General features: G+C 68.3%; 52 protein-coding genes, 1 tRNA gene, 1 other RNA gene, 1 pseudogene and 1 riboswitch (2 of these 56 only partly in view). Of the genes and pseudogenes, 33 read left to right on the top strand and 22 right to left on the bottom strand.

Translation table 11 applies throughout. The features are described from left to right. The 6 genes from hutH to hutG all read left to right on the top strand — a co-directional run. Positions 1 to 1348, top strand: the 3' portion of a protein-coding gene (gene hutH, locus MKD50_RS05805) for a histidine ammonia-lyase (RefSeq protein ID WP_252666637.1). 227 nt of this gene lie to the left of the window's left edge; the window shows 1348 of its 1575 coding nt (coding positions 228–1575); its start codon lies off the left edge, out of view; the stop codon is at positions 1346 to 1348. A gap of 76 nt (positions 1349 to 1424) precedes the next feature. After that, positions 1425 to 3125, top strand: coding sequence for a urocanate hydratase (gene hutU / locus MKD50_RS05800; protein ID WP_252666636.1), 1701 nt, complete (start codon positions 1425 to 1427; stop codon positions 3123 to 3125). Continuing rightward, a complete protein-coding gene (locus tag MKD50_RS05795; protein WP_252666635.1) occupies positions 3122 to 3724 on the top strand; it encodes a HutD/Ves family protein in 603 nt (200 codons plus the stop codon). Before hutU ends, MKD50_RS05795 begins: the two co-directional genes overlap by 4 nt. Further along, entirely contained in the window at positions 3721 to 4974 is a 1254-nt protein-coding gene (hutI, locus tag MKD50_RS05790) for an imidazolonepropionase (protein ID WP_252666634.1), read from the top strand. The genes MKD50_RS05795 and hutI overlap by 4 nt, the downstream gene beginning before the upstream one ends. Further along, on the top strand, positions 4971 to 6377 hold the full coding sequence (locus MKD50_RS05785; protein ID WP_252666633.1) for a formimidoylglutamate deiminase: 1407 nt from the start codon (positions 4971 to 4973) through the stop codon (positions 6375 to 6377). Before hutI ends, MKD50_RS05785 begins: the two co-directional genes overlap by 4 nt. 32 nt (positions 6378 to 6409) lie before the next feature. Next, a complete protein-coding gene (hutG, locus tag MKD50_RS05780) occupies positions 6410 to 7222 on the top strand; it encodes an N-formylglutamate deformylase (RefSeq protein ID WP_252666632.1) in 813 nt (270 codons plus the stop codon). A 70-nt stretch (positions 7223 to 7292) separates the two neighbouring features. On the opposite strand, the gene MKD50_RS05775 is transcribed toward hutG, so the two are convergent. From MKD50_RS05775 to loiP, 3 genes are all read right to left on the bottom strand, one after another. After that, positions 7293 to 8918 (bottom strand): bifunctional aspartate transaminase/aspartate 4-decarboxylase, encoded by a 1626-nt coding sequence (locus MKD50_RS05775; protein ID WP_240072553.1) that lies wholly within the window; start codon positions 8916 to 8918, stop codon positions 7293 to 7295. Between the two features lie 93 nt (positions 8919 to 9011). Beyond that, entirely contained in the window at positions 9012 to 10697 is a 1686-nt protein-coding gene (gene aspT, locus MKD50_RS05770; RefSeq protein WP_115704516.1) for an aspartate-alanine antiporter, read from the bottom strand. Between the two features lie 418 nt (positions 10698 to 11115). Further along, a complete protein-coding gene (loiP, locus tag MKD50_RS05765) occupies positions 11116 to 11859 on the bottom strand; it encodes a metalloprotease LoiP (protein ID WP_252666631.1) in 744 nt (247 codons plus the stop codon). Between the two features lie 216 nt (positions 11860 to 12075). On the opposite strand from loiP, the pseudogene MKD50_RS05760 reads away from it, so the two are divergent. The 3 genes and pseudogenes from MKD50_RS05760 (at position 12076) to MKD50_RS05750 (ending at position 12856) form a co-directional block, all read left to right on the top strand. Beyond that, a pseudogene (locus MKD50_RS05760) lies at positions 12076 to 12427 on the top strand (type II toxin-antitoxin system RelE/ParE family toxin). Then, entirely contained in the window at positions 12408 to 12719 is a 312-nt protein-coding gene (locus MKD50_RS05755) for a helix-turn-helix domain-containing transcriptional regulator (protein ID WP_115681494.1), read from the top strand. The pseudogene MKD50_RS05760 and the gene MKD50_RS05755 overlap by 20 nt, the downstream one beginning before the upstream one ends. A gap of 44 nt (positions 12720 to 12763) precedes the next feature. Further along, positions 12764 to 12856 (top strand): hypothetical protein, encoded by a 93-nt coding sequence (locus MKD50_RS05750; RefSeq protein WP_231942145.1) that lies wholly within the window; start codon positions 12764 to 12766, stop codon positions 12854 to 12856. 65 nt (positions 12857 to 12921) lie between these two features. Here the strand turns inward: MKD50_RS05750 and MKD50_RS05745 are convergent. Further along, positions 12922 to 13006, bottom strand: a tRNA-Leu gene (locus MKD50_RS05745). A 165-nt stretch (positions 13007 to 13171) separates the two neighbouring features. Between MKD50_RS05745 and MKD50_RS05740 the strand changes: the two genes are divergently transcribed. Continuing rightward, the gene (locus tag MKD50_RS05740; protein WP_115704508.1) at positions 13172 to 14092 is read left to right on the top strand and encodes an alpha/beta hydrolase; all 921 of its coding nucleotides are present in this window, start codon (positions 13172 to 13174) and stop codon (positions 14090 to 14092) included. 22 nt (positions 14093 to 14114) lie between these two features. On the opposite strand, the gene MKD50_RS05735 is transcribed toward MKD50_RS05740, so the two are convergent. The 4 genes from MKD50_RS05735 to MKD50_RS05720 all read right to left on the bottom strand — a co-directional run bounded on the left by MKD50_RS05735 (position 14115) and on the right by MKD50_RS05720 (position 18486). Next, positions 14115 to 14996: an NAD(P)-dependent oxidoreductase gene (locus tag MKD50_RS05735; protein ID WP_252666630.1), complete on the bottom strand. Its 882-nt coding sequence runs from the start codon at positions 14994 to 14996 to the stop codon at positions 14115 to 14117. Between the two features lie 52 nt (positions 14997 to 15048). After that, entirely contained in the window at positions 15049 to 16212 is a 1164-nt protein-coding gene (locus tag MKD50_RS05730; protein ID WP_115704504.1) for an ABC transporter substrate-binding protein, read from the bottom strand. Between the two features lie 88 nt (positions 16213 to 16300). Beyond that, entirely contained in the window at positions 16301 to 17458 is a 1158-nt protein-coding gene (locus MKD50_RS05725) for a methyltransferase (protein WP_252666629.1), read from the bottom strand. Positions 17459 to 17544: 86 nt separating this feature from the next. Next, a complete protein-coding gene (locus tag MKD50_RS05720) occupies positions 17545 to 18486 on the bottom strand; it encodes a CysB family HTH-type transcriptional regulator (protein WP_115704501.1) in 942 nt (313 codons plus the stop codon). A gap of 161 nt (positions 18487 to 18647) precedes the next feature. Between MKD50_RS05720 and MKD50_RS05715 the strand changes: the two genes are divergently transcribed. From MKD50_RS05715 to cobA, 7 genes are read left to right on the top strand one after another with little or no spacing between them, the layout of a single operon-like run. Next, positions 18648 to 19421: a sulfite exporter TauE/SafE family protein gene (locus MKD50_RS05715; protein WP_115704499.1), complete on the top strand. Its 774-nt coding sequence runs from the start codon at positions 18648 to 18650 to the stop codon at positions 19419 to 19421. A 28-nt stretch (positions 19422 to 19449) separates the two neighbouring features. Further along, positions 19450 to 21132 carry a nitrite reductase NirA gene (nirA, locus tag MKD50_RS05710; protein WP_252666628.1) on the top strand — a complete coding sequence of 561 codons (1683 nt, stop codon included), beginning with the start codon at positions 19450 to 19452 and terminating at the stop codon, positions 21130 to 21132. A gap of 16 nt (positions 21133 to 21148) precedes the next feature. After that, positions 21149 to 21730 carry a DUF934 domain-containing protein gene (locus MKD50_RS05705; RefSeq protein ID WP_115704495.1) on the top strand — a complete coding sequence of 194 codons (582 nt, stop codon included), beginning with the start codon at positions 21149 to 21151 and terminating at the stop codon, positions 21728 to 21730. Then, on the top strand, positions 21727 to 22530 hold the full coding sequence (locus MKD50_RS05700) for a phosphoadenylyl-sulfate reductase (protein ID WP_240072546.1): 804 nt from the start codon (positions 21727 to 21729) through the stop codon (positions 22528 to 22530). The genes MKD50_RS05705 and MKD50_RS05700 overlap by 4 nt, the downstream gene beginning before the upstream one ends. A 12-nt stretch (positions 22531 to 22542) precedes the next feature. Beyond that, positions 22543 to 23508, top strand: a complete 966-nt coding sequence (gene cysD, locus MKD50_RS05695; RefSeq protein WP_115704491.1) for a sulfate adenylyltransferase subunit CysD — start codon at positions 22543 to 22545, stop codon at positions 23506 to 23508. 21 nt (positions 23509 to 23529) lie between these two features. After that, positions 23530 to 24834 (top strand): sulfate adenylyltransferase subunit 1, encoded by a 1305-nt coding sequence (locus MKD50_RS05690; RefSeq protein WP_252666627.1) that lies wholly within the window; start codon positions 23530 to 23532, stop codon positions 24832 to 24834. 38 nt (positions 24835 to 24872) lie between these two features. Then, entirely contained in the window at positions 24873 to 25673 is an 801-nt protein-coding gene (gene cobA / locus MKD50_RS05685; protein ID WP_240072543.1) for a uroporphyrinogen-III C-methyltransferase, read from the top strand. A gap of 280 nt (positions 25674 to 25953) precedes the next feature. Here cobA and MKD50_RS05680 read toward each other — a convergent pair whose 3' ends face one another. The 3 genes from MKD50_RS05680 to lptF are packed head-to-tail and all read right to left on the bottom strand — an operon-like array spanning position 25954 to position 28666. Next, positions 25954 to 26352 (bottom strand): sirohydrochlorin chelatase, encoded by a 399-nt coding sequence (locus MKD50_RS05680; protein ID WP_115704485.1) that lies wholly within the window; start codon positions 26350 to 26352, stop codon positions 25954 to 25956. An 8-nt stretch (positions 26353 to 26360) separates the two neighbouring features. Continuing rightward, positions 26361 to 27539: an LPS export ABC transporter permease LptG gene (lptG, locus tag MKD50_RS05675; protein WP_115704483.1), complete on the bottom strand. Its 1179-nt coding sequence runs from the start codon at positions 27537 to 27539 to the stop codon at positions 26361 to 26363. Beyond that, the gene (gene lptF, locus MKD50_RS05670) at positions 27536 to 28666 is read right to left on the bottom strand and encodes an LPS export ABC transporter permease LptF (RefSeq protein WP_115704482.1); all 1131 of its coding nucleotides are present in this window, start codon (positions 28664 to 28666) and stop codon (positions 27536 to 27538) included. The genes lptG and lptF overlap by 4 nt, the downstream gene beginning before the upstream one ends. Positions 28667 to 28853: 187 nt before the next feature. Here lptF and MKD50_RS05665 point away from each other — a divergent pair, with 187 nt between their 5' ends. Genes MKD50_RS05665 through MKD50_RS05655 form a run of 3 tightly spaced genes read left to right on the top strand, consistent with a single transcriptional unit; the run spans position 28854 to position 31394 of the window. Continuing rightward, on the top strand, positions 28854 to 30404 hold the full coding sequence (locus MKD50_RS05665) for a leucyl aminopeptidase (protein WP_115704480.1): 1551 nt from the start codon (positions 28854 to 28856) through the stop codon (positions 30402 to 30404). A gap of 34 nt (positions 30405 to 30438) precedes the next feature. Beyond that, positions 30439 to 30873 (top strand): DNA polymerase III subunit chi, encoded by a 435-nt coding sequence (locus MKD50_RS05660; RefSeq protein WP_252666626.1) that lies wholly within the window; start codon positions 30439 to 30441, stop codon positions 30871 to 30873. Then, positions 30870 to 31394 (top strand): hypothetical protein, encoded by a 525-nt coding sequence (locus tag MKD50_RS05655; RefSeq protein WP_252666625.1) that lies wholly within the window; start codon positions 30870 to 30872, stop codon positions 31392 to 31394. The genes MKD50_RS05660 and MKD50_RS05655 overlap by 4 nt, the downstream gene beginning before the upstream one ends. 72 nt (positions 31395 to 31466) lie before the next feature. Here the strand turns inward: MKD50_RS05655 and ilvD are convergent, their stop codons facing one another. Continuing rightward, positions 31467 to 33140: a dihydroxy-acid dehydratase gene (gene ilvD / locus MKD50_RS05650; protein WP_115704474.1), complete on the bottom strand. Its 1674-nt coding sequence runs from the start codon at positions 33138 to 33140 to the stop codon at positions 31467 to 31469. A 298-nt stretch (positions 33141 to 33438) separates the two neighbouring features. Between ilvD and lgt the strand changes: the two genes are divergently transcribed. Beyond that, the gene (lgt, locus tag MKD50_RS05645) at positions 33439 to 34257 is read left to right on the top strand and encodes a prolipoprotein diacylglyceryl transferase (protein ID WP_240072540.1); all 819 of its coding nucleotides are present in this window, start codon (positions 33439 to 33441) and stop codon (positions 34255 to 34257) included. Positions 34258 to 34278: 21 nt separating this feature from the next. Here lgt and MKD50_RS05640 read toward each other — a convergent pair whose 3' ends face one another. Next, the gene (locus tag MKD50_RS05640; protein ID WP_240072539.1) at positions 34279 to 35298 is read right to left on the bottom strand and encodes a M48 family metallopeptidase; all 1020 of its coding nucleotides are present in this window, start codon (positions 35296 to 35298) and stop codon (positions 34279 to 34281) included. Positions 35299 to 35304: 6 nt separating this feature from the next. Further along, a complete protein-coding gene (locus tag MKD50_RS05635) occupies positions 35305 to 36393 on the bottom strand; it encodes a YjgN family protein (RefSeq protein WP_252666624.1) in 1089 nt (362 codons plus the stop codon). Positions 36394 to 37154: 761 nt separating this feature from the next. On the opposite strand from MKD50_RS05635, the gene MKD50_RS05630 reads away from it, so the two are divergent. From MKD50_RS05630 to MKD50_RS05610, 5 genes are all read left to right on the top strand, one after another. Continuing rightward, positions 37155 to 37886 (top strand): GntR family transcriptional regulator, encoded by a 732-nt coding sequence (locus MKD50_RS05630; protein ID WP_252666623.1) that lies wholly within the window; start codon positions 37155 to 37157, stop codon positions 37884 to 37886. 68 nt (positions 37887 to 37954) lie between these two features. Further along, the gene (locus tag MKD50_RS05625) at positions 37955 to 39388 is read left to right on the top strand and encodes a malonyl-CoA decarboxylase domain-containing protein (RefSeq protein ID WP_252666622.1); all 1434 of its coding nucleotides are present in this window, start codon (positions 37955 to 37957) and stop codon (positions 39386 to 39388) included. Between the two features lie 165 nt (positions 39389 to 39553). Next, positions 39554 to 40564 (top strand): Bug family tripartite tricarboxylate transporter substrate binding protein, encoded by a 1011-nt coding sequence (locus tag MKD50_RS05620; RefSeq protein WP_115704465.1) that lies wholly within the window; start codon positions 39554 to 39556, stop codon positions 40562 to 40564. 39 nt (positions 40565 to 40603) lie between these two features. Continuing rightward, the gene (locus tag MKD50_RS05615) at positions 40604 to 41386 is read left to right on the top strand and encodes an enoyl-CoA hydratase/isomerase family protein (RefSeq protein WP_115704464.1); all 783 of its coding nucleotides are present in this window, start codon (positions 40604 to 40606) and stop codon (positions 41384 to 41386) included. Positions 41387 to 41467: 81 nt separating this feature from the next. Further along, complete coding sequence (locus MKD50_RS05610; protein WP_252666621.1) at positions 41468 to 43021, top strand: malonate--CoA ligase; 1554 nt, start codon at positions 41468 to 41470, stop codon at positions 43019 to 43021. 84 nt (positions 43022 to 43105) lie between these two features. On the opposite strand, the gene MKD50_RS05605 is transcribed toward MKD50_RS05610, so the two are convergent. The 6 genes from MKD50_RS05605 to MKD50_RS05580 form a co-directional block, all read right to left on the bottom strand. Continuing rightward, on the bottom strand, positions 43106 to 43804 hold the full coding sequence (locus MKD50_RS05605) for an SIMPL domain-containing protein (RefSeq protein ID WP_115704460.1): 699 nt from the start codon (positions 43802 to 43804) through the stop codon (positions 43106 to 43108). Between the two features lie 131 nt (positions 43805 to 43935). Beyond that, a complete protein-coding gene (locus tag MKD50_RS05600; RefSeq protein ID WP_115704459.1) occupies positions 43936 to 44760 on the bottom strand; it encodes a sulfite exporter TauE/SafE family protein in 825 nt (274 codons plus the stop codon). Between the two features lie 73 nt (positions 44761 to 44833). Beyond that, positions 44834 to 45316 (bottom strand): EVE domain-containing protein, encoded by a 483-nt coding sequence (locus MKD50_RS05595; protein WP_252666620.1) that lies wholly within the window; start codon positions 45314 to 45316, stop codon positions 44834 to 44836. 129 nt (positions 45317 to 45445) lie between these two features. Further along, positions 45446 to 45663, bottom strand: a non-coding RNA gene (gene ssrS / locus MKD50_RS05590) — 6S RNA. A 235-nt stretch (positions 45664 to 45898) separates the two neighbouring features. Beyond that, the gene (locus MKD50_RS05585; protein ID WP_115704457.1) at positions 45899 to 46231 is read right to left on the bottom strand and encodes a cell division protein ZapA; all 333 of its coding nucleotides are present in this window, start codon (positions 46229 to 46231) and stop codon (positions 45899 to 45901) included. After that, positions 46228 to 46548: a hypothetical protein gene (locus tag MKD50_RS05580; protein ID WP_115704455.1), complete on the bottom strand. Its 321-nt coding sequence runs from the start codon at positions 46546 to 46548 to the stop codon at positions 46228 to 46230. Before MKD50_RS05580 ends, MKD50_RS05585 begins: the two co-directional genes overlap by 4 nt. 209 nt (positions 46549 to 46757) lie before the next feature. Further along, a riboswitch (cobalamin riboswitch) is annotated at positions 46758 to 47051 on the top strand. Positions 47052 to 47125: 74 nt separating this feature from the next. Here MKD50_RS05580 and MKD50_RS05575 point away from each other — a divergent pair. Genes MKD50_RS05575 through MKD50_RS05545 form a run of 7 tightly spaced genes read left to right on the top strand, consistent with a single transcriptional unit; the run spans position 47126 to position 53978 of the window. Then, positions 47126 to 49018 (top strand): TonB-dependent receptor domain-containing protein, encoded by a 1893-nt coding sequence (locus MKD50_RS05575; RefSeq protein WP_252666619.1) that lies wholly within the window; start codon positions 47126 to 47128, stop codon positions 49016 to 49018. 15 nt (positions 49019 to 49033) lie between these two features. Further along, positions 49034 to 50041 carry a FecCD family ABC transporter permease gene (locus tag MKD50_RS05570; RefSeq protein WP_115704451.1) on the top strand — a complete coding sequence of 336 codons (1008 nt, stop codon included), beginning with the start codon at positions 49034 to 49036 and terminating at the stop codon, positions 50039 to 50041. After that, on the top strand, positions 50038 to 50880 hold the full coding sequence (locus MKD50_RS05565; protein WP_115704449.1) for an ABC transporter ATP-binding protein: 843 nt from the start codon (positions 50038 to 50040) through the stop codon (positions 50878 to 50880). The genes MKD50_RS05570 and MKD50_RS05565 overlap by 4 nt, the downstream gene beginning before the upstream one ends. Beyond that, a complete protein-coding gene (gene cobO, locus MKD50_RS05560; RefSeq protein WP_252666618.1) occupies positions 50873 to 51505 on the top strand; it encodes a cob(I)yrinic acid a,c-diamide adenosyltransferase in 633 nt (210 codons plus the stop codon). Before MKD50_RS05565 ends, cobO begins: the two co-directional genes overlap by 8 nt. 27 nt (positions 51506 to 51532) lie before the next feature. Further along, positions 51533 to 52573, top strand: coding sequence for a nicotinate-nucleotide--dimethylbenzimidazole phosphoribosyltransferase (cobT, locus tag MKD50_RS05555; RefSeq protein WP_252666617.1), 1041 nt, complete (start codon positions 51533 to 51535; stop codon positions 52571 to 52573). Further along, positions 52570 to 53412, top strand: a complete 843-nt coding sequence (locus MKD50_RS05550) for an adenosylcobinamide-GDP ribazoletransferase (RefSeq protein ID WP_371925290.1) — start codon at positions 52570 to 52572, stop codon at positions 53410 to 53412. The genes cobT and MKD50_RS05550 overlap by 4 nt, the downstream gene beginning before the upstream one ends. After that, a complete protein-coding gene (locus MKD50_RS05545) occupies positions 53397 to 53978 on the top strand; it encodes a histidine phosphatase family protein (RefSeq protein ID WP_240072533.1) in 582 nt (193 codons plus the stop codon). The genes MKD50_RS05550 and MKD50_RS05545 overlap by 16 nt, the downstream gene beginning before the upstream one ends. Here the strand turns inward: MKD50_RS05545 and MKD50_RS05540 are convergent, their stop codons facing one another. After that, on the bottom strand, positions 53979 to 54884 hold the full coding sequence (locus MKD50_RS05540; protein ID WP_115704702.1) for a cobalamin-binding protein: 906 nt from the start codon (positions 54882 to 54884) through the stop codon (positions 53979 to 53981). Between the two features lie 13 nt (positions 54885 to 54897). Then, positions 54898 to 55659, bottom strand: partial view of a threonine-phosphate decarboxylase CobD gene (cobD, locus tag MKD50_RS05535; RefSeq protein WP_252666616.1) — the 3' portion only. 255 nt of this gene lie beyond the right edge of the window; 762 of the gene's 1017 nt are visible here — the last part of the coding sequence; the start codon falls outside the window, past its right edge; the stop codon is at positions 54898 to 54900.

The following is a 55659-nucleotide window of genomic DNA, read 5'->3' as shown; positions in this document are numbered from 1 at the left end:
GCGCATCCCCAACGACAAGCTGGCGCAGCTGCAGCGCAACCTGGTGCTGTCGCACAGCGTCGGCACCGGCCCGGACCTGACCGAGGACACCGTGCGGCTGATCCTGGCCACCAAGGCAGTCAGCCTCGCGCGCGGCCATTCCGGAGTGCGTCCGGAACTGATCGAGGCCCTGCTGGCGCTGGTCAACCACGGCGTGACGCCGTGCATCCCGGCCAAGGGTTCGGTCGGCGCGTCGGGCGACCTGGCGCCGCTGGCGCATATGTCGTGCACGCTGATCGGCGTGGGCGAGGTGCTAGTCGACGGCAAGCGCGTGCCGGCCACCGCGGGCCTGGCCCATGCCGGCCTGAAGGCGTTCGAACTGGGCCCGAAGGAAGGCCTGGCGCTGCTCAATGGCACCCAGGTGTCGACCGCGCTGGCGCTGGCCGGCCTGTTCGCCGCCGAGGACGCGTTCGCGGCGGGCCTGGTCGCCGGCGCGCTGTCGCTGGAGGCGATCAAGGGCTCGGTCAAGCCGTTCGATGCCCGCATCCATGCAGCGCGCGGCCAGGCCGGCCAGATCGCCGTGGCCGGCGCCGTGCGCGCGATGCTGGATGGTAGCGAGATCGTCGATTCGCACAAGGCCTGCGGCCGCGTGCAGGATCCGTACTCGATCCGCTGCCAGCCGCAGGTGATGGGCGCGTGCCTGGACAACCTGCAGCACGCCGCGCGCATCCTGCAGATCGAAGCCAATGCCGCGTCGGACAACCCGCTGGTGTTTTCCGAGCAGGGCGACGTGGTCTCCGGCGGCAACTTCCACGCCGAGCCGGTGGCCTTTGCCGCCGACATCATCGCGCTGGCGATCGCCGAGATCGGCGCAATCTCCGAGCGCCGGCTGGCGCTGCTGCTCGATACCGGCCTGTCCGGCCTGCCGCCGTTCCTGGTGCGCGATGGCGGCCTTAACTCGGGCTTTATGATCGCGCAGGTGACCGCGGCCGCGCTGGCCTCGGAGAACAAGTCGCTGGCGCATCCGTCCAGCGTCGACAGCCTGCCGACTTCGGCCAACCAGGAAGACCATGTGTCGATGGCCACCTACGGCGCGCGCCGGCTGGGCGAGATGGCGGCCAACACCGCGGTGGTGGTCGGCATCGAGGCCATGGCCGCGGCGCAGGGGATCGAATTCCACCGGCCGTTGAAGTCGTCGCCGCTGGTGGAGCAGGAACTGGCCCGCATCCGTGCACGGGTGGATTTTGTCGAAGGCGACCGCTATCTGGCGCCGGATATCGAGGCGATGAAGCAGTGGGTGGTGCAGGGCGATGCGGGGGCGGGGTGGCCTGCTGCGGTGAGGGAAATTTTGCCGACCAACGCGGGTTGAGCCGGTCCCAGTCACGCACCAAGCGGCACCAGAAACCGATCGCGCCACCAGCGCCATCCCATAAGGAGAACAACACATGAACGCTCCCGAATCCCAATCCCTGCAACGCGGCCAGCGCGAGATCCGCGCGCCGCGAGGCACCCAGCTGCACTGCAAGAACTGGCTGATCGAAGCCGCCTACCGCATGATCCAGAATAACCTCGATCCTGACGTAGCCGAGCGCCCGCAGGACCTGGTGGTGTACGGCGGCATCGGCAAGGCCGCGCGCAACTGGGAATGCTTCGACGCCATCCTCGACAGCCTGCGCCGGCTCGGTGAAGACGAATCGCTGCTGGTGCAGTCGGGCAAGCCGGTCGGCGTGTTCCGCACGCATCCCGATGCGCCGCGCGTGCTGATCGCCAACTCCAACCTGGTGCCGCACTGGGCCACGTGGGACAAGTTCAATGAGCTCGATCGCGCCGGGCTGATGATGTACGGCCAGATGACCGCGGGCTCGTGGATCTACATCGGCACCCAGGGCATCGTGCAGGGCACCTACGAGACCTTTGTCGAGGCCGGACGCCAGCACTACAACGGCGACCTGTCGGGCAAGTGGATCCTGACCGCGGGCCTCGGCGGCATGGGCGGCGCGCAGCCGCTGGCGGGCGTGCTGGCGGGTGCGTGCGTGCTGGCGATCGAATGCCAGGAATCGCGCATCGATTTCCGCATCCGCACGCGCTACCTCGACAAGAAGGCCACCACGCTCGACGAAGCACTGGCGATGATCGCCGAGGCCACGGCGAAGAAGGAAGCGATCTCGGTCGGCCTGCTCGGCAACGCCGCCGACATCGTGCCCGAACTGGCAAAGCGCGCGCAGGGCGGCGGCATGCGCCCGCATATCGTCACCGACCAGACCTCGGCGCATGACCTGGTCAACGGCTACCTGCCGCAAGGCTGGACGGTCGAGCAGTGGGAGCAGGCGCGCCAGCAAGATCCCAAGTCGGTGGAAGCCGCCGCGCGCCCGTCGATCGTCAAGCACGTGCAGGCCATGCTCGACTTCCAGAAGATGGGGGTGCCGACGGTCGACTACGGCAACAACATCCGCCAGGTCGCGTTCGATGAGGGCGTGCAGAACGCCTTCGATTTCCCGGGCTTCGTGCCGGCCTATATCCGCCCGCTGTTCTGCCGCGGCAAGGGGCCGTTCCGCTGGGTGGCCCTGTCGGGCGATCCCGAGGATATCTACAAGACCGACGCCAAGATGAAGGAACTGTTCCCGGAGGACAAAGCCCTGCATCGCTGGCTCGACATGGCGCACGACCGCATCGCCTTTCAGGGCCTGCCGGCGCGGATCTGCTGGGTGGGACTGGACGAGCGCCATCGCGCCGGGCTGGCCTTCAACGAGATGGTGAAGTCGGGCGAACTGAAAGCACCGGTGGTGATAGGGCGCGACCACCTGGACTGCGGCTCGGTGGCATCGCCCAACCGCGAGACCGAAGCCATGCGCGACGGCTCCGACGCGGTGTCCGACTGGCCGCTGCTGAACGCACTGCTGAACACCGCCGGCGGCGCCACCTGGGTCAGCCTGCACCACGGCGGCGGCGTCGGCATGGGCTTCTCGCAGCATTCCGGCGTGGTGATCGTGTGCGATGGCACCGACGCGGCGGCAAAGCGCATCGAGCGCGTGCTGTGGAACGATCCGGCCACCGGCGTGATGCGCCATGCGGATGCGGGCTATGACCTCGCCATCGCCTGCGCGCACGAGAAGGGCCTGGACCTGCCGATGGTGAAAGGCGTATGAGCCCGGCGTTGTTTGAATCCTTCGCGCTGGCCGAGATCGCGCCCACGCGCTGGAAGAACGGCGGCGGCAACACGCGCGAGATCGCGGTGTGGCCGCCGGGTGCGGGCATGGATGACTTTGTCTGGCGCCTGAGCGTGGCCGATATCGAAAGCGATGGACCGTTCTCGGCGTTCCCAGGCATCGACCGCCAGATCGTACTGCTCGACGGCGCGGGCGTGAGCTTGCGCGCGGACGATGGCAGCTTCAGCCATCGCCTGGCCGGCGTCGGCGAGCTCTTCGCGTTTTCCGGCGATACCAGTCTGCAGGCGACGCTGCTCGATGGCGCCACGCGCGATTTCAACGTAATGACGCGGCGCGGATACTGCCGCGCGCGCGTCGAAGCTTTCCGCGCAGGGTTTGCGGTCCGCACCGGCAGTCACACGCTGTGCCTGTTGGCCGTCAGCGGTGCCTGGCAGGCGCAGGACGCCGCCACGCTGCTGCAAGTGGGCGACGGCTTGTTGACTGGCGCAGCCGCTTCCGCATCGACGCTTGCGTTTGAACCCACCGGTGACGCGGCTCTGTGCCTGTGCGTCACCCTCGAGATGGAGCCCGCTCAATGAGGCCGACCTCTGTATCCGCCGCGCCCAGCGCGGAGGGTGTCTGGCACAACTGCCACCTGCTGCCCGACGCCGATCCCGCGCAGGCGATTCGCGATGCCGCGCTGGTGGTCGAGCACGGACGCATCGCCTGGCTTGGCGCGGCAGCGGATTTGCCCGAGGCCTGGCGCGGCGCGCCGCGCCATGATGCCAACGGTGCCTGGATCACGCCGGGGCTGGTCGATTGCCACACGCACCTGGTCTACGGCGGCCAGCGCGCCGACGAATTCGCCATGCGCCTGGCCGGCGCGGGCTATGAAGAGATCGCGCGCGCCGGCGGCGGCATCGTCTCGACGGTGCGCGCCACGCGCGCCGCCGACGAAGACACGCTGTTCGCGCAGGCCGCGGCGCGCTTGCAGCCGCTGCTGGCCGAGGGCGTCACCGCCATCGAGATCAAGTCCGGCTATGGCCTGAACCTGGAAGCGGAGCGCAAGCAGTTGCGCGTGGCGCGCCGGCTGGGCGAGCATTTCGGCATGTCGGTCTACACCACCTTCCTCGGCGCGCATGCGCTGCCGCCGGAATACGCGGACCGTGCCGACGACTATGTCGAGCTGGTCTGCAACACCATGCTGCCGGCGCTGGCCGAAGAGGGCCTGGTCGATGCCGTCGATGCCTTCTGCGAGTCGATCGGTTTCTCGATCGCCCAGACCGAACGCGTGTTCGACGCCGCGGCGCGCCACGGGCTGCGCGTCAAGCTGCATGCGGAGCAGCTCAGCAACCTGGGTGGCGCCGCGCTGGCGGCACGCCACCGCGCGCTCTCGGCCGACCATCTCGAGCATCTGGACGAGGCGGGCGTGGCCGCGATGGCCGAAGCCGGAACAGTCGCGGTGCTGCTGCCGGGCGCCTACTACTTCCTGCGCGACACCAACCTGCCGCCGATCGCGCTGCTGCGCCAATACGGCGTGCCGATGGCGATCTCCACCGACCACAACCCCGGCACCTCGCCGGTGACCTCGCTGCTGCTGATGATGAATATGGGCTGCACGCTGTTCCGCCTGACGGTGCCCGAAGCACTGGCCGGCGTCACCGCGCATGCGGCGCGCGCGTTGGGCGCCGCCGAACGCCATGGGCGCCTGGCAGTCGGACGGGTGGCGGATTTCGCGCTGTGGCGCATCGATTCGCCCGCCGAACTGGCCTACTGGTTCGGCCGTAATCCAGTCGCGACGGTGGTGCGTCAGGGGCGCGTCCATGCTTGCGCGGGAGCCGCGGCATGAGCGGCACGCAACTGTTCGCGCCGTTTGCGCTGCTGCCGGATGGCTGGGCCCGCGACGTGCTGCTGGCCTGGGACGAGCACGGCCGCCTCACCGCCGTGCAGGCGGGGGCGGCGCCCGCCGCCGGCGTGCCGCAGGCGGCGGGTCCGGTGTTGCCGGGCATGCCCAACCTGCATTCGCATGCGTTCCAGCGCGGCTTTGCCGGCCTGACGGAATTCCGCAGCCGCCCGCAGGGCGACGATCCGGCCGGTGCCGACTCGTTCTGGAGCTGGCGCACGCTGATGTACCGCTTCGCGCAGCGGCTCTCGCCCGACACTCTGGAAGCCATCGCCACGCAACTCTATATCGAGATGCTGCGCGCGGGCTACACCAGCGTGTGCGAGTTCCACTACGTGCATCACGATGAAGGCGGCAGGCCCTACGCCGATGCCGCCGAGATGTCGCTGCGGCTGCTGCGCGCAGCGCAGCGCGCCGGCATCGGCATGACGCTGCTGCCGGTGCTGTACCAGAGCGCGGGCTTTGGCGGCAAGCCGCCGCTGGAAGGGCAGCGGCGCTTCCTGCACGACACCGATGCGATGCTGAAGTTGCTGGAACGGCTGCGCCCGGCTTGCGCGCAGTCGGGCGCGCGCCTCGGGCTGGCACCGCACTCGCTGCGCGCGGTGCCGGAGGCAAGCCTGCTGCATGCGCTGGCGGGACTGCGCGCGATCGACGCGCAGGCGCCGGTGCATATCCATATCGCCGAGCAGCAGAAGGAGGTCGACGACTGCATCGCGTGGTCGGGCACGCGCCCGGTGACGTGGCTGTTCGACCATGTCGAAGTCGATGCGCACTGGTGCCTGGTGCATGCCACCCATATGGACTGGGACGAGCGCCGGCGCCTGGCGCACAGCGGCGCGGTGGCCGGCATCTGCCCGACCACCGAGGCCAACCTGGGCGACGGCGTGTTCGAGGCCGCGCCCTACCTGGCCCAGCAGGGCGCATGGGGCATCGGCTCGGACAGCCATGCCAGCGTCAGCGTGGCGGAGGAGCTGCGGCTGTTCGAATACGGCCAGCGGCTCGGCCTGCAGCGGCGCAACGTGCTGGCATCCGACACGCACGCGCAGGTCGCGGACCGCCTTTACCTGGAAGCGGTGGCCGGCGGCGCACGTGCAGCGGGCCGCGCGGTGGCCGGACTGGCAGCGGGCCAGCAGGCCGACTTCGTCGTGCTGGACGGCGCGCATCCGACCCTGGCGGGACTCGACGGGCCGCAGGCGCTGGCCACGCATGTGTTCGCCTGCCACGGCCATGAGACACTAGCGGAAGTCCGCACCGCCGGCCGCAGCCGCGTGCAGCATGGCGCGCATCCGCTGCAGGCGGAAGCCGGGCGCCTGTTTATCGCGGCGCGTGCCAGCCTGCTGGCCGACTGAAACCGGGCACACGCCCACTGCATCGAACCACCATGTCCTTTTCCACCGATACCCCCGCCTTCACCCTGCACCGGGGCACGCGCCCGCTGCTGGTATCGATGCCGCATGTCGGCACGCACCTGCCCGCATCGGTCTCGCAGCGCCTGAGCGCCGAGGGCCGCACCGTGCCCGACACCGACTGGCACCTGGAACGCCTGTACGACTTCGCCCGCGAACTGGGCGCGTCGGTGCTGGCGGCCACGCACTCGCGCTACGTGGTCGACCTGAACCGCCCGCCCGATAACGAAAACCTGTATCCCGGCCAGGACACCACCGGCCTGTGTCCCGTCGATACCTTCGACAAGACGCCGCTCTATGCCGACGGCAACGGTCCCGACGATGCCGAAATCGCCGCGCGCCGCGATGCGATCTGGCGCCCGTACCACCAGGCGCTGGCCGACGAGCTGGCACGCCTGAGGGCCGAGCATGGCACGATCGCGCTGTGGGATGCGCATTCGATCCGTTCGGTGCTGCCGCGCTTCTTCGACGGCAAGCTGCCCGACTTCAACCTCGGCACCGCCAACGGCGACAGCTGCGACGCCGCGCTGGCCGGCCAACTGCTGGAACAGGCCAGCGCGGTACCGGGCCACACCGCGGTGCTCAACGGGCGCTTCAAGGGCGGCTACATCACGCGGCAATACGGCAAGCCGGCCGATGGCGTGCACGCGGTGCAGCTGGAGCTGTCGCAGTGCGCCTACATGAGCGAGGTGTATCCGTTCGCCTATGACGAGGCGCGTGCCGCGGCGCTGCAGCCGGCGCTGCGGGCCATGCTGGCGACGGTGCTGGAGTTTGTGGAATCGCGGTGAATCTGGCGGGGTGCCCTGACAGCAAAAGAAAAAGCCCGGCAAGGCCGGGCGTGAACACGTCAACGAAGGCTTATTTCTTCACGACATTCTTGTCGGCCTTGCTCCCCGTCGCCGCGTTGTACTTCTCGACATAGGCCTCGAACAGCTTGCGGATCGAGCGCCCGATCTTGGCGTAGTCGGCTTCGTTCAGGTTGGCCAATGACACCCGCCCTGACGGGTGGCGCGTGCCGAAGCCGCGGCCCGGCAGCAGCACCACGCCGGCTTCGTCGGCCAGCTGGAACAGCAGCTCGTTCGGCTCGACCGAGTTCATGATCCACTTGACGAAGTCTGGCCCGATTGCCTTGCCGCCCAGCTGCTCGATATCCAGCAGGGTGTAGTAATCGACCGCGTTCGGATCGTCGCTTTCCGGCGCGATGCCGATCTCGCGATACAGCGAGGCCTTGCGGCTGCGGATCAGCCGCTTCATCGCGTTCTTGTAGTTGTCCGGCGTATCCATTAGCGAGAACAGCGAAAACAGTACCATCTGCACCTGCTGCGGCGTGGACAGGCCGGCGGTGTGGTTCAGCGCCACGGTGCGGCTGTCGGCCACCAGGCGGTCGATGAACCTGAGCTGCTCCGGCTCCGTGGTGATCGAGCTGTAGCGCTGGTTCAGTTCCCGGCGATCAGCGTCTGGCAGCTTGCCGATCTGCAGGTCGAAGATATTGTCGCGATGCGTGGCGATCACGCCCAGGCGCCAGCCGGTAGCGCCGAAGTACTTCGAGAACGAGTACACCAGGATGGTGTTCTTCGGGCACATCGCGAACAGCGAGACAAAGTTGTCGGCAAAGGTGCCGTAGACATCGTCGGTCAGGATGATCAGGTCGGGGCGCTCTTCGATGATCGAGGCGAGGTATTCAAGGCTCTCGTCGCTCATGCGCACCGACGGCGGGTTGCTCGGGTTGACCAGGAAGAAGGCCTTGACCCTGGGGTCGCGCAGCTTGTCGAGCTCCTTTTTCGAATACTGCCAGCGCGAGTCGGGATCGGCGTCGATCGACAGCTCCTCCAGCTGGTAGTCGTTCAGCTCGGGGATCTCGATATACGGCGTGAAGATCGGCATGCCCAGCGCAATGGTGTCGCCGGGCTTGAGCAGGCGGTTCTCGCGGATGGTGTTGAACAGGTAGGTCATGGCCGCGGTGCCGCCTTCGACCGCGAACAGATCGAACTCGCCGATGAACGGGTGGTTGCCGATCATCTCCTTGCGAATGTACTGGCCGACGATCTTCTCCGACAGCTTGAGCATGCGGTCCGGCACCGGGTAGTTGCAGGCGAGGATGCCTTCGCACATTTCGTAGAGGAAATCGGTCGCGCTCAGCCCAAGCTGGTCGCGCACGTACGACACCGCGCCGGCCAGGAACTTCACGCCCGGGGTATCGGCGAACTCGCGCGCAAACAGATCGAAGCGCTCCTCGATGCCTTCGCGGCGCGGAAAGCCGCCGACGCCCTCTGGCATGTACGAGAACGAGCGCTCCGATTCGCGCATCGCGAACAGGCCGAGTTGCCAGAAGCCGTGGCGCGGCACCGTCGCCAGGAAATTGGGGTTGCCGCGGCCGGCGTTCAGCATGAGACGCTCGGCGTCGCTGCTGGCCAGCTTGATCAGTTCATCCTTCAGTTCGAACGGCGAGAGGCTGGACAGCTTGGAGATATCGAACTTGCTCATGGCTTGCTCCTGTGTAGACGCTTGTTGTTGGGTTGGCGGGCCGGCACCGGCGGCACGGCCCGCGCAGCAGCGGAGAGGGCAAAGGGGAACGCGCTAGACCAGGCCCACCACCAGCGGGCCGAGCAGCGTCAGCAGCACGTTGGCGAGCGCGTAAGTAATGGCAAACGGCACCGTCGGCACCGGGCTTTCGGCCTTGTCGAGGATGCCGCCGAAGGCCGGGTTGGCGCTGCGCGAGCCCGACAGCGCGCCGGCCAGCAGCGCGGCGTTGTCGTACTTCAGCACGTAGCGGCCGAACAGCATGGTCAGGAACAGCGGCAGCAGCGTCACCACTGCGCCCAGGAGGAAGATGGTCAGGCCGCTCTGGCGCAGCGTGGTCACTGCCTGCAGGCCGGAGTTGATGCCGACGATGGCGACGAACGCGGCCAGCCCGAAGTCCTTCAGCAGCTGGCACGCGGCGGTCGGCATGGCGCCGAACATCTTGTGCTTGGACCGCGCCCAGCCGAACACCAGACCCGACAGCAGCGCGCCCCCGCCCGCGCCCAGCGTCAGCGGGATCGAGCCGATGCGCCAGACCAGCAGGCCGATCAGCAGGCCCACCAGCACCCCGGCGCCGAAGTAGACGAAGTCCGTCTTCTCGCTGGGCACCAGCTCGTAGCCGGCCATCCCCGCCGCCCGCTTGGTGTCGGCGGGGGTGCCATACAGCGTGAGGATGTCGCCGTGCTGCAGCTTCAGTTCGGGCAGCAGCGGCAGCGGGTGGTCATAGCGCTCGATGCGCTCGATATAGACGCCATGGCGCATGTCGCGCCCCACCATGTCGACAATCTCGGCCACGGTCTTGTTGTTCATGCCCCTGGCGGTGAACACCACGTTGCGCGACTGCATCACCGCGCCCATGCCGTCGACATCGGCGACTTCCTCGCCGATCTCCGCGGCCGCCGGCACGATGGCATCGCGGCGGCCGACCAGCAGCACCACGTCGTCGTGCTGCAGCACCAGGTCCTGCGTGACCTCGACCTGCTTGCCGGCGCGCTGCACCTTTTCCACGGTGACGAGGTCTTCGCCGGCCATCTCCAGCTGCGCGACGGTCTGTCCGGATGCGTCATTCACGCGATACAGCCGGCCGACCAGCCGGGGCAACGCGCCGCGCTGGCCCGGACCGTACTGGGGCAGGCCGCCGTTGAGCTTGGCCTCGACCTTCTTGGCGTCCGTCTTCAAGTCCGCCTTCATGAAGCGCGGCAGGATATTGACGCAGACGATGATCGCGCCGAGCGAGCCGAACACGTAGGTCACCGCATAGCCGATGGCGACGTTGGCCTGCAGGGTCTTGACCTGGTCGGGTGGCAGGCCCAGCTTGGTGATGGCATCGCCCGCGGTGCCGATGATGGCCGACTGCGTCATGCCCCCGGCGGCGAGGCCCGCGGCCAGGCCCTTGTCGAGATGGAACAGCCTGGCCAGCACCACCACCGTGACCAGCCCGCACACCGCCATGAACACCGCCATGGCGATCTCGCGCAGCGAGCTGCGGTTCAGCGAGTTGAAGAACTGCGGGCCGCTTTCATAGCCCACCGCGTAGATGAAGACCGCGAACATCACCGCCTTGACGCCGTTGTCGATCTCGACGCCGACCTGGCTGATCACCACCGCGGCGAGCAGCGAGCCGGCGACACCGCCCAGCTGGAAACGCCCGAACGTGATCTTGCCGATCGCGTAGCCAACCGCCAGCGACAGGAACAGCGCGGATTCGGGCGACTTCTGGAAAATCACATGCAACCAGTCCATCGAAGGCTCCTGAACGAGTGAGGCAGGGTGGGCGAGTTGTGCGATCCGGGCGTGGGGGCGCTGGCGTTCTGCCTGTCAGGGGCGCGCGCCAGGCGCGGCATTGCGGTGGTGCGGCGCACCGGCCCGGTCACGCGCGCGATAACCGCGACGCGGGCCGATTGCGGTGATGGCACGCGCGCACCGGGTGTGTCAGCATGGCCGTATCGACGCGGCGAGACGGATTATCCGTGCCGCTTTGAGACAGGCGTAGTGAAAGCTTTTGTCGGTGAATTAAACGCAGTCAACATAGCGCGCAGGGGTGGCGCGGCTGCGTGGGCCGGTACGGATCAGCGTGGTGCAAAGGGACGCGATGTACCTGCCCGAAGGGGGGGGCCGCCTCACCCGGATGGGTGCGGCGGCAGCGACGAATGCGCCGCGCTCAGCGCGCGCCGGCCAGGCGCGCTTCGATATGCTTGGCGCGCTCGAGCGAACCCGGGTGCGAACTCAGCATGCTCGATTGCCCGCCATCGAGTTGCGACATCTTGCGGAACGCCGATGCCAGCGCCTGGCGGTTGGCGCCGTTCTTCGTCAGCAGGTCGAAGGAGTGATCGTCGGCCGCGGTTTCCTGGCGCTGCGAGAACTGCGCATTGACGAACTGCTCGGCCAGCGCGCCGATCTGCGACGACGACAGCGCCGTCAGCGAAGCGATGCCGGTCGACCCCAGCAGCCCGCGTGCCGCGGCCGCGGTGTAGGCCACCTGCATCGCCGCCTTGGTGTGGCCCAGCGCCACATGGCCGATCTCGTGGCCGACCACGCCACGCACCTCGTCGTCGCTGAGCAGGTCCATCAGCCCGCTGTAGACGCGCACGCAGCCGTTGGCCATGGCCCAGGCATTGATGTCCTTGGTCACGTAGACCTTGGCGTCGAGCGGCAGCCCGGTATTGCCCAGGCCGCTCATCACGGTGGCCAGCCGCCGCGCATACGTGCTGTTCGCCGCCGCGATGGTGTTCTTCTTGTCCATCTCGGCGCAGGACTGGTCGGACAGCGTCTTCACGTTGCTGTCCGACAGCGTGGCGGCGGTGAACAGGCTGCCGCCGGCCTGGGTCAGGCTTTCCATGTTGGCGCCGGCACAGCCGGCCAGCAGCGTGGCGCAGGCGAGCGCGGGTAGGGTCAGTCGGCTCATGGTCGCTCCGGGGTTGAGGGGATGGCAATGCCATAGGATAGGAAGCCACGCCCCGGGGCACCAGTGGGCGCTGTCCGACACACCTTGAAACGTCGGTCGGAAGGCATTGCAGATATAAGCGATGTGACCGAACCGGCTGGTGAGAGGGCGGATTTCCAAAGCGGGCCTCAGCAATGTCGAGTCGGTGGCTTGATCTTTATTCGTTTATAGACGAAAATAAATCTCTACCGAATCGAGCACTACTTGACGCCGGGCGAGCATCAGGATCTCTACCTGGACTGGCTTCGGCGGCTGCGTGACAGCCAGGCCAAGGTGGCGGTGATTCGCCGGGTGGCCCGGGTCGAGCTGGGAAATTTCGGCGATCACAAGTTCTGCCGTGACGGCGTGTGGGAGCTGCGCATCGACGTCGGGCCGGGCTATCGGGTTTATTACTTCCGTGTCCGGTCATCGCGTGGTGCTGCTCCTGTGTGGTGGCGACAAGCGGACGCAGGACGCGGATATCGGCCGAGCGGTGGGCTGTTGGCAGGACTGGCAACGGAGATCGGATGATGAGAAGCAGGCCCCATGACGAGGCGATGGCCGAGCTGTACCACAGCGATCCGGCTCTGGCGCTGGAGGTCATCAATGGCATCTTGGCCGATGGTGACCAGGCAGAGTTGCTGGTCGTGCTGCGCCAGATGGCGCAGGCCTTTGGCGGTGTTCAGGCCGTGGCCGAGCGGGCGCACCTGAATCCTACCCAGCTCTATCGCACGCTGTCGCCAAAGGGCAATCCGGCGCTCAGCAGCCTGTCGGCCATTCTCGAGGCGATGGGAATGCGGCTGGCGGTGCAGCCATTGAACACATCTGCTCACGCGACCTGAAGACTGCCACCACGGTACGCCTCGATGACGATGTTCTCGAGGCGTTGAAGGCAAGCGGACCTCGCTGGCAAACGCGGCTCAATGTCCTGGTGCGCGACTGGCTGAAGACGCACAAGCTAGAGGAAATCGAGGTCTGAGCCCGGGCAGGAGCCGGCCTGAGGTGGACGGCTTTTTGGCTGATTGCTTTGGAAGGGAAGGAATCTGGTGCCCGGGGTCGGACTCGAACCGACACGCCTTGCGGCGGGGGATTTTGAGTCCCCTGCGTCTACCTGTTTCACCACCCGGGCAGGTGTGACGGCATCGGAACAGATGCCAGGCTGAGCCGGGGATTATGCCGGAAATCCAGCCGCCGGACAACCGGCGCCGGGACGGTCGGGGGGCACGCAAATCCGGTAGCATGGCGTCCAGCCCTGCGCCCGCCAACCGTACCGATTGTGCCGACCCCGACCGCCATGACCGACCCAGACTTGCTTGCGCACCTTGCCAGCCTGCCTTCGCAGGACCCTGCCTTCTATGACCGCGAGTACAACAACCGCGCCAATGTGCCGGACAACCCGGCGCATCTGGCGCGCTGGGCGCAGTGGTCCGCGCAGGTGCGCGCGCGCGGCCCGTACCTGGCGGACCTGAGCTATGCCGGTGCCGACTCGCGCCATGCGTCGGGCGAGACCCTGGACTACTTCCCGGCGCAGCGCGCCAACGGGGCCTTGCCGCCGCTGCTGGTGTTCGTGCACGGCGGCTATTACCGCGCGCTGGACAAGCACGACCACAGCTTCGTCGCCAGCGCGCTGCCGGCGCTGGGGGTGTCGGTGGCCGTGGTCAACTACACGCTGGTGCCGGCGGCGACGGTGCCGGAGATCGTGCAGCAGGTGCTGCGCAGCGTGGCCTGGCTGTACCGGCAGGCGGATCGTCTCGGCCATGACCCGCAGCGGCTGTTCGTGGCGGGGCATTCGGTGGGCGGCCACCTGGTGGCGATGCTGATGGCCGCGCGCTGGCCGCAGCTCGGCGCCGACCTGCCTGCAGGGCTGATCCGCGGTGGTCTCTCGGTGAGCGGGCTGTACGACCTGGAGCCGCTGCGGCGCGCGGCCTTCCTGCAGTGCGACCTGAAGTTATCGGAGGCCGATGTCGCGCGGCTGTCGCCCGCATATATGGCGCCGGCCGACGAAGCACCGCTGGCAATCGCGGTGGGCGAGCTGGAGGCGGCCGAATACCACCGCCAGCATGCGCTGATCCGCGCGGCGTGGCCGGCCAAGGTGGCGCATCCGGCGGCGAGCGACGTGGTGCTGCCGGACTGCCATCACTTCAATGTGCTGGACAGCCTGGCCAGCGCGGACGGTGCCCTCACGCAAGCGGTGCTGCGGCTGGTGGCGCGCTGAGCCGCCACCGCGCGCCGGGACTTCAGCCCTCCAGCACGCGCAGCAGCGACGAGGTATCGTCCTTGCCCCAGCCCCTGGCCATCAGCGCGCGCAGTTGCGCCGAGGTGGCCTGCATCGCCGGCAGCTCCAGGCCGATTTCCTCGGCGATATCGCGCGCCAGCCCGAAGTCCTTGTCGTGCAGCCGCGCCTCGATGCCGGCGGCAAAGTTGCGCGCCACCATCTTGGGGCCCATCAGGTCGAGCATGCGGCTGCCGGCCATGCCGGTCGCCATGGCTTCGAACACGCGGCCGGTATCGACCTGCTGCGCGGCGGCAAAGCGCATCGCTTCGGCAATGCCTTCGATATTGACCACCTGGGCGATCTGGTTGCACAGCTTGGCGACCTGGCCGGCGCCGTGGTCGCCGATATGGGTGATGGTCTGGCCGAGCCGCTCGAGCAGCGGGCGCACGCGTTCCAGCATCTCGGCCTTGCCGCCGACCATGATGGTCAGCGTGCCGGCCTCGGCGCCCATGGTGCCGCCCGAGACCGGGCAGTCGAGCGCCTCGATGCCGCGCGCGGCCAGCGCCGTGGCGATCTCGCGCGTGACGATGGGCGAGATGGTGCTGTGGTCGACGCAGATGGTGCCGGGCGCGGCCCCGTGGATCACGCCCTGCGCGCCCAGCAGCACCTCGCGCACGTCTTCGGACGAGGTCACGTTGGTGAAGACCACGCTGGCGCCGCGGGCCGCTTCGGCGGGCGTGAAGAACGGTTCTGCCCCCAGCGCGCGCGTGGCCTCGGCGGCGTCCGGGCGGCGCACGAAGGCGCGCACGGTGTGGCCGGCGGCCAGCAGGTGGCGCACCATGTGCGAGCCCATGGCGCCCAGGCCGATAAAGGCGACAGTGACGGGGGTGGGAGTGGTGCTCATGCCATGATTCCTTTCCTGATGCGTTGTTGCGTTGATGCGTTGATGCGGCGGGCTACTTGTCGCCCGCATAGGCAAACTTGCCGTTGCGGATCACCCCCATCACGCGCGAACGCTGGTCGAAGCCCTGGTGGTCCTTCGGGTTCAGGTTCATCACGCCATTGGGGATGGTGAGATTGGTGGTGCTCTCCAGCGCGTCGCGCATGGCCGCGCGGAACTCGCGCGTGCCGGGCTGGGCGCCGGTCTTGAGCGCGCGGCGGGCGGCGTCATCGAGCAGCATCCACGCGCCCCAGGCATCGCCGGCAAACTGCGTCACGCTGTCGGCGCCGTACTTTGCTTCGTAACGATTGACGAAGTCCAGTGCCACCTTGCGCACCGGATGGCTGTCGGGAAGCTGGCGCGCCACCACCACCGGCCCGGTCGGGAACAGCGTGCCTTCGACGTCCTTGCCGCCCATGCGCAGGAAGTCCCAGGTGGCGATGCCATGGGTCTGGTAGACCTTGCCCTTGTAGCCGCGCTCGCCCAGCGTCTTCTGTGGCAGCACCGACGGCGTGCCGGCGCCGGCGATCAGGATCGCGTCCGGGTTGGCCGCCATCAGCTTGAGCACCTGCCCGGTGACCGAGGTGTCGTTGCGCGAGAAGCGCTCGTTGGCCACCACCCGGATCTTGCGCAGCTCGGCCAGCTTCGAGAACTCGCGCCACCAGCTTTCGCCGTAGGCGTCGGCAAAGCCGATAAAGCCGACCGTCCTGACGCCGTGGTTGCTCATGTACTCGGTCAGCACGGTGGCCATGTGCGAGTCGTTCTGCGGCATCTTGAAGGCCCAGCGGCGCTTGGCGTCGGTCTGCGGCTCGACGATAGCGGCCGAGGCGGCCAGCGCCACCATCGGGGTCTCGCCCTCGGCCACGGCGTCGAGCGCGGCGATGGCCGTGGGCGTGATGTTGGGGCCGACGATCACGTCGACCTTTTCCTCGGAGATCAGCTTGCGCACGTTGCGCACCGCGGCGGCCGGGTCGGTGCCGTCGTCCAGGATGACGTAGTGCGCCTTCTGGCCGCCCAGCGTCTGCGGCCACATCAGCACGGTGTTCTTGGACGGGATGCCGATCGAGGCGGCCGGCCCGGTGGTGGACACATCGATGCCGACGCGGATGTCGGCATGCGCGGCGCCGGCGACGAACAGCGCGCCGGCAAGCAGCAGGGGGCGCAGGGGCAGCTTCAGCATGGTCTCCTCCGTTCTTATATGTGACGGGAAAGGATAGCCGAACTCGGCCGGCGGGGCACCGTGCCCCGCGGCAGCGGTTTTAGCAGCCTTAGCGCACGCCCAGGCGCCAGAGCGAGGTCACTTCCGCCGAGCGCGCCGCGTGCAGCGGGTCGGCCGCATCCGCCGCGCGCGGGTGGCGCGGGCGGATGTCGGAACGGCCCAGCACCTTCAGTCCGGCCGCTTCGATCCAGCCCGTCAGTTCGTCGCGCTGGCGCAGCCCGAGGTGCTCGGCCAGGTCGGACAGCAGCAGCCAGCCCTCGCCGCCGGGTTCGAGGTGCTCGGCCAGCCCCTGCAGGAAGCCCCGCAGCATGGCGCTGTCGGGGTCATAGACGGCACGCTCGACCGGCGAACTCGGCCGCGCCGGCACCCACGGCGGGTTGCATACCACCAGCGGCGCGCGGCCGGCGGGGAACAGGTCGGCCTCGATCACCTCGACCTGCGCGGCGTAGCCGAGCCGGGCAATGTTTTCGCGCGCGCAGGCCAGCGCGCGCGCGTCCTGGTCGGTGGCCACCACGCGCTGCACGCCGCGGCGGGCCAGCACCGCGGCCAGCACGCCGGTGCCGGTGCCGATATCGAAGGCCAGCGTCTGCGCCGGCAGCGGTTCGGCCGCGACCAGGTCGATGTATTCGCCGCGCACCGGCGAGAACACGCCGTACCAGGGGTGGATGCGGTCTGCCAGCGCCGGGATCTCGACGCCCTTCCTGCGCCACTCGAACGCGCCGATCATGCCCAGCAACTCGCGCAGCGAGGCCACGTAGGGCTCGCTGGCCGGGCCGTAGACCTGTTCGCACGCTTCCTGCACATCGGGCGCGCGTCGCAGCGGGATCTGGTGGCCGGCCTCGAACGGCAGCAGCAGCATGCCCAGCGTGCGCGCGCGCTGCGACTGCGCCAGCCGGTGCAGGTGGAAGGCCTCGGTGGGCGACGCGGCCTGGCTCTTGTCCCGGGCCTTGTGGCCGGGGCGGCTGGCTTTTTTGGGCTTGCGCTCGGTGCGGCGGGCCAGTGCGTTCAGCAACTGGCGCGCGTTCTGGAAATCTCCCCGCCACAGCAGCGCGGTGCCTTCGCAGGCCAGGCGGTAGGCGCTGTCGGCGCTGGTGGTGTCGTCAGCGACGACCACGCGCCGTGGCGGCGGCAGGCCGGCCTCGGAGCGCCAGGCGGCGCTGTGCTCGACGCCGTTTTCGGTCCAGTGGATGCGGGGCAGGTCGCTCACAGGACCTCCGGAGGGCAGGTTGGGATGTGCAGGGCAGGCATCGTGGCTTGACTTCTTATTAGAGCGGGGCGGCAGCGGTGGCCGCCTCAGAGTTCGTAGGCTTCGTGTTCGCCGGACATGGCCTGTTCGACCAGCTTGCGGTTGAGCGTCGGCGAGAACAACTCGATGAAGGTATAGACAAAGCTGCGCAGGTAGGCCCCCTGCTTGACGGCCAGGTGGGTCACGTTGCTGCCGAACAGGTGGCCGGCAGCAATGCCGCGCAGGTTGCGGTCGCGCTCGGCATCATAGGCGACGCCGGCGACGATGCCCACGCCCAGCCCGATTTCCACATAGGTCTTGATCACGTCCGCGTCGATGGCCTCGAGCACGATGTCCGGCGCCAGGTGGCGCAGTGCGAAGGCCTTGTCGATCTTGGTGCGCCCGGCGAAGTTGGCATCGTAGGTGATCAGCGGGTATCCCATCAGGTCTTCCAGCGCCAGGTGCTTCTTTTCAAGCAGCGGGTGCTCGGGCGGCGTAATCACCATATGGGTCCACTGATAGCCCGGCAGCGACACCAGGTTCTTGTCGCTGGAGATGCCTTCGGTGGCGATGCCGATGTCGGCATGGTCATGCAGCAGCATGTCGGCGATCTGGGCCGGGTTGCCCTGCTGGATCGACAGCCGCACCTTGGGATAGCGCTTGGTGAACTCGCTGATCACGCGCGGCAGCGCATAGCGCGCCTGGGTATGCGTGGTGGCGATGGTGAAGTTGCCCTGGTCCTGTGCCGCATAGTCCATGCCGACGCGCTTCAGGCTTTCCACCTCCTGCAGGATCTTCTCGACCGAGCTGAGGATGCGGCGGCCGGGTTCGGTCAGGCTGCGGATGCGCTTGCCGTGGCGCGTGAAAATATCGACCCCCAATTCTTCTTCCAGCTCGATGATGGCCTTGGATACGCCGGGTTGTGACGTATAAAGCGCTTTAGCGGCCTCGGTCAGGTTGTAGTTCTGCCGGACGGCTTCCCGCACGAAGCGAAACTGGTGCAAGTTCATATATCTGCGTTCGTATAAACAAACAACTTCTTATTAGTTTGAGGTATGAGGCCAGTTTATTACGATTCTCGAACTTTGTTAATGAACGGCCTGCCCTCGGTGCGCCTTCTCGCCGCGGCCAGCACGGCGAGACCCGCGGGCCACGCCACACCGAGTCCCCCATGTCCCTGGCCTATACCGTTTCTGGTTTGTTCGTAGGCGTCCTCGTCGGCCTGACCGGCGTGGGAGGGGGCTCGCTGATGACGCCGCTGCTGACACTGCTGTTCGGCTTCTCGCCGGCCACCGCGGTCGGCACCGACCTGGCTTTCGCGGCCATCACCAAGGGCTTCGGCACCATCGCGCATCGCGCCCACGGCCATGTGCAGTGGCAGGTGGTACGGCGCCTGTGCCTCGGCAGCCTGCCGGCGGCCGTGGCCGCCATCCTGGTGCTGAAGAGCGCCGGCGAACTCGACGCCCGCTGGCTGCATGCGATCCGCGTGACCATCGGCGTGTCGGTGCTGCTGACGGTGCTGTCGCTGCTGTTCCGCCGCCAGATGCTGGCCTGGCTGGAACGCAACCCGCGCTTCCAGCTGCATGGCCGCAAGCAGGTGGTTGCCACCGTGATCGTCGGCGCGGTGATCGGCGTGCTGGTCACGGTCTCGTCGATCGGCGCCGGCGCGGTCGGCGCCACGCTGATCCTGCTGCTGTATCCCCACATGAAGCCGGCCGAAGTGGCCGGCACCGACATTGCCTACGCCGTCCCGCTGACGGCGCTGGCCGGGCTGGGCCACGTGTGGCTCGGCACCGTCAACTGGAATTTGCTGCTGGCGCTGCTGGTGGGTTCGATCCCCGGCATCTGGCTGGGCGCGCAACTGTCGCGGGCGCTGCCCGAGCGGCTGGTGCGCGCCGCCCTGGCGACCACGCTGACGCTGGTCGCCATCAAGCTCGTCTCCTGAATCCAACGAATACTGAACGGACCCCGCCATGTATCAGTACGACCAATATGACCAGCGCATCGTCGCCGAGCGCGTCGCCCAGTTCCGTGACCAAGTGCGCCGCCGCCTGTCGGATGAGCTGACCGAGGAAGAATTCCTGCCGCTGCGCCTGCAGAACGGCCTGTACATGCAGCGCCATGCCTACATGCTGCGCGTGGCGATCCCGTACGGCCTGCTGTCGTCGACGCAGCTGCGCAAGCTGGCCCATATCGCGCGCGAATACGACCGCGGCTACGGCCACTTCTCGACCCGCCAGAACATCCAGTACAACTGGATGGAGCTGGAACGCGTGCCCGACGTGCTGGCCGAACTGGCCAGCGTCGAGATGCACGCGATCCAGACCTCGGGCAACTGCGTGCGCAACATCACCACCGATCACTTCGCCGGCGTCGCGCCGGACGAGTCGGTGGACCCGCGCGTGCTGGCCGAGCTGCTGCGCCAGTGGAGCACGTTCCAGCCGGAATTCGCCTTCCTGCCGCGCAAGTTCAAGATCGCGATCTCGGCGTCGGCCGACGACCGCGCCGTGGTGCAGATGCACGACATCGGCATCTACGCCTACAAGAACGCCAACGGCGAAACCCGCCTGCGCATCCTGGCCGGTGGCGGCCTGGGCCGCACCCCGATCCTGGGCTCGATCATCAAGGAAGACCTGCCGTGGCAGCACATGCTCAGCTACGTCGAGTCCGCCATCCGCGTGTACAACCGCTACGGCCGCCGCGACAACAAGTACAAGGCCCGCATCAAGATCCTGGTGAAGGCCATCGGCGCCGACAAGTTCGCCCAGGAAGTCCAGGAAGAATGGCAGCACAGCAAGGACGGCCCGGCCACGCTGACGCAGGCCGAGTTCGACCGCGTGGCGCAGTACTTCACGCCGCCCGCGTATGAAAAGCTGGCCGATACCGACGCCTCGTACGAAAACCACCTGCTGGAAGACAAGGCCTTTGCACGCTGGGTCAGCCGCAGCGTGCACGGCCACAAGGTGCCGGGCTATGCCGCGGTGACGCTGTCGACCAAGCCGGGCCTGGCCTCGCCCCCGGGCGACGCCACCGATGCGCAGATGGAAACCGTGGCCGACCTGGCCGACCAGTTCGGCTTCGGCGAGCTGCGCGTGGCGCACGAGCAGAACCTGGTGCTGCCCGACGTGAAGAAGCAGGACCTGTACGCGCTGTGGCAGTTGGCCAGGAAGGCCGGCCTGGCGACGCCCAACATCGGGCTGCTGACCGACATCATCGCCTGCCCGGGCGGCGACTTCTGCTCGCTGGCCAACGCCAAGTCGATCCCGATCGCCCAGGCGATCCAGGACCGCTTCGACGACCTCGACTACGTCTACGACCTGGGCGAGATCTCGCTGAACATCTCGGGCTGCATCAACGCCTGCGGCCATCACCACGTCGGCAATATCGGCGTGCTGGGCGTCGACAAGGATGGTTCCGAGTGGTACCAGGTCACGCTGGGCGGCGCGCAGGGCAACCAGACCGCGCTGGGCAAGGTGATCGGCCCGTCGTTCAGCGCCGAGGAAATGCCCGACGTGGTGAGCCGCATCATCGACACCTTCGTCGCCAACCGCATCGAGGACGAACGCTTTATCGAAACCCTGTCCCGCATCGGCATCGCGCCGTTCAAGGAGCGCGTCTATGCCGACAAGCAGCCGCGCGAGCGCGCCGAAGCCTGAGGACCGGAGACTGAACATGGCAAAGATCATTCAACTGCAACAGGACGGCGCTACCGTCGCCCCCGTCATCGTCGATGACGCCTGGACCGTGCTGCGCGGCACCGCCGAGCACCCGCTGACCGACGAGCAGATCGCCGCGGCCGTGCAAAGCCAGGACGCGGTGCTGTTCCCGCTGTCGGTGTGGAAGGCCAACGAAGCGCTGCTGGCCGGCCGCGACGCGGCCCGCACCGGCGTGTGGCTGGCCCCGGAAGACGAGCCGGGCGATGCCGCCGCGTACTTTGACCGCGTGTCGCTGGTGGCGGTGGACTTCCCGGTGTTCCGCGATGGCCGCGGCTTCTCCACGGCCTACCTGCTGCGCACCCGCTACAAGTGGCAAGGCCAGCTGCGCGCCATCGGCGATGTGCTGCGCGACCAGCTCAACTTCATGAAGCGCTGCGGCTTCGATGCCTTCGCCGTGCGTGCGGACAAGAACATCGACGACGCGATCAAGGGCTTTACCGAGTTCACCGTGACCTACCAGGCGTCGGTCGACGAGCCGCTGCCGCTGTTCCGCCGCGCGCGCGCCGAGGTCGGTGCGCAGCCGAGGGAAACGGCATGAGCACGGTGCTGAGCGATATCCCCGTGGTGGAGGCCGGCACGGTATCCGCGCTGCGGCCGCCCGCGCTGTGGGTCGCGCCCGAGTACACCGGCAGCATCGAAGCGCTGGAACAGAAGGAGCGCGAGCTGGGCGAGCGTCTGGCCGGCATCGCCAGCCGCTTCTTCCGCGCGCGCTTTGCTTCGAGTCTGGCGGCCGAGGACATGGTGCTGACCGACGCGATCCTGCGCGGCAGTGAAGCCGTGCGCGCCGGCATCCGCGTGTTCACGCTGCAGACCGGGCGCCTGCACGCCGAGACGCTGGCGGTGCTCGACAAGGTGCAGTCGCACTACGGCTACAGCATCGAGCAGTACACGCCGGACGCCGAGGCAGTCGAGAACTACCTGAAGAAGCACGGCCTGAACGCCTTCTACGACAGCATCGACCTGCGCAAGGAATGCTGCGGCATCCGCAAGGTCGAGCCGCTGAACCGCGCGCTGTCGCACGCCGACGCCTGGCTGACCGGCCAGCGCCGCGAGCAGGCCGTGACGCGCGCCGAGCTGCCGTTCGAGGAAATGGATGACGCCCGCGGCATCCCCAAGTTCAATCCGCTGGCGGACTGGTCCGAGCCGGAAGTATGGGCCTACCTGAAGCGCCACAACGTGCCGGTCAACGACCTGCACGCCAAGGGTTATCCCAGCATCGGCTGCGAGCCCTGTACGCGTGCGGTGCGCGCGGGCGAGGACGTGCGCGCGGGGCGGTGGTGGTGGGAGTCGAAGGACTCGAAAGAGTGCGGGCTCCACGAACAGAACATCAAGCATTGAGGCCGGAACAAAATGGGCATCATGAACGACATTGCAGAAGCCACCTCCAGCGTGGCGCACCTGTTGCAGGTACAGAACGACCATCTCGACCGCCTCGAAGCGGAATCGATCTACATCATCCGCGAGGTGGTGGCCGAGTGCCGCAACCCGGCGCTGCTGTTCTCCGGCGGCAAGGATTCGATCGTGATGCTGCACCTGGCGCTGAAGGCCTTCCGCCTGGGCGACCGCAAGATCGAGCTGCCGTTCCCGCTGGTGCATATCGATACCGGCCACAACTACCCGGAAGTGATCACGTTCCGTGACCAGCGCGTGGCCGAACTGGGCGCGCGCCTGGTGGTGGGCCATGTGGAAGACTCGATCAAGCGCGGCACCGTGCGCCTGCGCAAGGAAACCGATTCGCGCAACGCCGCGCAGGCCGTGACGCTGCTGGAAACCATCGAGGCGCACAAGTTCGACGCGCTGATGGGCGGCGCCCGCCGCGACGAAGAGAAGGCCCGCGCCAAGGAGCGCATCTTCTCGTTCCGCGACGAGTTCGGCCAGTGGGACCCGAAGGCGCAGCGCCCCGAGCTGTGGAGCCTGTACAACGCCCGCATGGCGCAGGGCGAGCAGATGCGCGTGTTCCCGATCTCGAACTGGACCGAGCTGGACGTGTGGCAGTACATCGCGCGCGAAAACCTGGCGCTGCCGCCGATCTACTACGCGCACCGGCGCGAAGTGGTGCGCAAGAATGGCCTGCTGGTGCCGGTCACGCCGATCACGCCCAAGCAGGACGGCGACGTCAGCGAAGTGCTGTCGGTCCGCTTCCGCACCGTCGGCGACATCAGCTGCACCTGCCCGGTGGCCAGCGTTGCCGATTCGCCGCAAGCGATCATCGCCGAAACCGCGGTGACCGAGATCACCGAGCGCGGCGCCACCCGCATGGACGACCAGACGAGCGAAGCGTCGATGGAGCGCCGCAAGAAGGAAGGCTACTTCTAAGCCGCAGCAAAGGATTCAGACATGACTCACCAAGCAACTCATCAAGGCCTGCTGCGCTTCATCACTGCCGGCTCCGTCGACGACGGCAAGAGCACGCTGATCGGCCGCCTGCTGTATGACAGCAAGGCCGTGCTGTCCGACCAGCTGACCGCGCTGGCCAACGCCAAGAACAAGCGCACCGCCGGCGAGCAGATCGACTTCTCGTTGCTGACCGACGGCCTCGAAGCCGAGCGCGAGCAGGGCATCACCATCGACGTGGCTTACCGCTACTTCTCGACCGCGCGCCGCAAGTTCATCATCGCGGATACGCCGGGCCACGAGCAATACACCCGCAACATGGTCACCGGCGCGTCGACCGCGCATGCGGCCATCGTGCTGGTCGATGCCACCCGCGTGACCGTCACGGACGGCCGCGCGGAACTGCTGGCGCAGACCAAGCGCCATTCGGCGATCCTGAAGCTGCTGGAAATCCAGCACGTGATCGTCGCCGTCAACAAGATGGACCTGGTCGACTACAGCGAGCAGACCTTCAACGAGATCCGCACCGCCTACGCCGAACTGGCCGAGCAGCTGGGCCTGAAGGACGTGCGCTACGTGCCGGTGTCCGCGCTGCGCGGCGACAACATCGTGCACGAGAGCGAGGCCATGCCGTGGTACCAGGGCGAGCCGCTGCTGCCGCTGCTGGAAGAGCTGCCGGTGGAAGAAGCCGCGCCCGAGGACGACGCCGCGCTGCGCTTCCCGGTGCAGCTGGTGATCCGCCAGGACGGTTCGCAGTCGGACGATTTCCGCGGCTATGCCGGCCGGGTGGAAGCCGGCACCGTGCGCGTCGGCCAGAAGCTGCGCGTGCTGCCTGCCAACCGCGAAGCGGTAGTGGCCGAAGTGCTGACCCCGAACGGTGCCGCCGAATCGGCCAACGTCGGCGACACCGTCACTGTGCGCCTGGCCGAGGACGTCGATGTATCACGCGGTGACATGTTCGTTGCCGCCGACGCGACCGCGGCTTCGGCCAAGAAGCTGCAGGCCGATCTGTGCTGGTTCGACGACGAGTCGCTGAATCCGTCGCGCAAGTACGTGCTCAAGCACACCACGGCCAGCGTGTTCGCGCGCGTGTCGGCGGTGGACCGCGTGCTGGACGTGCACACGCTGTCGCACGAGACCGGCCGCCACGAGATCCGCCTGAACGACATCGGTTCGGTGCAGATCTCGCTGCAGAAGCCGATCGTGTGCGATGCCTACGGCGATAATCCGGCCACCGGGGCGTTCGTGCTGATCGACGAGGCGACCAACCACACGGTGGCCGCAGGCATGATCCGTGCGTTCTCCTGATCGGTAACGAACAGGATCGACCGGACAAGGGGCAGCAGATGGACAAGCAGGCACGGAAGACTTACGGCAAGGTGTACCTGATCGGGGCAGGCCCCGGCGCGGCAGACCTCATTACGGTGCGTGGTGCACGGCTTTTGGGCGAAGCCCAGGTGGTGCTGCACGATGCGCTGGTATCGCCGGAGATGCTGGCCTGGTGTCCGCAGGCGGAACTGGTCGAAGTCGGCAAGCGCTGCGGCCAGCGCTCCACCGCGCAACTGTTCATCAACCGCCAGATCGTGGATCTGGCCAGCAAGTACGAACGCGTGGTGCGCCTCAAGGGCGGCGACCCGATGCTGTTCGGGCGCGCCGACGAGGAATTGCAGGCGCTGGAAGCGGCCGGCATCGAGTATGAGGTGGTGCCCGGCATTACCGCCGCGCTGGCGGCCGCTTCCGCCATCGGCAAGCCGCTGACCAAGCGCGGCGTGTCGCGCAGCGTGGCGTTTGCCACGCAGGCCAAGGCCGCGGATGGCGAGGGCTCGGCCGATATCGAAGCCGCGGTCAAGGCCGACACGCTGGTCTACTACATGGGCCGCGACCAGGCCGCCTCGATTGCCGCGCAACTGATCGCGCACGGCAAGCCCGCGTCGACGCCGGCCTGGGTGGTGGAAGCCGCCACCACGCCGCAACAGCGCAGCCGTGAATTCACGCTTGGCCGGATGGCGGCCGGGGAAGCGGCGGCATGGATCGACCCGGTGCAGCCCAGCCTGCTGATGATCGGCGCCGCGCTGGCCGCGCGCGCGACGGAGGCGCCGCGCGAGGATTTGGGCGAGACTGAAGTGCGTACGCCGCGCGCTGCCTGAATTCTCAGGCGCGAAGCAAGCGTGGTTTTGAGTGCTCCCAAGCCGCTCGAACTAGCCTAAGCAAGGTGTTCTCCCTCTCCCCTCATGGGGAGAGGGTTGGGGTGAGGGGTGGGCTAGCCAGTACCACATCAAGCAAGGCCTTCGGTTTTAACCCACCGGCATCAGCCTTTGACCCTCCTGCCCTCACCCCCGGCCCCTCTCCCGCAAGCGGGGGAGGGGAGCAAACAGCGGTGTTACTGACCCTGTCCCGCGATGCCGGCACGGGGTTTTTTATTTCGCCTCAGGACTGCGCGGATGCAGCCCCAGGCAACGCCGCCACGCAATAAGCCGCAATGGCATCCAGCACCGCATCCGACTCGCCCACCGCGGTGGCGCAATGGATGCGCAACCCGGGATGGGCTTGCCGGCACTGCTCGATCAGCACCGGCAAATCGCGCCGGATATGCCCGCCCTGGCCAAAGAACACGGGCACCACGGTGACCTCGGTCACGCCTTGCGCCGCCAGTTCCGCCAGCGCATCCGCCAGCAACGGCGACATCAGTTCCAGGAACGCCAGCCGCACCTCGCAGCCGGGCAGGGCGGCCACCAGCTTCTGCTGCAGCCGCTCGAACGGCTCGCGCCAGCGCGCATCGCGCGCGCCGTGGGCGAACAGGACCAGGGCTCGGTTTGAAACTGTCATGGCCGTGCTCAGTGCCGGTCGACCCAACGCAGCGCCAGCAGCGCCACCATCAGGTAGAGCGTGCCCGGCACCAGCGCCGAGATGATCGGCGGCCAGGTATGCAGCAGGCCGACGTGCGAGAACAGCGTATTCGACAGGTGGAACGACAGCCCCAGCATGATGCCGCCGAACACCTTGACCCCGACCGCGCCGGCACGCGCGTGCAGGTAGGCGAACGGCAGCGCCAGCGCCACCATCACGAACAGCGTCAGCGGGTAGATCACCTTCTTCCAGAACGCGATCTCGTAGCGCTGGGTGTCCTGCTTGTTGTCGCGCAGGTGGCGGATATAGCGGAACAGGTCCAGCGTCGACATCCGCTCCGGCGTCACCAGCAACACCGACAGGATCTGCGGGGTCAGCTCCGAATGCATGGCCACGCGCGGGAACTTGACCTGCTCGGCGCGGAAGTCCGGCGCGAGCGCGTCGCGTGCCGGCGCGCCGGGCGCGGGCTGCGCGCCCTGGGCCTGCGTCGACAGTTCGACGAAGCGGGTCTCGCTGACGTTCTGCAGCTCCCACGACTGGCCGCCCTGGTAGCGCCCCTCCTGCGCCACGCGGATCACGCGCAGCCGGTACTGGGGGTCGAACTCGTACATGGTGATGCCGGTGATGGTCTGGTCCGGCCGCAGCCCCGCCACGTTGACGAAGCGGGTGATCTCGCCCTCGCCGGCGGCATCCTTGTCGCGGTCCTTGACCCAGACCCCGGAGCGGAAGCCCGACGACACCGTGGCGCCGATCGCCTCCAGCTTGACCTTCTGCGCATATTGCTCGGCGCGCGGACCGATGAACTCGCCGAACAGAAAGGTCACGAGCGCCAGCGGCACCGCCAGCTTGAACAGCGAGAACAGCGCCTGGCGCGTGTTCAGGCCGGCCACGCGGAAGATGGTGTACTCGGACTGGCTGGCCAGCTGCGAGAACACATAGATCGCGCTGATCAGCACCGCGATCGGCAGCACCTCGTACACCCGCGTGGGTGCCTGCAGCAGGACGTGGAACAGTGCGACCAGCGAGGTGTACTGGGCGTTGACGTTCTCCAGCTCGTTGAGCATGTCGAAGAACACGAACAGCGACAGCACCGCGAACAGGATGAAGGCGAACACGCTATAGACCAGCCGGCCGAAATAGCGTTCGTAGACGCGCAGGATCCTCATGCCCGGCCTCCGGCCGCGGCCGCGGCATCGCGCTTGCGCAGCCCGAACACGGCGCGCCAGCCACCCAGGCTGCGGTTCTGGCGATAGCGGAACAGCAGCAGCGCGCCCAGGAACACGGCCAGGTGGATGGGCCACCAGGCCAGCCAGAACGGGATCGAGCCGTTGCGCACCCAGGACTGCGACAGGTTGATCAGGTTGCTGTAGGTCAGGTAGATCAGCACCGCGAACACCAGCGGCGTGTAGCGGCCCAGGCGCGGGTTAACGTAGGCCAGCGGGATCGCGATCATGACGAAGTTGAAGGCCAGGATCGGCAGCGAGATGCGCCAGATCAGCTCGCCCAGGTTCTCGCGCGTGGGGTTGCGGATCAGCTCGATGGTGTCGCGGCTCTTGGGCGGCAGCTTGGCCTCGGACTCGGGCGGTTTGTTGTCCACCTTGACCGCATAGCGCTCGAACTCGACGATGCGGTAGTCGATCTGCCCGGGCGTGCCGGAATAGCGGCGGCCATTCTCCATCACCACCAGCCGGTCGCCGTTGGGCATGGTCTCGAACTGGCCCTGGTGCGCCAGCGCCACGCCGATCTTGTCGGCTTCGGCATTGGCCACGAAGACATTGCGCGCATGCTTCATGTCGGCGTCGATGCCTTCGATGAACAGCACGTAGTTGGCCTTGGCCGGCTCGATGAAGCGGCCGGCGGCGATCATCGACATCACCCCGCGCTGCTCGAAGCGGTCGCGGAACAGCGCGCTCTGCTGGTTGGCCCACGGCCACGCGAACAGGCCCAGCAAGAGCGCCAGCACGATGAAGGGCGCGGCGAACTGCAGCACCGGCTTGACCAGGTCGCGCAGCGAGATGCCGGCCGAGAACCACACCACCATTTCCGAATCCTTGTACCAGCGCGTCAGCACGATCAGGGTGGAAATGAACAGCGTTGCCGACAGCAGGATCGACAGGTAGCCGATGGTGGCCAGGCCGATCAGCATCAGCACGTCGTTGGGGCTGGCCTTGCCGTTGGCGGCCATCCCCAGGATGCGGATCACGAGCGAGGTGAGCATGAAGGTCAGCATCACCAGGAACACCGCCCCGGCGGTGTAGGCAAGCTCGCGTCGCAGGGCTTGTTGAAGGATCATGCGGGTTCGGTTCCGGGCTGCCGGCCGGAGCGGGCGATGTGCCGTGCGAGGTGCCTGGCAGAACAGCTGGCTGACGGCACAGCGTGCTGTCAACGTGACCGGGGCGTATCAGCGGCGGCAGGTCGCGGGGTAAAAATCGCGGATAATGGAGGCTTTCGTGTCTAACGAGCCCCTGGAAGGAAGCGCGATGGAATTTAGCACAAAAGCCCTGGATTGGAGCAAAGCCGGCCAAAATGGTTTCCTGGCGACCAAGACCGACTGCCTGGTGGTCGGCCTGTTCGAAGGCCAGAACCTCGGCGGCGTAGCCAAGGCCCTCGATGTGGCCACCAAGGGCTTGGTGGGACGGCTGGTCAAGCAGGGCGACTTCGAAGGCAAGCGCGGCACCCAGCTGATGCTGCACGAAGTGGCCGGCGTCGGCGCCGCGCGCGTGCTGCTGGTGGGCCTGGGCAAGGAAGCCGATTTCACCGACAAGGCCTTTGCCGATGCGGTGCGCACCGCGGTGCGTGCCTTGTCGTCCACGCGTGCGGCCTCGGCGCTGTGGTGCCTGGCGCAACAGGCGCCTCTGCAGCGCGACGTGTCCTGGGCCGTGATCACCACCATCACGCTGGTGCGCGAAGCCGGCTACCGCCTGCTCGAGCGCCATCCCGGACTGAAGCGCGCCAACGCCCAGAATGCGGCCAGCGGCAAGCCCAACGGCAATGACAAGTCCTCGCTGCGCAAGGTCGTGATCGCGGTCGACAGCGGCGACGCCCGCGCCGCGACCCAGGCCGCGGTGCGCGGCACCGCCATCGCCAACGGCATGGAGCTGACGCGCGACCTCGGCAACCTGCCGTCCAATATCTGCACCCCGACCTACCTGGCCAATACCGCGCGCAATATCGCCAAGCGCCACAAGCTCAAGGCCGAGATCCTCGGGCGCAAGCAGATCGAGGCGCTCAACATGGGCGCGTTCCTGGCCGTGACCAAGGGCAGCGAGGAGCCGCCCCAGTTCATCGTGCTGCGCTACGACGGCGCCGGCGCCAAGCAGGCGCCAGTGGTGCTGGTGGGCAAGGGCATCACCTTCGATACCGGCGGCATCTCGCTCAAGCCGGGCGAGGGCATGGACGAGATGAAGTACGACATGTGCGGCGCCGCCTCGGTGCTGGGCACGATTCAGGCCGTGGCCGAGATGGGCCTGAAGCTCAACGTGGTCGCGGTGGTGCCCACCTGCGAGAACATGCCCAGCGGCATCGCCACCAAGCCGGGCGACGTGGTCACCAGCATGTCGGGCCAGACCATCGAGATCCTGAACACCGACGCCGAGGGGCGCCTGATCCTGTGCGATGCGCTGACCTATGTCGAGCGCTTCAAGCCGGCCGCGGTGATCGACGTCGCCACCCTGACCGGCGCCTGCATCATCGCGCTCGGCCATGTCAACAGCGGCCTGTACGCGCGCTCCGACGCGCTCGCCGACGCGCTGCTGCAGGCCGGCCGCCGCGCCATGGACAGCGCCTGGCGCATGCCGCTGGACGACGAATACCAGGACCAGCTCAAGTCCAACTTTGCCGACATGGGCAATATCGGCGGGCGCCCGGCCGGCAGCGTCACCGCGGCCTGCTTCCTGGCGCGCTTTACCGAGAAATACGACTGGGCCCACCTGGACATCGCCGGCACCGCGTGGAAGAGCGGCGCGGCCAAGGGCGCCACCGGCCGTCCGGTGCCGCTGCTGACGCAGTTCCTGATGGACCGCGCGGCCTGAGCGCGGCGCAACGAAGCAGGAGCGGCAACCGTCCATGACGCGCATCGACTTCCACAGCAACGTGCCGGACGTGCTCGGCTATGTCTGCCGGCTGGTCCGCAAGGCCTACGGCGCCGGGCAGAAGGTGGTGATCCACGGCGCCCCGGCGCAGCTGGCTGACCTCGACGCGCGCCTGTGGACCTTCTCCCCGCTGGACTTCCTGCCGCATTGCGGGCTGGAAAGCCCCAACGCGGCGGTCACGCCGATCCTGCTGGCCGCCACCACCGAGGGCGTGCCGCACCACCAGCTGCTGATCAACCTGGCTGACCAGGCGCCGGCGCAGTTTGCCAGCTTCGAGCGCCTGATCGAGGTGGTCGGCGCCGGTGACGCCGCGCGCGAGGCTGGCCGCCAGCGCTACCGCTTCTACCGCGAACGCGGCTATCCGCTGACGCACCACGACATCGGCCAGCCCAAGGGAGACGCCGCATGAGCGAACGCACCACCTCGCGGGTGATCCCGCGGCCGGAGCCGCACGACAGCATCCCGCTGCTGACCGAGGTCGTCGACCTGCCGGATGTCGACACCGAAGCCGACACTGAAGCCGACACCGAAGCGCCGGCACAGGCGGGCGCCGCGGCGGATGACGGCGTGATCGACACCTTTGGCATGGACGATGCCGGCATGGTGATGCAGGTTGGCGACACGGGGGACGCCGCGCTGGACGACGCGATCGTGCCGGCCCAGCCCGCCGTGCAGACGGACGCCGCCGCCGACACCGGCGACGACGACCTGCGCGCGGTGCGTACCGAACTGCTGAGCCGCGTGATGATGCGCTTTCGCACCGAATGGCCGCAGGTGGTGGCGGCCCATACCGAAGCCACGCTGCAGTCGCGGCTGGCGCCGCTGACGGCGCAACTGGCCAGCGAGCTGACGCAGTCGCTGGAAGCGCGACTGGTCGAGTGGCTGGATGCGACGCTGGAGGAAATGGAGAAGGCGCCGGGCGAGGATTGAGGGTTTTCTCCCCTCTCCCGCACAAAAAAGCCTGCGATTCCTCGCAGGCTTTTGCCATTTTCGGGACCGCAATCAGTCCGTCACCGCCCCCTTGCTCGCCGTCGATGCCAGCCGCGCGAACTTCGCCAGCACGCCGCGCGTATAGCGCGGCGCCGGTGCCTTCCAGCTGGCGCGGCGCCGGGCCAGTTCTTCTTCCGGCACGTTCAGCTGCAGCAGCAACCGGTGCGCGTCGATGGTGATCGAGTCGCCCTCCTGCACCAGCGCGATGGTGCCGCCGACGTACGCCTCTGGCGCGACGTGGCCGACCACCATGCCCCAGGTGCCGCCCGAGAAGCGGCCGTCGGTGATAAAGCCGACCGACTCGCCCAGGCCCTTGCCGATGATGGCCGAGGTCGGGGCCAGCATTTCCGGCATGCCGGGGCCGCCCTTGGGGCCGAGGTAGCGCAGCACCAGGATGTCGCCGGGGTTGATGCGGTCGGCCAGGATCGCGTCCATCGCGCTCTGCTCGTCCTCGAACACGCGCGCCGGGCCGGTGATGACCGGGTTTTTCAGGCCGGTGATCTTGGCGACCGCGCCTTCCTGGGCGAGGTTGCCCTTGAGGATGGCCAGGTGGCCCTCGGCGTAGAGCGCGCGCTCGATCGGCAGGATCACGTCCTGGTCGGCGCGCGGGGCGTCGGGCACGGGCTCGAGTTCCTCGGCCAGGGTGCGGCCGGTGATGGTGATGCAGTCGCCGTGCAGCAGGCCGGCCTTGAGCAGGATCTTCATCACCTGCGGGATGCCGCCGGCGCGGTGCAGGTCGGTCGCCACGTACTGGCCCGAGGGCTTGAGGTTGCAGAGTACCGGCACCTTGCGGCGGATGCGCTCGAAGTCGTCGATGGTCCATTCCACCTCGGCGGCATGCGCGATCGCCAGGTAGTGCAGCACCGCGTTGGTGGAGCCGCCGGTGGCCATGATCAGCGCCACCGCGTTTTCGATCGACTCGCGCGTAATGATGTCGCGCGGCTTGAGGTCGCGCTTGACGGCCTCGACCAGCACGCGCGCCGATGCGGCGGCGCTGTCGACCTTTTCCTGGTCCGGGTTGGCCATGGTCGACGAGTACAGCAGCGACATGCCCAGCGCCTCGAACGACGAACTCATGGTGTTGGCGGTGTACATGCCACCGCACGAGCCGGTGGACGGGCACGCGTTCCGCTCCACCCCTTCGAAGTCTTCCTCGCTCATGCGCCCCGCGGTGAACTCGCCGACGGCCTCGAACGACGACACGATGGTCAGGTCCTTGCCCTTCCAGTGGCCCGGCTTGATGGTGCCGCCGTAGACGTAGATGCCCGGCACGTTGGTGCGTGCCAGCGCGATCATGCCGCCCGGCATGTTCTTGTCGCAGCCGCCGATCACCACCACGCCGTCCATCCACTGGCCCTGCGCCGCGGTCTCGATGCAGTCGGCGATGACCTCGCGCGAGATCAGCGAGTACTTCATGCCCTCGGTGCCCATCGACATGCCGTCGGAGATGGTGGGCGTGCCGAACACCTGCGGGTTGGCGCCGGCGGCCCGGATCGCGTCGATGGCCGCGTCGGCCAGGCGCTGCAGGCCGGCATTGCACGGCGTGATGGTCGAATGGCCGTTGGCGATGCCCACCATCGGCTTGTCGAAGTCCTCCTTCTGGTAGCCGAGCGCGTAGTACATCGAGCGGTTGGGGGAGCGCGCCACGCCTTGCGTGATGTGCCGGGAGCGCTTGTTGAATGCCATGGCGGGGGTCTCCGGGATCCTTGTTCTATGCCGCCGCGGGTGCGCGGCGGGCGCTGTGATGGGGCAAGAATGACGCGTGCGTTTTGGCGTGTCAAATGGATTGTTCGGGCGCCGCCGGGCGCCGGGCCCGGGGCCTGCCGCGCGGGGCGCCGCGGGGATTTGTGACATCATTACGGGCTACGATGCGTGCGCTGACCAGGCGTTGGCATTGCCGTGCAACCTTCGCCGCACCCGCGCGTCTTACCTGGCGCCGCATGGCCGGCGCCGCCGCTGCCCCACAATCACCATTCACGCCAACATGCTGATTCATCCCCAGTTCGACCCGGTTGCGATTCACCTGGGCCCGCTCGCGATCCGCTGGTACGGGCTGATGTACCTGGCCGGGTTCGTCATGTTCCTGTGGTTCGGGCGCCTGCGCGTCCGCCAGCCGCATATCGCCGCCAAAGGCTGGACCACGCGCGATCTCGACGACATGCTGTTCTTCGGCGTGCTGGGCGTGATCCTGGGCGGGCGGCTCGGCTATGTGCTGTTCTACAAGCCGTCGTACTACCTGTCGCATCCGATGGAGATCTTCAAGGTGTGGGAAGGCGGCATGGCCTTCCATGGCGGCTTTCTTGGGGTGGTGGTGGCGATGTGGCTGTTCGGCCGGCTGCGCCGGCGCCACTGGATGGAAGTGACCGACTTCATCGCGCCGATGATCCCGTGCGGGCTGGCCGCCGGGCGCATCGGCAACTTCATCAACGGCGAGCTGTGGGGGCGCGCCACCGACCTGCCGTGGGGCATGATCTTCCCGCAGGCCGGCGACAACATCCCGCGCCATCCGTCGCAGCTCTACCAGTTTGCCGGCGAGGGCGTGGCGCTGTTCATCATCCTGTGGCTGTTCGCGCGCAAGCCGCGGCCGATGGGCGCGGTGTCGGGCGTGTTTCTGATCGGCTACGGCGCGTTCCGCTTCGCCGCGGAATTCGCGCGCGAGCCCGACAACTTCCTGGGCCTGCTGGCGCTGAAGCTGTCGATGGGCCAGTGGCTGAGCCTGCCGATGATCCTGGCGGGCATCGCCATGGTGATCTGGGCCTACCGCCGCCAGCCCGGCGCCGGCGCGCCGCAGCCGGCGGCCTGAGCCCCGCCTTCCTGCGCTGCGCTAGCGGCCGGCACGGCGCAGCGCGTCGATGCGCGCCTGCGTGTGCGGGTGCGTCGACAGGAAGTCTTCGCCGCGTTCCGACTGCGCGTCATCGGGCTTGTGCTCGCGCCGCTCCAGCGCCACCAGCACGTCGGCCAGTGCCGCCGGTGGCAGGCCGTTGCGCTGCATGACGTCGATGGCGTAGGCGTCGGCCTCGCGCTCGTGGTCGCGCGAATAGCGCAAGGTCAGCATGGCGGCGGGCACGCCCGCCAGCACCGACGAAATATCGCCGAACAGGTAGGCTGACAACGCGGCCAGCGCCGAGCCCTGGATCACTTGCTGCAGTCCGTGGCGGCGCGCCACATGGCCCGCCTCGTGGGCCAGCACGCCCATCAGGCCGGCGCCGGTGCCCGCCAGGCCGACCAGTTCGTCGGTGACGATGATGGTGCCGCCCGGCAAGGCCAGCGCATTGGCGCCGATCTCGCCGCCCTGGCGGAACATGACCTGGTAGTCGTGGGCCGTGTCACGCGGGCGCCGCAGCGCCGCGAAGCCGGCGCGGATCTTCGCCTGCTCGGTGGCCGGCAACTGCGTCGGCCCGAGCATGCCGTTGTCGAGACTCTCCAGCGTCAGCTGGCCGAGCCGGGCTTCCAGTTCGGCCGGCACTCCGCGTGCCATCATGCCCGCGCCCCACGGCAGCAGAACGTAGTAGCCCAGCACCAGCACCGCCACCAGCGCAGCCACGGCCAGGCCCGCCAGACGCCAGCTGTTCTGCGCGCGCGCCACCAGGCTGTCGCGGTGGCCGGTGGCTGCCAGCAACCGGTCGAACGCGGCATGGTCGTTGACCTCGCAGAAGGCGCCGTCGGCGAAGGTGACCAGCCGCGGCGCGCGGCGCACGCGTTCCGACACGCGCAGCTGCGACAGCGGCGCGCGCCGCAATTCGGCGCCGGCGGCGTCGCGCAGCACGGCCTGCTGCGCCTCCACGGCGAGCGTGGCGGGATGGGCGCGCGACGAGCGCCCGTCGAAGAAAGTGACCGGGACCATGGCGCCTCAGAGCGCGATGTCGATGTCGTACCAGTCTACCGTCGCGTCGCCCAGCGCGCCCACCTGCTGGGCCTCGCCGGCGACGAAGCTGTCGAGCGGGCCGGCCGCCAGCATGGTCACGCACTGCAGCCGGTAGCGCGTGGCGCGCACCCGTGCGAACGGCAGGAACAGGCCGAGCGTCAGCGCGATCGCAATCAGGTTGGTGACGAAGATAAAGACCATGCGCGCGGCGCTGACCTCGCTGCGGAACGCGTGCGGCGCCAGCGTGGTGTGGCTCCATACCACGTTCTGCAGCCGCGCCATCAGGTAGGGGCTGACGGACAGCATGCCCAGGTAGAAGCCGGCGATGCCGAAGCCCAACAGTGCCGCCGCGCCGAAATTGCCGATGCCCGGTGCCATCACGAAGCCGGCCACGGCCATCGCCAGCGTGCCCGCCAGCACCACGCCGAAGGCGCGCAGGTAGGCCCGGTAGAAATCGCCCGCACCGGCGTGAAAGCCGAACGGTGCGGTGCCGAAGCGGGTGTGGTTATGCTGGTAGCGCTTGAAGCGCTGGTGCGCCGCCGGCCCCAGCAAGCCCAGCGTGGCCACCGCGGCCAGCGGCCACAGCACGAATACCCGGTAGGCCTCGGCATCGCCGCCGGTAAAGCCGAAGCGCAGCCCGCGGTAGCTCGAGTTGGCCATGCGAAAGCGCAGCGAACGTACCAGCAGCAACGGGAACACCGCCAGCAGCACCAACAGCATCGCCAGCGCCAGGAAGGGCGAGAAGGTCGAGGCGAACTGGAACGCGAGCACCAGCCCGAACACGATGGCCCGGCCTTTCAGGATCGCCGACGGCTTGCCGTGGTAGTCGAAGCTGGCGCCGTCCAGCCGCGTATTGCGATAGAAATACTGCAGCGTGCGCACCTTGGCCCAGGCGGAATAGATGCCCAGGGTGACGATGGTCAGCAGCGCATTGACGATCCAGATACGGAAATACTCGGAGCCCGAGCCGGTGAAGCTCAGACCCAGCGGCTGCAGCGCGGCAGGGCGCGGGCCAGCGGGCGCGGCCGGTTCGGCCGCGGTGGCGGCCAGGGTGAAATCGCTGCCAGCTTGCATGGCGTGAACTCCAGGGTAAGGTGCGATGGATACCGGGAAACCGGCGGGGAAACCCCTAGTGGCCGGCGCCTGTTTCAAAAACGCAACGATGGCAATTCAAGCAATTGCGGCGACGGCCTCACATTCTCGCACCGATAAATACCGCCAACGGCACATTTTGCATGGGCCCCTGCCTCCGCCTATGCCGCAACGTCCTCACCATGGGAAAACCCTCGTAACACTCTGGAAACATTCAGTTACACTGAGATCATCCTGTAACAAATTTCGGTCCGGTGCCATTCATAAAATCAAGGGCTTAGCCCGACTGGCACGTAAATCGCTAGTGTTATTGTTACAAGATGAGCGGCGAGCCACAGCCGCCACGGCGGTGCCAGGGGGGAGTACGGCTCTTTGGGTCGAGAGTTACGCTAGCCGCGCTGCACGGATCAAAGGGCACGGGAAAATCACGCGCTTTGGCGCGTTTGCAACAGGGGTGGCGCGGGGCCAGCGCCAGGTCAATCCATGGACCCACGCGGCGGATGCGTTCGTATCCGCCAGCGATGAATCAGGCAGTACGGCAGTTCTTTTCAGGCGCGGGCGTTTCCTTGCGGGGAGGCAAGGGACGCCCGCCGCACCTCACCAAATCATTCCCGCTGGACCTGCGCCCGACCTTGCGGTGCACCATCGAAAATCCTTGTATCGTTCGCGTCCTAATCCATAATTATGAATTATGGGATTCGATGCACACGCCATGGGATCCGCTGTGCGATACAGGAGGTGGCATGCGCATCGTCCAGCAGGCGCTGTACCTGGAAGTGGCAGACCGGCTGCGCGCCATGATCGACGCGCATACGCTGGTGCCGGGCGCATGGATCGACGAAAGCGCTATGGCCGAAACGCTGGGCATCTCGCGCACGCCACTGCGCGAAGCGCTCAAGGTGCTTGCCGCCGAAGGCCTGGTGCGGCTGGAGCCGCGCCGCGGCTGTTTCGTCAATGAACTGTCCGAGCAGGACCTGGACGAGATCTTCCCGCTGATGGCGCTGCTGGAAGGGCGCTGCGCCTATGAGGCCGCCCGTAACGCCACCCGTGCCGATCTCGACGGGCTTGACGGCCTGCACGCTGACCTGAAGCGCTATGCCCAGGCCGGCGATATCGACGCCTACTACGAGACCAACGCCCAGATCCATGAAGCGATCCAGCGGCTGGCCGGCAACCGCTGGCTGAGCGGTCTGATCAGCGACCTGCGCAAGGTGCTGCGGCTGTCGCGCCACAAGAGCCTGAAGCTGCCGGGGCGGATCCAGGAGTCCTGCGCCGAGCACCTGAGTGTGTTTGCCGCGCTCAAGGCGCGCGACCCGCAAGGCGCCGAAGCCATGATGAAGACCCACTTGCTGCGCCAGCGCGGCGCGCTGCAGGCGCTCGATGCCGGCGGTGCCGCGATGGCGGCGGACGTAACCGACGTAAAGGCGGCGGTGCGCGCCCCACCGGCCTTGCGCGTGGCGGGCGCGGAAGACTAGCTCCCGCACACCGCCACGCCAGTCAGAGTTTCCCCACGTTCACATCGATGCATCAAGGCAGGTACCGCATGAACTCCTTCGATACGGGTGACCAGAAGATCAGCGCGCCGCTGGGCGAGAGCGAGCCGTCCAGCTCCAATATCCTGTCGCGGCTGGGCCGCTGGTGGGGGCGCAAGGGCGAGGGCGATGCCAAGGCCAATGGCGATGCCAGGGCCGCCGCGCCGGCCGATGGCGAGGCGCCGTTGGCGGCGCGCGTGGTGCGCCGCCAGCGCGAACAACTGCGCCTGTGCTTCGATGCGCGCCTGACCGACGGCGCCGCCAATGCCGCCGCGCAGGCCTGGCAAGCGGAATACGAAGCCGCCGGCGAGGCCACGCGGCGCGGCATGCTGGCGGTGCTGGCCGACGTGGCCAGCAACGGCAGCGAAGAGGTCGCGGCCGATGGCGACAAGGGCGCGCGCGCGGGCCAGGCCCAGTCCAACGCCCGCATCCGTTTCTTCAAGCGGCTGGCAGCGCTGCATGGCCAGCGTGGCAACAGCGCCTGCGGCCTGCACTTCCTGATCCAGCTGCGCGCCGACATGCTGCGCTGGCAGCGCCGCATGCCCGGGCTGCGTCCGCTCGACGACGATCTCGAGGCCTTGTTCTCCAACTGGTTCGACGTCGGCCTGCTCGAGCTGCAGCCGATCACCTGGGACTCGCCCGCATCGCTGCTGGAAAAGCTGATCCGCTACGAGGCCGTGCACGAGATCGCCTCGTGGACCGACCTGCGCAACCGGCTCGATTCCGACCGCCGCTGCTACGCCTTCTTCCACCCGCGCATCCCGCGCGAGCCGCTGATCTTCGTCGAGGTGGCCTTTGCCCCGGAAATGGCCGCCGACGTCCATACCCTGCTGGACGAAGCCGCGCCGCTGGAGGACCTGCGCCGCGTCAAGTGGGCGATCTTCTATTCGATCAGCAATACGCAGGCGGGGCTGCGCGGCGTCAGCTTCGGCAACTTTCTGCTCAAGCGCGTGATCGAGGAAGTGCAGCGCGAATTCCCCAAGGTGAAGCAGTTCGCCACGCTGTCGCCGATCCCCGGGTTCGCCGACTGGCTGCGCAAGCAGGACGGCGAGGCCGTGGCGCGCGTGCTGGGCGACAAGCGGCTGGCGCGCTGGAGCGAGCGCCACGGCAACGCGCCCGCCGACGGCACGGCGTGGCTGGAGGCGCTGGCGCCGGATGCCGCCGATGCCGTGGTGCGCGACACCGCGCTGACCCTGGCCGCGCATTTCCTGGTGCGTGAACGCAACCAGTCGATGCCGGCCGACCCGGTGGCGCGTTTCCACCTCGGCAACGGCGCCTGCGTGGAACGACTCAACTGGGGCGCCGACCTGTCGCGCAAGGGCCGCAGCCAGAGCTGCGGCATGATGGTCAATTACCTTTACGTGCCCGAGGCGCTGGATGACAATCTGGCACGCCTGGGCGCAGGCAACCCGCGCATCAGCCGTAGCGTTGGGAAGCTGCTGTGATCCTGGTCCGGTCACGGGAATCGCCCTTGCCCTGGTACTCGCGGCGCCGCGCGCGCCGCGTCGTTTTGGCGGGAGCCATGTCGTAGAAGCAAAGCCAGCCGCGCAGTGCCCATGCGGGCGCGCGCGGCCATCAGATTGACTTTCCAGAAGAGAGAGGAGACAAAGATGAATCGTCGTCAGTTCAGCCTGGCCGCCTGTGCGCGCGCAGCGGGCCTGGTCCTTGGCGTGGCCGGCATCGGTGCCGGCGCCATGCTCGCCGCCCCCGCGCACGCAGATACCTGGCCGTCCAAGCCGGTCACCGTGATCGTGCCGTTCCCCGCCGGCGGCGGCACCGACGCCTTCGCGCGCCCGCTGACCGCGCAGCTCTCCAAGCAGCTCGGCAAGCAGTTCGTGATCGACAACCGCGGCGGCGCCGGCGGCACGGTCGGCGCCAGCCTCGCGGCCAAGGCCGCGCCGGATGGCTACACCGTGTTTATCGGCGGCGCCCACCACGCCATCGCGCCGTCGTTCTACAAGAAGCTGGACTACGACATCGAGAAGGACTTCATTCCGGTCACGGTGATCGCGCAGCCGCCGCAGGTGGTGGTGGTCAATCCCAACCGCGTCAAGGCCAATACGCTGCAGGAGCTGATCGCCTACGCCCGCGCCAACCCGGGCAAGCTCAACTACGGCTCGGCCGGCAACGGCTCGTCGCACCACCTGGCGGGGGAGCTGTTCAAGATCCAGACCAAGACCTTCATCACCCATATCCCGTACAAGGGCGCCGGCCCGGCACTGTCCGACCTGATCGCCGGCCAGGTCGACCTGATGTTCGACGGGCTCGGCTCGTCGGCGCAGCATATCCGCGCGGGCCGCATCAAGGCGCTGGCGGTGGCGTCGAGCAAGCGCTCGCCCGCCTTCCCGAACGTGCCGACCGCGGCCGAGGCCGGCGTGCCTAATTATGAGGTGTCGACCTGGTACGCGATGTGGGTGCCCAAGGGCACGCCGAAAGACATTGTCGACCGCCTCTACGCCGAGACCGAGAAGGCGCTGAACACGCCGGAGCTGAAGCAGATCTGGCTGAACAACGGCTCGGAAACGCCGGCATTCACGCCGGAACAGTTCGGCCAGTTCCAGCACGCCGAGATTCGCCGCTGGGCCCAGGTGGTGCAGCAGTCCGGCGCCAAGATGGACTGACGCCATGCCCATGCCGATCCGAAGCCGGGGAATGCGCCCATGAGCGGCACCGTGCGCTTTGCCACGCAGGACACCACCGCCACCGTGACGCTGGCGCACGCGGGCAAGCTCAACGCCATTTCCGCGCAGATGTGGCGCGAGCTGGCGGCGGGCTTTGCGCGCCTGTCGGCCGATACCTCGCTGCGCTGCGTGGTGGTGCGCGGCGCCGACGGCAACTTTGCCGCCGGCGCCGACATTGCCGAGTTTCCCGCTGAGCGCGGCGACGAGGCGGCGGTGCGCCACTATCACATGGCCACCATCGCGCCCGCGCTGGCGGCGGTGGCGCAATGCACGCATCCTACCGTGGCGATGATCGAAGGCGTGTGCGTGGGCGGCGGGCTTGAAATCGCCTGCCATTGCGACCTGCGCATCGCCGCGTCGGACAGCCGCTTCGGCGTGCCGATCAACCGGCTGGGCTTCCCGATGGCGCCCGGCGAGTTGCACGGCCTGCTGGCGCTGGCCGGCCGCGCCGCGGCGCTGGAGATTCTGCTCGAGGGCCGCGTCTTCGACGCCGCCGAGGCGCGCGACAAAGGCCTGCTGACCCGCGTGGTCGAGCCCGCCGCGCTGGCCGCCGAAGTCGACGCCACGGTGCGCCGCATCGCCGCGGGCGCCCCTGCCGCGGCGCGCATCAACAAGGCCACCATCCACCGGCTGGCACCGTCGCCGGCGCCGCTGTCGCCGGCCGAGCTGGACGCGCATTTCGCCTATGCCGAAGGCGCGGACCACGCGGAAGGCGTCGCGGCCTTCCTGGCGCGCCGGCCACCACAGTTCCGCGGGGAGTAGGGTGCGCCGACGGCACTGCTTCCCATCATCGATGTCTTCGCTTTTCAGCCTGCTTTTTCAGCCTTTCGTTCGCTCCCTGTCATGAACGCCAACCTGTTCGCCCTGTTCGAATCCCGCTTCCCCGCCGACCGTACCGCCTGCTGCATCGAGACGCACGACGGCCTGTATTACAGCTGGGACGACCTTGACCGCGCCACCGCCAAGCTGGCCAACCTGCTGGCCTCGCTGCACCTGCCCGAAGGCGCGCGCGTGGCGGTGCAGGTGGAAAAATCGCCCGAAGCGCTGTTCCTGTATCTGGCCACGCTGCGCGCCGGCTATGTCTACCTGCCGCTGAACACGGCCTACCAGGAGGCCGAGATCGACTATTTCGTCGGCAATGCCGAGCCGTCGGTGGTGGTCTGCAGCAGCAAGAACTTCGGCTGGGTCTCCAAGGTGGCGTTCCGCCACGGCGTGAACCATGTGTTTACGCTGGACGACGACCGCGGCGGCTCGCTGCTGTCGCGCGCGGCGGGCAAGCCCGACACCTTCGAGACGGTGGCGCGCGCCGACGATGACCTCGCCGCCATCCTCTATACCTCCGGCACCACCGGCCGCAGCAAGGGCGCGATGCTGACCCACCGCAACCTGGCCTCCAATGCGCAGACGCTGCACGATTTCTGGGGCTGGCGCAGCGACGACGTGCTGCTGCACATGCTGCCGATCTTCCATGTGCACGGCCTGTTCGTCGCCTCGCATGGCGCGCTGCTGGCCGGTGCCAAGATGATCTGGGCGCCCAGGCTGGACATGGCGCAAGTGCTGAGATTCCTGCCGCGCTGCACGGTGATGATGGGCGTGCCGACCTACTACGTGCGCATGCTGCAGGAGCCGCGCTTCGACGACGATACCTGCCGCCGCATGCGCCTGTTCGTGTCGGGTTCGGCGCCGCTGCTGCTGGAGACCTTCGACGCCTTCCGCGAGCGCACCGGCCATACCATCCTGGAACGCTACGGCATGAGCGAGACCGTGATGCTGGTGTCCAACCCCTATGACCCGGCGCTGGGCGAGCGCATCGGCGGCACCGTCGGCATGCCGCTGCCCGGCGTGTCGGTGCGCGTGGTCGACGGCGACGGCAAGCCCTGCGCGCCGGGGGAGATCGGCAATGTCGAGGTGCGCGGCCCGAACGTGTTCAAGGGCTACTGGCGCATGCCGGAAAAGACCAAGGAAGAGTTCACCGACGACGGCTGGTTCAAGACCGGCGACGTCGGCCGCTTCGGCGGCGCCATCGTCAGCCAGGCCGGCGAGCGCGCCGTGCCGGACCACTACCTGACCATCGTCGGGCGCAGCAAGGACCTGATCATCTCGGGCGGCTACAACGTCTACCCGAAGGAAATCGAGAGCTTTATCGACGAAATGCCGGGCGTCGCGGAGAGCGCCGTGATCGGCGTGCCGCACGCGGATTTCGGCGAGGCGGTGGTGGCGGTGGTGGTGCGCAAGCCCGGTGCGGACATCGACGAGGGCGCGCTGATCGGCACCCTCAAGGGCCGCATCGCCAACTTCAAGGTGCCCAAGCGCGTGCACGTGGTGGACGAGCTGCCGCGCAACACCATGGGCAAGGTGCAGAAGAACGTGCTGCGGGAGAAGTTTGCGGCGCTGTGAGGAAGGTAGCGAAACGCCGGCGGGTTTGCTCCCTCTCCCGCAAGCGGGAGAGGGGAGCACACCAGCGGTCAATCGAATGAGAGCTTACTTCAGCATCTGCACAGACCCGTTGACCGACACCGTCACCTGGGTCTTGCCGCCTTCGACCGGCACCGGCACCGCGGCGTCGGCCATCATGGCCTTGGCGGCGCCGTACATGCGTGGCACCGGCGGCACCATGCCGGTCTCGTTCACGCTGACTTCGCGGATGGTGTAGCTGTTGTAGCCGAACAGCTTGGTGGTCGCCTGCGCCTTGCTGCGGAACGAGGCGATGGCCTGTTCGGCGAGCTTGGCCTCGGCCGCTTCGCGCGCTTCGCGCGACAGCGAGAAGGCGATGTTCTGCACCTGCATCTGGCTGGCCAGCTCGCCCGCGAGCTTGGACACCGCCGAGAAATCGCGCGACTTCAGGATGACCTCGGAGCGCCCGCGCCAGGTGCTGATGCGGCCGTTGCGATCGGTGCTGGGGTGGATGGTGAAGCCGCCGGATTCGGCGGTCACGCCCTGCACGCGGCGCGCCTGCGTGATGACCGTCTGGGTCCGGGCCGACAGGCCCGAGGAGATCGCCGCCGGTTCGGCGCCTTCCTGTTCCGCGGCCAGCGTCAGGTGCACGATATCGGTCGGCACTTCGGTGACGGCCTGCGCGGTCAGCGACAGCACGCCCGACGGCGTTTCCGTGGGGCCGCCGTGGGCCGAGGCGACGACGGCGGTGGTGCCGAGCAGGGTGGCGGCGAGCCATTGTTTCATGTGGTTCTCCCAATCAAAACGTGATGGGTATCAGACGTGGCCGCGAGGGCGATCGTTCCGCGACATTGCAAACGATTGTTGCGGTGGCGCCGCGGGTGGTCTCTCTTCCCCCGCGCGGGTGACGCGGATCGTCAAAACGCCTGCCAGGCCTTCCACAACATATACGTGGCCAGGCACAGCAGCAGCACGGCAAAGATCTTGCGCAGCTGGCCCACATCCATGCTGTGCGCGGTGCGCGCGCCCAGCGGCGCGGTCAGCACGCTGGCCACGGCGATCACCAGCAGCGCGGGCAGGTAGAGATAGCCGAGCGAGGCGGGCGGCAGCCCTGGCGCGTGCCAGCCGCTCCAGACATAACCGGCCACGCTGGCCGCGGCGATCGGGAAGCCGAGCGCGGCCGAGGTCGCCACCGCGTTGTGGATCGGCACATTGCACCAGGTCATGAACGGCACCGAGACAAAGGCGCCGCCCGCGCCCACCAGGCTAGACAGGAAGCCGATCACGCCGCCCGCGCCGGCCATGCCGGCGAAGCCCGGCAGCTGGCGCCCCGGCTTGGGCCGGCGGTTGCGTAGCATCTGCAGCGCCGAGAAACCGACGAAGCCCGCGAACGCCAGCGACAGCCAGCTGGTCTTCAGCGCCGCAAAGACCTTGCCGCCGCCAACCATGCCGCCGATCACGATGCCGGGCGCCAGTGCCAGCACGATCGGCCAGCGCACCGCGCCGCGCTGGTGGTGCGCGCGCACGGACGACAGCGAGGTGAACAGGATGGTGCCCATCGAGGTGGCGATCGCCATATGGACGATGGCTTCGCCGGCAAAGCCCAGGCTGGTGAACAACAGCGTCAGGAACGGCACCATCATCATGCCGCCGCCCACGCCAAGCAGGCCGGCGCAGAAGCCGGTGAAGGCGCCCAGTGCGAGCAGGGCGGGGATCAGCACCGGCAGGTTGTCGAACGGCATCGTGTCAGCAAGTCGTTGTTATCTTCGTCAGCCTTGCCGCGCAGGGCCTGGTTGGTTGCGGCAGCACGGCCGGTCAGTCCATCAGCTTGCCGGTGATATAGCGCCATTCCGCCGGCGTCACCGGCGTGATCGAGAGCCGGTTGCCGCGCCGGAGCACCACCATGTCGGCCAGCGCTTCATGCTCGCGCAGTTCGGCCAGCGGGATCAGGCGGCTCTTGCGTTCGAAGCGCACGTCGACCAGCAGCCAGCGCGGCGCCTTGGCTCTGGAGGCGGCGTCGAAATACGGGCTCTTGCGGTCGAACTGCGTGGGGTCGGGGTAGGGCGCGGAGCAGACCTCGGCCAGTCCCGCGATGCCGGGCTCGGGGCACGACGAGTGGTAGAACAGCACGCCGTCGCCCACCTGCATGGCATCGCGCATGAAGTTGCGCGCCTGGTAGTTACGCACGCCGGTCCACGGCAGCGTCCGTTCCCGGGCGAGGTCGTCGATGCTGGCTTCGTCCGGTTCCGATTTCATCAGCCAGTACTGGCGGGCGCGTTGGTTCTGGTTAGGGCTCACGGCGCTGCTCAGGAAAGGAAGGCCCGCGCGACAGACACGGGCAAGCATGCGGGCAAAGGAAAAGGTAAAGAAAAGGTAAAGAAAAGGGCAAAGAAAAAGGCGATGGTTCAGAAAACCACCGCCTTTTAGGGGGTCCCCGCCTCGGCCGCTGGGTCGGCATCCTGAACCCAAGTGAGGTTCAGAGTGGCTGCGGAAGTCGCATTTCGGGTACATCATCCACTCAGGGAGTCCAGGCCAGGCCCGGACTATGAGTGCGACGACGCGCTCGCCCACGCGACATAATCCCGCACCATGCAATGCATATCGGTTCAAGGAGTTTATGACCCTCACGAACCAGGCAGGGAAACTGTCAAACGTCTGACTGTCCACCTGCTGGATGTCAGACGTTTGCCGTTTCTAACAAGGATGGGATGAAAACGGCGGCCAGGCGCGGTAACCTGACCTGTCAGCTGCACTTCTGTGGTGCCTCGTGCAGTCTGGCTACACTATACACCGCGTCGCAGGGCATACCAAGTGCGCTCGCGCGTGTCGTTACATTTTGCGCGACAGCGCGGCATCCGCAGCACATCCAACCAATGCCGCTCAGCCGCGCGTACCGGTGCCCACGTGGGCATATTGCCGCAGCGCTTCGTCGGCGCGGTCGTTCAGTTCACGGATGCGCGCGCGGATGGCGTCGACCGGGATCGCGCCTTCGGCCTGCTGCTTGCGCTGCATCGACAACAGGTCCGAGGCAATGCTGATCGCGGCCATCACCGCCACGCGCTCGACGCCCTTGGCCGCGCTGCCGCTGCGCAGCTTGTTCATCTGCGTGTCGACCAGGGCCACGGCCTCGAGCAGCGCGGCCTCGTTCTCGGGCGCGATGGCGAAGCGGTAGGCCTGGCCGGCGATGTTGACTTCGACTTGCTTGTTGCTCATGCGTGTTCTCCGGGGGCCTTGTGCGTGTCGGCGCCCTGCGCCACGGCCTCTTCGCCGAGCAGGTCGAGCTGGCGCGTGTCGCTTGCGGTCGGCAGCTTGTCAAGGATGGACTGGATGCGCAGCTGCGCTTCCTCGATCTTGATGTTGAGCAGTTCGCGGTCGGCGGCCATGGCCTCCCGCTCGCCGCGCAACTGCGCGGCTTCGCCCTCCAGCCGCGCGATCTCGTCGCGCAGCCGCTGGTTCTCCGCCGCCAGGGTGTCCGCATGGTGCAGCACGCGCCCGATCTTGGCGGCCAGTTGTTCGAGTTCGGTGAGCATAGGGCCTGTCATGATGGGAGTAGTGTCAGGTATCGCGATTCTAGCCGATGCGCCGGCATGCACAATGCGGAGGAAAGGTTTGTGACCGGCCGCCCGCATGGAAGTTGCAGGCTTCTGCACCCAAGACGCCGCGAGAGTGTGACAAAACGCTACCACGCGACCCATGCGCGCAGTGGGGTTGCCGCGTTGACGCGGGGGGCGAAACGCCATAGACTCGCGCACGTTCCAGGTGCTCGCCCTTTTCGTCCGTGGCGAAGGGGCAGTTCAACGGGAAACAGGGAGCCGGGCCGGCTGCGCGCCGGACAGGCCAACCTGTGCTGCCCCCGCAACGGTAAGCGACCGCGGTGCGCATGCGCCAGCCACATCGCTGGCAAGGCCCGATCCGTCATCGGATGCCAGGCCACATGCCCGCAGGACCGGCCACACGCCACTGAACCGCAGGTTCGGGAAGGCGCCGGTTCCGTGTCGCCAGCCCGGATACCGGCCTGAACGCGGGCTGCCGCCCGTGCGCGGCACGCCTCATCGCCATATGGCCCGCGGGGGAACGGGCCCGGCCGTTCCTATCCAGTCCTGCATCATGCGTTCATCGCTTCACAGGTCGACCCGCCCGGCAAGCCCGGCGGTGCGTCCGTCCGTGCCCGCCATCCTGGCGGCCATGGCCTCGTTCACCCTCGTTCCCGGTACCGCTTCCGCCCAGACGGCGGACAGCCGCACCGCGCAGCTTGCACCGGTGGTGGTCACTTCCACCCGCACCGCGCAGTCGATCACCGAGGCGCTGCCGCATACCACGGTGGTCACGCAGCAGGACATCGCCAATGCACAGGCACCCGACCTGCGCACGCTGCTGCGCAGCCAGGCGGGTGTGGAGTTCGCGACCAACGGCGGCATGGGCAGCAATACCTCGCTGTTCATGCGCGGCGCCAACTCCAACCAGACCCTGATCCTGGTCGATGGCGTGCGGGTGTCGTCGGCCAGCAGCGGCACCGCGCAGCTGGCCAATATCCTGCCCGACCAGATCGACCGCATCGAGGTGGTGCGTGGCAACGTCTCGGCGCTGTACGGCTCGGACGCGATCGGCGGCGTGGTGCAGATCTTCACCAAGAGCGGCGCGGGCCAGGCGCCGGCGGCCAACGCCGCTATCGAGTACGGCAGCAACAACACGCGCCAGGGCACGGTCGGCTATGGCGGCCAGGTCGGCGACACCTCGTTCAACCTGACCGGCTCGGCGTTCAAGACCGACGGCTTCTCGTCGATCAATACGAAGCAGGCGCCGCGCGCCAACCCCAACGACAACCCGTACGAGAACCAGAGCGTGTCGGGGCAGGTGAAGCACCGCTTCACGCCCAACTGGGATGCCGGCATCACCGGCTACTACTCGAAGAGCAAGCTGTCGTTCGACAGCGCCTTCGGCCGTCCCACCGACGAGAACCGCACCGACAGTGAGCTGTACACGCTGTCGGCCTTCGTCAACGGCAAGCTGGGCACCGACTGGACCACGCATTTCAAGCTGTCGCAGAGCGAGGACCGCAGCGATACCTTCCTCAACGGCAGGCCCAACGGCACCTTCAATACCCGCAACCGCCAGTTCAACTGGCAGAACGAGTACGCGCTGGCCGCCGGCCACACGCTGCTGTTCGGCACCGACTACCTGCAGCAGGAACTGGATTCCAGCGCCTACGGCGCGCCGACGCGCAATGTGTTCTCGGTGTTCGGCGGTTATGACGGGCGCTTCGGCAAGCACCAGCTGCAGCTCAACGCGCGCAACGACCACTATTCCGACTTCGGCAACCAGGGCAGCTTCTTCGCCGGCTACGGCTACAACCTTACCGACGCGTTCAAGCTGATCGCCAGCGTCAGCAATGCCTTCCGCGCGCCGACCTTCAACGAGCTGTACTACCCCAACTTCGGCCAGCCCAACCTGCAGCCCGAGCGCGCCAAGTCGGTCGAGGCCGGCGTGCAGTACACCACCGCCAGCGCCGGCCTGCTGCGCGTGACCGCGTTCGAGACCCGCTACCACGACCTGATCGTGTCGGCACAGCAGCCCAACGGCATGTTCCTCGCGCAGAACGTCAACCAGGCCAAGGTGCAGGGTATCGAGGCCTCGTGGCGCGCCCGCATCTACGGCACCGACCTCGGCGCCAGCGTGACCTTCCAGAACCCGGTCGACGAGCAGACCAACACCCAGTTGCTGCGCCGCGCGCGCCGCCATGCCGCGCTGGACGTCGGCCGCGATATCGGCAGCTGGCGCTTCGGCGGCGAATGGCTGCTGTCGTCGTCGCGCATGGATGCCGGCTCGCGCCGGCTGGGCGGATACGGTATCGTCAACCTCACCGCCCGCTACAACATCGACAAGCAATGGTTCATCGCCGCCCGCGTCGAAAACCTGTTCGACAAGGACTACCAGCTCGCCTACCCCTACAACACGCAGGGGCGCGCGGGTTTCATCACGCTGGGCTGGCGCCAGCGATGAGCGCGCGGGCGCGCCATGTCTGAATTCCGGCGCGCTCTGGCGATCTGGCTGGCGCTGGCGTTTGCGGCGCTGCTGGCGTTTGCCCTGTCGCTGGCGCTGGGCAGCGTTGCGCTCGATGCGCGCGCGCTGTGGCTGGCGCTGAGCGGCGCCGACACCGGCACCGCCGGCGCCATCGTGCATGAGTTGCGCCTGCCGCGCGCGGCCGCGGCCTTTGCCTGCGGCGGGCTGCTGGCCCTGTCCGGTGCACTGATGCAAGTGCTGCTGCGCAACCCGCTGGCCGAGCCTTACGTGCTGGGCGTATCGGGCGGTGCCTCCACCGCCGCGCTGCTGGCGATGCTGGCGCTGGCGCCGTGGTGGGGCGTGCAGGCGGCCGCGGCGCTCGGCGCCCTGCTGGCGATGGTGCTGGTGGCTTCGCTGGCGCGGCGCGACCTGCTGCACCCGCAGGTGCAGGGCGGGCACCGCGAAGCCGGCGCGCGGCTGCTGCTGACCGGCGTGATCCTGGCTGCCGGCTGGGGCGCGGTCATCACGCTGATCCTGTCGGTCGCGCCGGAGTCGCGCCTGCGCGGCATGCTGTTCTGGCTCACTGGCGACCTGGGCGGTACCGCCAGCTACGGCGGCGCGCTGGCCATGCTGGTAGCGGCGCTGCTGCTGGCCATGCCGATGGCGCGCGCGCTCAACGTGATGCTGCTCGGCGAGACCGTGGCGCAGGCGCTTGGCGTGCGCGTGGGCCGCGTGCGGCTGGCAACCTTCATGCTGGCATCGCTGTGCATTGCCGCGGCCATCACCACCGCCGGCTCGATCGGCTTTGTCGGGCTGGTAGTGCCGCACCTGGTGCGGCTGGCCTGGGGCAACGACCAGCGCCTGCTGCTGCCGGCCGCGACGCTGTTGGGCGGGGCGCTGCTGATGGCGGCCGACCTGATCGCGCGCACCGTGGTGGCGCCGGCGCAACTGCCGGTAGGGGTGATCACCGGGCTGCTGGGCGTGCCGACCTTCCTGTACCTGTTGTTGCGGAGGCCGCGATGAGCTCGGGCGCGCACTGGTCCGTTCCGCTCGCTGCCTGTCCGCGGCTGGCGCTGCGCGAGCTGCGCCTGCGCACCAGCCAGCGCGTGCTGGTGGAGCGCCTGAGCCTGGCCATCGGCCCGGGCGAGCTGTGGTGCATCGCCGGCCCCAATGGCGCCGGCAAGTCCACGCTGATGACGGTGCTGGCCGGGTTGCGTCACGCCGACGGTGGCAGCGTCGAGATCGACGGTGCCGCGCCGGCGCTGGTCGACCCCGCGCTGCTGGCGCGCCAGCGCGCCTACCTGCCGCAAGCGGTGCACGACACCTTCCCGATGCCGGTGCTCGACGCCGTGCGCGTGGGCCGCCATCCGCACCTGTCCGGCTGGGGCTGGAGCGGGCGCGAGGACGACCGCATCGTGCACGACGTGATCCGTGCCATGGATATCGAGGCACTGGCCGCGCGCGATGTGCTGACCCTGTCCGGCGGCGAGCGCCAGCGCGTGTCGCTGGCCGCGGCGCTGGCGCAGCAGGCGCCGCTGCTGTTGCTGGACGAGCCGGTTTCGCACCTGGACCTGCGCCACCAGATCCTGGTGCTGGAGCAGCTGGCCGCGCTGGCCAGGGCGAGGCGCCACGCCATCGTGGTGATCCTGCACGACCTGACGCTGGCGCTGCGCTACGCCACCCATGCCCTGCTGATGGCCGAAGACGGCACGACACTGCACGGCCCCGCCGCGCAGGTGCTGACCCCCGAACACTGCTCGCGCGCGCTGCGTACCGCCATCGTCAGCGTCAGCGACGGCGCCCATACCGCGCTGATTCCCGACGGCGCGCGCCTGACCACACCGAACTCACACCATGACTGAAAACCACAATCCCGCCGCGCAGGACCCCGACCGCGATGCCCGCCACAAGGCGCGCATGGTGCGCAAGAAGGAAGTCGTCGACGCCAGGATCGCCGCCGCGCAGGACGAGCGCGGCGTGATCGTCATCACCACCGGCAACGGCAAGGGCAAGTCCAGCTCCGGCTTCGGCATGGTGGTGCGCGCGCTCGGCCACGGCATGCGCACCGGCGTGGTCCAGTTCATCAAGGGTGCGCAGCCGACCGGCGAAGAAATGTTCCTGCGCCGCTTTCCCGACGAATGCGCCTTCCACGTGATGGGCGAGGGCTATACCTGGGAAACCCAGGACCGTGCCCGCGACGTGGCCAAGGCCGAGGCCGCGTGGGAGGTGGCGCGCGCCATGCTGCGCGATCCCGGTATCGGCCTGGTGTTGTTCGACGAGCTCAACATCGCGCTCAAGCTGCACTATCTTGATGTGGAGCAGGTCATCGCCGACCTGCGCGCGCGCCCGCCGATGCAGCACGTGGTCATTACCGGCCGCGGCGCGCCGCCGGCGCTGGTGGAGGCGGCCGACACCGTCACCGACATGACCCCGGTCAAGCACGCGTTCCAGCAGGGCATCAAGGCCCAGCGCGGCGTGGAAATGTAGCCCGTTTTCTTTCTGAGTATCCGCATCATGCAGTTTCCCGAAATCCCTCCGCTCGACCATGCGCTGCGCCCGGTGCTGCAGGCCGCCATCGACGACAAGACCAAGCCGCTCGGCGCGCTCGGCCGGCTTGAAGCATTGGCCCTGCAGCTGGGCCTGATCCAGGGCAGCGCGCGGCCGGTGCTGCGCCGGCCCACGGTGATCGTGTTCGCCGCCGACCATGGCGTGGCCGACGCCGGTGTCAGCGCCTATCCGGCCGAGGTCACGGCGCAGATGGTGCAGAACTTCCTCGCCGGCGGCGCGGCCATCAACGTGTTCTCGCGCCAGCACGGCATTGCGCTGGAGATCGTCGACGCCGGGGTGCGCGTGCCGCTGCCGGCGGCGCCGGGGCTGGTCAACTGCCGCATCGCCGACGGCACCCGCAACTTTGCCAGCGAGCCCGCGATGACGCCGGCACAGGCGGCCGCGGCGATGACCGCCGGCATGGCGCGCGTGCTGCGCCATGCGCAGCAGGGCTGCAACGTGATCGGCTTCGGCGAGATGGGCATCGCCAACACCTCGGCCGCCGCGTGCCTGATGCAGCGGCTGACCGGCCTGCCGCTGGAGGATTGCATCGGGCGCGGCACCGGGCTGGACGACGCCGGCCTGGCGCGCAAGCGCGAGGTGCTGGCCGGCGCGCTGGCGCGGCACGCCGATGCGCAGGCACCGCTGGACGTGCTGGCCACCTTCGGCGGCTTCGAGATCGCGATGATGGCCGGCGCCTTCCTGGCCGCCGCGGCCAGCCGCATGGTGATCCTGGTCGACGGCTTTATCGCCACGGCGGCGCTGCTGGTGGCGCAGCGGCTGGACCCCAACGTGCTGCCGTACTGCGTGTTCACGCACTGCTCGCACGAGCGCGGCCACCGCGCGCTGCTGGCCCAGTTCGAGGCCGCGCCGCTGCTGGCGCTGGACCTGCGCCTGGGCGAAGGCACCGGCTGCGCGCTGGCGTGGCCGCTGCTGGCCTCGGCCGCGGCGTTCCTGAACGAGATGGCCACCTTCAGCGGCGCCGGCGTCAGCACCGCCTCGCCATGAGCGCGCCGACCGACCCGGTGCCCATGCCCGAACCCGGCCCCGAACCCCGCGCCCCCGCGGGCGTGGCCGGCGAACTGCGCTATTTCCTGACGGCGCTGGGCTACTTTACGCGCGTGCCGCTGCCGGGCTGGCTGGCGCGCTGGGTCGGATTCGAACCGTGTTACCTGCACGCCGCGGCGCGCTATTTCCCGCTGGTCGGGCTACTGGTGGGCGGCGCGGGCGCGCTGGTCACCTGGGGGGCGGCGCTGTGGTGGCCGCCCGGCGTGGCCGTGCTGCTGGGCATGGCCGCGACGCTGCTGCTGACCGGCGCCTTCCATGAAGACGGGCTGGCCGATTGCGTCGATGCCTTCGGTGGTGCGTGGCAGCGCGACGACGTGCTGCGCATCATGCACGACTCGCGCATCGGCGCGTTCGGCGCGATTGCGCTGGTGGTGGCGCTGCTGCTGAAGTGGCAGCTCCTGGTGACGATCGCCGGGCGAGGCGGCATCGCGGTGCTGGTTGCCGTGCTGGTCGCCGCGCATGCCGCCAGCCGCGCAATGGCGGTCAGCTATCTCGCCACGCTGGCCTATGTGCGCCCCGAGGGCAAGGCCAAGCCGGTGGCGCAGAAGCTGGCCGGCGCGGGCCTGGTGTTCGCGCTGCTGTGCGGGCTGGTGCCGCTGTGGCTGGTGTCGCCAGGTTTCTGCGCGGTGGCGGTCGGGATGCTGCTGGTGCTGCGCCTGCTGCTAGGCCGCTACTTCGTGCGCCGCATCGGCGGCTATACCGGGGATTGCCTCGGCATGGCCCAGCAATGCGCCGAGATCGGACTCTACCTGGTGGCCGCCGCATGGACGTGGTCCTGATCCGGCATGCGCAGCCGCAGGTGCCGGCAGGCACCTGCTATGGCGGCCTCGACCTGCCGCTGCTGGCGCCGCTGACGCCGCCCGCGGCGCGTATCGTCAGCGGCCTGCCGGCTCCCGATCGCATCGTTGCCAGCCCGCTCGCACGCGCGCTGGGCACGGCCCAGGCACTGGCCCGGGCATGGCCCGGCGGCGTGCCGGACATCGACACCGAACCCGCCCTGCGCGAAATCGACTTCGGCAGCTGGGAGGGCGTGGCCTGGGATGCGATCGACCGCGGCGCGCTCGACCAGTGGGCGGCCGACCTGCTGCATGCGCGTCCACATGGCGGCGAATCGCCGGCACAGGCGATGGCGCGGGTGGTTGGCTGGGCCGCGACGCTGGCCGAAGCTCGCGCGCAATGTCTGTGGGTAGTCGGCCATGCCGGGCCGATGCGCATGCTGGCGGCGCACTGGCTGGGCGTGCCGCTGTCGACCACGGTCAGTTGGGAACTGGGTTTTGGCGCCAGCTGCGGCTTCAGGCTGAAGCAGGGCGGAGCACGGCTGGGCTGGTGGAACCGCGCCGGCTGATCAGCGCGCGGGCCGTTGGCTGCGCGCGGTGTCGAGGTCCTTGCACAGCTGCGCCGCGCCCTGCACCACGCGCGGGCCGGCACGGTTGAGCAGGTCGCCGTCGATCACGAACAGGTTGTTGCGCGCCACTGCCGTGACCTGCTTCCAGCGCCGCCACATCTCGAAATCCGGCAGCGGCTGGTCCGAGCGCGTGGCGCCCATGCCCGCCGTCACCATCGCTTCGGGATTGCCCGCGATCACCGCTTCGACCGACACAGTCGGCACCAGCGGCGTCTCGGCCGCGAACAGGTTGCGGCCGCCGCACAGCGCCAGCATGTCGCTGACCAGGTGCTGGCCGTTGAGCGTCATCAGCGGCTGCTGCCAGACCTGGTAGAACACCGTCACCGGCGGGCGTGCCGCATAGGTCTTGCGTAGCGTTTCCACTTGCTGGCGAAAGCCGTCGGCGGCGCGCCGCGCGGTGGCTTCGGTGCCCAGCAGCGTGCCGAGTTTCTCGATGTTGTCCGGGATTGTCGCCAGCCTTCGCGGCTCGCTGTAGAACATCGGGATGCCGAGCGCGCGCAAGCGGTCGGCCTGCTTCTGCGCATTGCCGTGGCGCCACACCACGATCAGGTCGGGCTTGAGCGCGGCAATGCGCTCCAGGTCCAGCGCCTTGTTGTCGCCGACGCGCGTGATCGCGCGCGCCTGCGGCGGGTAATCGCTGTAGTTGACGGTGCCGACGATGCGGTCGCCCCCGCCCGCGGCGAACAGCATCTCGGTAACATGCGGCGCCAGCGAGACCACGCGGCGCGCCGGTTGCGCCAGGGTCACGGTCTGGCCGGCGTCGTCGATGGCGGAGACCGTGGCGGCGGCGGGCAGCGCCGCGAGCAGCAGGGCGGAGGCGAGGAAAGGAGTCAGGCGATTCGGCATGGCATGGTCAAGGTCAGGCAGCGGCCGCCAGTGCCGCGTCCAGCCGCTGCCAGGCCAGCGGCTGGTCCGGTGGCAGGCCAAGTCGCAGGCTCGGCGCGCAGCCGCCGGCGGCATCGAAATAACGGGTCCAGACGCCGTGCCGCGCCAGCGCGTGTTGCAGCTGCGCCGCGTCCCGATGCGGGACCCAGCAGAACAAGGGATGCATCACCGGCGCCAGGCCGTGGTGTTCCAGCACGGCGGCCAGTCGCGCCCCGCACGCTTGCAGCCGGTCACGAGTGGCCTGCTGCCACGGCTGGTCGGCCAGCGCGCGGCGTGCCACCGCGCGCGCGGGGCCGGCGACGGTCCAGTGGCCCAGGCGCGCGCGCAGCGTGTCCAGCAGCGCCGCTTGCGCCAGCACGAAGCCGCAGCGGATGCCGGCCAGGCCGTAGAACTTGCCGATCGAGCGCAGCACCACCAGCCCGGGCGCGCCGCTGTGCGCGGCGACGGAACCGCCGGGCAGGCAATCGATAAAGGCTTCGTCGACCAGCAGCGTGCCGCCGCGCGCTGCCAGCGCGGCATGCCAGTGCAGCAGCGTGGCGGCTGGCAGCACGCGCGCGGTCGGGTTGTTGGGGTTGACGACGACCAGATGATCGAGCGCGTCGGCCAAATCGGGCCGGGCGAAGTCGGCTTCGTTTAGCAGCACCACGGTGTGCCCCGCGGCGGCGAACGCCGGCGCGTATTCGCTGTACCCCAGCGCGGCGATGCCGACCCGCCCCGGGCGCAGCAGCGCCGGCAG

Source organism: Cupriavidus mimosae, assembly GCF_023952485.1.
GTDB lineage: Bacteria > Pseudomonadota > Gammaproteobacteria > Burkholderiales > Burkholderiaceae > Cupriavidus > Cupriavidus taiwanensis_C.
This window is presented reverse-complemented; position numbering and strand designations above follow the sequence as displayed.

Coding starts and splice junctions, on each gene's coding strand:
- ilvD (WP_115704474.1), bottom strand. CDS start 33,140: ATGGCATTCAACAAGCGCTCCCGGCACATCACGCAAGGCGTGGCGCGC.
- MKD50_RS05755 (WP_115681494.1), top strand. CDS start 12,408: ATGAGAAGCAGGCCCCATGACGAGGCGATGGCCGAGCTGTACCACAGC.
- MKD50_RS05700 (WP_240072546.1), top strand. CDS start 21,727: ATGAGCACGGTGCTGAGCGATATCCCCGTGGTGGAGGCCGGCACGGTA.
- MKD50_RS05540 (WP_115704702.1), bottom strand. CDS start 54,884: ATGCCGAATCGCCTGACTCCTTTCCTCGCCTCCGCCCTGCTGCTCGCG.
- MKD50_RS05605 (WP_115704460.1), bottom strand. CDS start 43,804: ATGAAACAATGGCTCGCCGCCACCCTGCTCGGCACCACCGCCGTCGTC.
- MKD50_RS05665 (WP_115704480.1), top strand. CDS start 28,854: ATGGAATTTAGCACAAAAGCCCTGGATTGGAGCAAAGCCGGCCAAAAT.
- MKD50_RS05625 (WP_252666622.1), top strand. CDS start 37,955: ATGAACTCCTTCGATACGGGTGACCAGAAGATCAGCGCGCCGCTGGGC.
- MKD50_RS05630 (WP_252666623.1), top strand. CDS start 37,155: ATGCGCATCGTCCAGCAGGCGCTGTACCTGGAAGTGGCAGACCGGCTG.
- aspT (WP_115704516.1), bottom strand. CDS start 10,697: ATGGACTGGTTGCATGTGATTTTCCAGAAGTCGCCCGAATCCGCGCTG.
- cobT (WP_252666617.1), top strand. CDS start 51,533: ATGCAGTTTCCCGAAATCCCTCCGCTCGACCATGCGCTGCGCCCGGTG.
- MKD50_RS05705 (WP_115704495.1), top strand. CDS start 21,149: ATGGCAAAGATCATTCAACTGCAACAGGACGGCGCTACCGTCGCCCCC.
- lptG (WP_115704483.1), bottom strand. CDS start 27,539: ATGAGGATCCTGCGCGTCTACGAACGCTATTTCGGCCGGCTGGTCTAT.
- cobA (WP_240072543.1), top strand. CDS start 24,873: ATGGACAAGCAGGCACGGAAGACTTACGGCAAGGTGTACCTGATCGGG.
- MKD50_RS05690 (WP_252666627.1), top strand. CDS start 23,530: ATGACTCACCAAGCAACTCATCAAGGCCTGCTGCGCTTCATCACTGCC.
- MKD50_RS05610 (WP_252666621.1), top strand. CDS start 41,468: ATGAACGCCAACCTGTTCGCCCTGTTCGAATCCCGCTTCCCCGCCGAC.
- MKD50_RS05570 (WP_115704451.1), top strand. CDS start 49,034: ATGTCTGAATTCCGGCGCGCTCTGGCGATCTGGCTGGCGCTGGCGTTT.
- MKD50_RS05660 (WP_252666626.1), top strand. CDS start 30,439: ATGACGCGCATCGACTTCCACAGCAACGTGCCGGACGTGCTCGGCTAT.
- lgt (WP_240072540.1), top strand. CDS start 33,439: ATGCTGATTCATCCCCAGTTCGACCCGGTTGCGATTCACCTGGGCCCG.
- MKD50_RS05655 (WP_252666625.1), top strand. CDS start 30,870: ATGAGCGAACGCACCACCTCGCGGGTGATCCCGCGGCCGGAGCCGCAC.
- cobO (WP_252666618.1), top strand. CDS start 50,873: ATGACTGAAAACCACAATCCCGCCGCGCAGGACCCCGACCGCGATGCC.
- MKD50_RS05615 (WP_115704464.1), top strand. CDS start 40,604: ATGAGCGGCACCGTGCGCTTTGCCACGCAGGACACCACCGCCACCGTG.
- MKD50_RS05545 (WP_240072533.1), top strand. CDS start 53,397: ATGGACGTGGTCCTGATCCGGCATGCGCAGCCGCAGGTGCCGGCAGGC.
- MKD50_RS05720 (WP_115704501.1), bottom strand. CDS start 18,486: ATGAACTTGCACCAGTTTCGCTTCGTGCGGGAAGCCGTCCGGCAGAAC.
- hutU (WP_252666636.1), top strand. CDS start 1,425: ATGAACGCTCCCGAATCCCAATCCCTGCAACGCGGCCAGCGCGAGATC.
- MKD50_RS05775 (WP_240072553.1), bottom strand. CDS start 8,918: ATGAGCAAGTTCGATATCTCCAAGCTGTCCAGCCTCTCGCCGTTCGAA.
- MKD50_RS05620 (WP_115704465.1), top strand. CDS start 39,554: ATGAATCGTCGTCAGTTCAGCCTGGCCGCCTGTGCGCGCGCAGCGGGC.
- MKD50_RS05600 (WP_115704459.1), bottom strand. CDS start 44,760: ATGCCGTTCGACAACCTGCCGGTGCTGATCCCCGCCCTGCTCGCACTG.
- MKD50_RS05740 (WP_115704508.1), top strand. CDS start 13,172: ATGACCGACCCAGACTTGCTTGCGCACCTTGCCAGCCTGCCTTCGCAG.
- MKD50_RS05580 (WP_115704455.1), bottom strand. CDS start 46,548: ATGCTCACCGAACTCGAACAACTGGCCGCCAAGATCGGGCGCGTGCTG.
- cysD (WP_115704491.1), top strand. CDS start 22,543: ATGGGCATCATGAACGACATTGCAGAAGCCACCTCCAGCGTGGCGCAC.
- MKD50_RS05640 (WP_240072539.1), bottom strand. CDS start 35,298: ATGGTCCCGGTCACTTTCTTCGACGGGCGCTCGTCGCGCGCCCATCCC.
- lptF (WP_115704482.1), bottom strand. CDS start 28,666: ATGATCCTTCAACAAGCCCTGCGACGCGAGCTTGCCTACACCGCCGGG.
- MKD50_RS05550 (WP_371925290.1), top strand. CDS start 52,570: ATGAGCGCGCCGACCGACCCGGTGCCCATGCCCGAACCCGGCCCCGAA.
- MKD50_RS05785 (WP_252666633.1), top strand. CDS start 4,971: ATGAGCGGCACGCAACTGTTCGCGCCGTTTGCGCTGCTGCCGGATGGC.
- MKD50_RS05715 (WP_115704499.1), top strand. CDS start 18,648: ATGTCCCTGGCCTATACCGTTTCTGGTTTGTTCGTAGGCGTCCTCGTC.
- MKD50_RS05635 (WP_252666624.1), bottom strand. CDS start 36,393: ATGCAAGCTGGCAGCGATTTCACCCTGGCCGCCACCGCGGCCGAACCG.
- hutG (WP_252666632.1), top strand. CDS start 6,410: ATGTCCTTTTCCACCGATACCCCCGCCTTCACCCTGCACCGGGGCACG.
- MKD50_RS05680 (WP_115704485.1), bottom strand. CDS start 26,352: ATGACAGTTTCAAACCGAGCCCTGGTCCTGTTCGCCCACGGCGCGCGC.
- MKD50_RS05795 (WP_252666635.1), top strand. CDS start 3,122: ATGAGCCCGGCGTTGTTTGAATCCTTCGCGCTGGCCGAGATCGCGCCC.
- MKD50_RS05735 (WP_252666630.1), bottom strand. CDS start 14,996: ATGAGCACCACTCCCACCCCCGTCACTGTCGCCTTTATCGGCCTGGGC.
- hutI (WP_252666634.1), top strand. CDS start 3,721: ATGAGGCCGACCTCTGTATCCGCCGCGCCCAGCGCGGAGGGTGTCTGG.
- MKD50_RS05565 (WP_115704449.1), top strand. CDS start 50,038: ATGAGCTCGGGCGCGCACTGGTCCGTTCCGCTCGCTGCCTGTCCGCGG.
- loiP (WP_252666631.1), bottom strand. CDS start 11,859: ATGAGCCGACTGACCCTACCCGCGCTCGCCTGCGCCACGCTGCTGGCC.
- nirA (WP_252666628.1), top strand. CDS start 19,450: ATGTATCAGTACGACCAATATGACCAGCGCATCGTCGCCGAGCGCGTC.
- MKD50_RS05575 (WP_252666619.1), top strand. CDS start 47,126: ATGCGTTCATCGCTTCACAGGTCGACCCGCCCGGCAAGCCCGGCGGTG.
- MKD50_RS05585 (WP_115704457.1), bottom strand. CDS start 46,231: ATGAGCAACAAGCAAGTCGAAGTCAACATCGCCGGCCAGGCCTACCGC.
- MKD50_RS05730 (WP_115704504.1), bottom strand. CDS start 16,212: ATGCTGAAGCTGCCCCTGCGCCCCCTGCTGCTTGCCGGCGCGCTGTTC.